The sequence below is a fragment of the Flagellimonas yonaguniensis genome (genome assembly GCF_029193885.1).
In the GTDB taxonomy this organism is placed as follows: Bacteria; Bacteroidota; Bacteroidia; order Flavobacteriales; family Flavobacteriaceae; genus Flagellimonas; species Flagellimonas yonaguniensis.
In genome coordinates this window covers 1-57,671 of the sequence record NZ_JARFVB010000019.1, presented here as the reverse complement: position 1 = coordinate 57,671, position 57,671 = coordinate 1, and the positions used below count along the sequence as shown (strand labels likewise).

Here is a 57,671-nt window from a genome sequence, read left to right as displayed (position 1 = left end):
AAAGCGAACGGGAAGGTATAGAGAGTACATCGCAAATTACAAACAGAGTATTGAAAACCTTGGTCAATGTGGAATTGACACGGTATGTTACAATTTTATGCCCATCCTGGACTGGACCCGGACCGATCTTTCCTATGAAATGCCAGACGGTTCCTATGCACTTCGTTTTGATGCCATTGAATTTGCGGCTTTTGAACTCTTTATCCTGAATCGAGAAAAAGCCTTAGACCACTATTCCAAGGAAACCATTGGGATGGCCAAAATAGCATTCGAAAGCATGGATGACGAAGCCAAGAAGCGTTTGGTCCAAAACATCATTGCTGGTCTGCCGGGGGCAGAGGAAGGATACACGGTGGAACAGTTTCAAGAGGCTTTGGACATGTATCGGAACATTAGCGAAGAGGAACTTAGAAGCAATCTGTACGATTTTATCAAGGAAATTGGCCCAACCGCGGAAAAGTCCGGTGTCTTTTTGGCTATCCACCCTGATGATCCCCCGTACCCCATTTTGGGGCTCCCAAGAGTGGTGAGTACAGAAGAGGATGCAAAAAAACTACTTGCAGCCTACGATAGCCCCCACAATGGGCTGTGTTTTTGCACGGGTTCTTATGGAGTAAGGGAAGACAATGATTTGGTGGGTATGGCCAATCGTTTATCGGAAAAAATCAATTTTATACACTTGAGAAGTACAAAAAGGGATTCGCTTGGAAATTTTTATGAAGCGGACCATTTGGATGGTGATGTGGATATGTATGGAGTGATGTACGAATTGCTAAAGGAACAGCTTGGGCGCAACGAAAAAAATGCCAAGAACCAACGCATGCCGATGCGGCCCGACCATGGACACCAAATGTTGGACGATATCCATAAAAAAACGAACCCGGGATATTCAGCAATAGGACGCCTTCGGGGGCTTGCAGAATTAAGGGGACTCATGTACGGTATGGAAAAATCCTTGCTACAATGACATTTATAAAAGATAACTTTTTGTTGGAGACCCCACAAGCTAAGGAATTGTATCATGGCTATGCAAAGGAAATGCCGATAATCGATTATCATAACCACTTGTCTCCTGAACATGTTGCCAATGATTATCAATTCAAAAACCTTACTGAGGCTTGGTTGACCGATGACCACTATAAATGGAGGGCAATGCGGGCCTGTGGTATTGATGAGGCGTATATTACAGGGGATGCTTCGGATAGGGATAAGTTCCAAAAATGGGCCGAGACGGTTCCCTTTACTCTTAGAAACCCCTTGTACCATTGGACCCATTTGGAGTTGCGACGATATTTTGGAATCGACGACCTGCTTACCGGCAATAATGCAGCACGTATTTTCTGGGATACCGAAGAACAACTGCAACAGAAAAGCCATAGTACATTGGGACTGTTGCAACAGTTTAACGTAGAGGTCATCTGCACTACGGACGATCCCATCGATTATTTGGAACATCACAATAGTGCAGCGCAAAAGAATACTTCGCCAAAAATGCTGCCAACCTTCAGACCGGATAAAGTATATGCTGTAGAGGACCATAGTGGCTACAGAACATATCTGGAAAAGTTGAGTGAGGTGTCCGGGACCCGAATAACCGCCTATCAGGATCTGATCACTGCCCTTAAGAAGAGACTGGCATTTTTCCATGAACAAGGTTGCCGTCTTTCCGATCATGGCCTGGAACATTTGTATCATTTTGAGATGAACAGCTATGATATTGATACCATCTTTGGAAAGCTGATGAACGGTCATTCTCTTGAAGTCGGGGAAATACGATACTTTAAGTTTGAGACCTTGGTCCACCTTTGCCGCGAATACCATAAACTGGGATGGGTGCAGCAATTCCATTTGGGCGCACTGCGAAACACCAATAAAAGAAAATTGGCCCAACTAGGGCCTGATACAGGCTTTGATTCGATAGGCGATTTCCCACAGGCCATCAATCTTGCTAGGTTTTTGAATACACTTGAAAGTACAGGACAGCTTAGCAAAACAATCCTTTATAATCTTAACCCCGCCCTTAATGAGGTTTTTGCCACAATGGTGGGCAACTTCAATGATGGCAGTGTGCGGGGGAAGATGCAAATGGGTTCGGGTTGGTGGTACAATGATCAACTGGACGGTATGGAAAAACAGCTGAACACATTATCGAATATGGGTTTGCTCAGTTGTTTTGTGGGGATGCTTACCGATTCCCGGAGCTTTCTGTCCTTTCCAAGGCACGAATATTTCAGGAGACTGTTGTGCAATATATTGGGAAATGACATGAAAAAAGGCCTTATACCGAATGACCTTGAATACATAGGAAGTTTGGTTCAGGACATTTGTTACAGAAATGCCAAGGCCTATTTTAATCTAGGATATAACTAAAAATAGAGATAACGGAATGAAAAAAGTGGTAACGTTCGGAGAAATTATGTTAAGACTCTCCCCTCCGGGCTTTCTGAGGTTCTCACAGGCCAACAGTTTCGATGTGGTCTATGGGGGAGGGGAGTCCAATGTGGCGGTATCCCTTGCTAATTATGGGGTGCCCGTCGATTTTGTGACTCGCCTACCAAAGAACGATATCGGGGAATGTGCCCTGATGGAAATGCGAAAGCGTGGTGTTGGCACTGACAATATCATTTATGGCGGAGACCGCTTGGGCATCTATTTTTTGGAGACCGGCGCGGTTAGCCGTGGCAGCAAGGTTGTGTACGACCGGGCGCACTCGGCCATGGCCGAGATAGGTCCCGGGATGGTGGATTGGGACAGTGTCTTCATGGATGTAGCGTGGTTCCACTGGACAGGAATTACCCCTGCAATTTCACAGGGAGCGGCCGATGCATGTATAGAGGCAGTGAAAATCGCAAAGAAGAAAGGAATTACCATATCCACGGACCTTAATTACCGGGCCAAACTTTGGAATTATTGCAATGATGCCAAACGGGAGGAGATTATGTCCGAACTTACTTCTTATTGCGATATTGTTTTGGGGAATGAGGAAGACGCGGAAAAGCATTTCGGCATCAAACCAGAGGGATTGGACATTACCACCCAAGGAGAACATGTAAAGGCCGATGCTTTCCTATCAGTGTGCCAACAGATGATCAAAAGGTTCCCCAATGCTAAAAAGGTCATTACGACACTGAGGGGATCATTGTCGGCCTCGCACAATACATGGGCGGGTGTACTCTACGATGGAAGGACCATGTACACTTCCCGGGAATACCAGATTACACACATTGTGGATCGTGTCGGTGGGGGCGACTCCTTTATGGGAGGTCTTATTTATGGGCTGTTGAACTGGCCCGAAGATGACCAAAATGCCTTGGACTTTGCCGTAGCGGCCTCCTGTTTGAAGCATACCATAAAAGGGGATGCCAATTTGGTTACTGTCGCAGAAGTTGAAAAGTTAATGGGAGGCGATGCCTCCGGAAGAGTATCACGATAAAAAAAGCAAAATGGCAAGATATTCAAGGTTGGAAGTAGTACGAGTAATGCAGGAAACGGGTATGGTTCCATTGTTCTATCATTCCGACATCGAAATTGGGAAGAAAGTGCTCAAAGCATGCTATGATGGTGGGGCCCGTTTGATGGAGTTCACCGCACGTGGCGATTTTGCCTTTGAAGTGTTCTCGGAGCTGAACAAATATGCCTTGGGGGAACTCCAGGGGATGATCATGGGAGTTGGTTCCATTACGGATGCCACTGCAGCATCCATGTATTTACAAATGGGAGCGAACTTTGTGGTAACCCCTTCTTTAAGGGAAGATATCGCCATAGTCTGTAATCGCAGGAAAGTACTTTGGTCGCCAGGCTGTGGTTCTTTGACGGAAATCAACAAGGCAGAAGAATTGGGATGTGAACTCATCAAGCTTTTCCCCGGATCCACCTATGGTCCAGGGTTCGTAAAGGCAATTAAAGGCCCCCAGCCATGGACAAGTGTTATGCCCACTGGAGGGGTCAGTACGGATGAGGCAAACTTACGAGCTTGGTTCGATGCAGGGGTAACCTGCGTGGGAATGGGTTCAAAACTGATTTCCAAAGATATTCTGGAGGAAAAAAATTTTGAAGGACTTCAGCAAAAAGTGGTGGACACCTTAAAATTGATAGAAAAAATCAGAGGAGAAGAATAATGAAACAGTTCGTTGCCATTCTTTTGTTGTTCACGTTGTTCTTCGCCCTAGGTTGCGAAGAGGTCGGTAGTATCAAGATCATAAGATTGGCGCACGGTCTGGATATCAACCATTCCGTGCACAGGGCCATGGTAAAAATGGGGGAAGATCTTGACATTGTTTCAAACGGAAGGCTTCGTATAGAGATTTATCCCAATCAACAATTGGGCACCGAACGTGAAATCCTGGAATTGATCCAGCTCGGCAGCCTGGATATGACCAAAGTATCGGTTGCCACGTTGGAGAATTTTGCCCCGAAGACCAGAATATTGGGCCTTCCCTATCTTTTTGAGAGTCGTGAACATGCTTTTAAGGTGCTGGATGGCCTTATTGGGCAATCATTGTTGGACAATGCCGAACAATTTCGATTGAAGGGTCTGGGCTATTACGATGCCGGGTTTCGAAGCTTTTATACCAAACATGCGCCCGTAACTGCTCCAGATGACTTAAAGGGTCTTAAAATCAGGGTAATGGAAAGTATCACCGCAATGGATATGGTCAAAAGTCTTGGCGGGTCTCCAACACCTATTTCATGGGGAGAACTCTATACATCCCTGCAACAGGGCGTGGTGGACGGAGCGGAGAACAATCCCCCCAGTTTTTATCTTTCCAAGCATTACGAGGTGTGCCCCTATTATTCATTGGATGAACATACCTTCTCCCCGGACGTATTGATTGTTGGCACCCGGTTTTGGGATGTCCTTTCAGAACAGGAAAGGGGTTGGATTGACGAAGCGGTAAAAAAGTCCTTGGGGCACCAGCGGAAATTGTGGGCCGAATCAGAGGCAGAGGCATTGAAAAAAGTCCGGGAGGCAGGTGTGAAGATTTCGTATCCGGACAAACAACCATTTATAGAAATGACAAAGGAAATGTACCGGGCATATGAAAATGATGAAGAATTGAACAACATGATACAACAAATAAAAACATTGGCAAATTGATTGGGTTCAAGAACATATTGGAAAATATTTTGGCGCGTTTGCTGGTGGTCCTGATGAGCCTCATGGTGCTGAATGTGCTTTGGCAGGTGTTCAGCAGATATGTCATGGGCGAACCAAGTCCATTTACCGATGAACTTGCCCGCTTCCTTATGATCTGGTTGGGGTTGTTGGGAGCTGCCTACGTATCGGCAAAAAATGGTCATGTGGCCATAGATGTACTGGTCAAACGGGCCAATGCCAAAAATCAAAGACTGTTGAAAAGAGTGGTATCCGGTTTTATCATCCTTTTCTGTCTGGCGTCAATGGTAACGGGGGGCGGATGGTTGGTGTATACCACCTATGAACTCAAACAGCTTTCGCCTGCACTGGGGTTGCCCTTGGCGTATGTGTATATCGTGATTCCCTTGAGCGGACTGATTGTGGTCTATAATAAAGTTGTGGAAATACTAACGGATTGAGCCTTATGGAATATATACCCTTACTCGTTTTGATCATCAGTTTTATAGGGCTCTTGGCCATCGGCACCCCTGTAGCCTGGAGCATAGCCATCTCATCCATGTTGACCCTGCTGGTCAGTGTTCCCATGTTGCCCGCTTTTGCTACCATATCCCAACGAATGGCCACTGGTTTGGATAGTTTTGCCCTATTGGCAATCCCATTTTTCATATTGTCAGGGGAATTGATGAACCATGGAGGGATTGCCCACCGTTTGATAGCTTTTGCCAAAACCTTGGTCGGTGCACTGCCTGGAGGACTCGCTCTGATCAATGTTATATCAGCGATGTTCATGGGGGCCATTGCAGGCTCGGCCATGGCCTCGGCCTCGGCCATGGGCAGTATTCTTGGGCCAGAAATGGAAAAAGAAGGGTATGACAAGGGCTTCTCCGTATCCGTCAATATTACCTCGGCCACGACCGGGTTGGTAATTCCCCCAAGTAACATTTTGATTGTGTATTCCTTGGCAAGTGGCGGGGCATCCATTGCCGCACTTTTCTTGGCAGGGTACATCCCTGGGTTGATTACCGGGTTGCTCTTGATGGTGGTCGCCATGTTCTGGGCCAAAAAGAAAGGGTATGGTACCGGACAAAGGAGTTCCTTTAACCAAGTTTTTAAAACTTTTATCGATGCCGTTCCAAGCCTTTTCCTATTGGTTCTGGTCATTGGGGGCATCGTGGCGGGTATATTTACCGCTACCGAAGCATCCGCCATTGCAGTGCTATATAGTTTGTTGTTGGGTTTTGTCTACAAGCAGATAACCATTAAAAAACTCCCCAGTATCTTTTTGAATGCCTCGTCCACTACTGCTGTTGTCATGCTTTTGATAGCGGCCTCCATGAGCATGTCCTGGGCACTTTCTTTTGAGCATATCCCTCAGGACATCAGTTCGGGGCTTTTGTCCATTACCGACAACAAGATTGTCCTATTGCTCATCATAAATTTGATATTGCTGATGGTGGGTGTCTTTATGGACATTACACCGGCTGTTCTCATATTTACCCCGATATTTTTGCCCATCGTGACAAAATTGGGGATAGACCCGGTGCATTTTGGCATCATCATGATCTTGAACCTTTGCATTGGACTGTGTACACCTCCAGTGGGTTCAGTACTCTTTGTTGGAGTGGGTGTGGCAAAAACATCCATTGAAAAAGTGATAAGGCCACTGTTGCCATTGTTTGCGGCCATGATATTGGCCCTTTTTCTGATTACCTATATTCCAGAATTGGCCCTCTGGCTACCAGGTCTTTTCGGCCTATAATCGAATTGTAAAGTATAATTTTTAACTCATGACACATAAAATGAACAAACTAAAACTAGGGGCCTTGGCATTGCTACTGTGTTGGTCTTGTGCCGATGCCCCCAAAGACGATGTACCATGGGTCGACTTGACCGATGGAACCCTGAACGGATGGAACCAAAAGGGCGGAGAAGCCAATTATGAGGTAAGAGGGGATGCCATTGTGGGGTCTACCGTCCATGATACACCCAATTCCTTTTTAACTACGGATAAGATGTATGGCGATTTTATTTTGGAATTGGATTACAAAGTGGATTCAACGATGAATTCGGGAATTCAAGTAAGGAGCAATAGCTTTCCCCATTATCAAAACGGAAGGGTCCACGGCTATCAGATTGAGATCGACCCATCGGACCGGGCATGGAGCGCCGGTATCTATGACGAAGGTCGAAGAGGTTGGCTTGTCACTTTGGACGATAACCCAGAAGCACAGAAAGCCTTTAAACAAAACGATTGGAACCACTATAGGGTCGAGGCGATCGGGGATACGATCCAAACTTGGATCAATGGAGTGCCCGCCGCCCATTTGATTGATGACAAGACAGCAAGTGGTTTCATTGCTCTTCAAGTGCACAGTATCGGTAAAGATCAGAAGGAAGGAACAGAAATTGCTTGGAAAAATGTCAAAATTTTAACCGACAGCCTTTCAAAATATAGCAAAGAAATGCCCTTGGCACCAGTAGTGACCAAAAATCAGCTGACCATTGACGAGGAAAAAAATGAATGGAAATTATTATGGGACGGTGAAACGACCAACGGATGGCGAGGTGCCCGTCTTGATGATTTTCCCGATAAAGGTTGGGAGATCAAGGATGGTGTATTGACGGTTCTTTCTTCTGGAGGTCAAGAATCGGCAGCTGGTGGTGATATTGTCACCACAGAGCTATATGGTGATTTTGAGCTAAAAGTGGATTTCAAATTGACCGAGGGCGCCAATAGTGGTATCAAATATTATGTGGACACCGACCTGAACAAGGGACCAGGCTCCTCTATTGGGTTGGAATATCAAATTTTGGATGATGAAAGGCATCCGGATGCAAAACTGGGGAACCATGAGGGTAGTCGAACTGTAGCTTCTTTGTACGATTTGATTAAAGCAGATATCAATAAAGCTATCAATCCTATTGGGGAATGGAATACGGCCCATATCATTTCAAAGAATAACCATGTGGAACATTGGCTCAATGGTGCAAAAGTACTGGAGTACGAGAGAAAAGGCGAAGCATATCGCAAACTGGTATCCGAGAGCAAGTATGTGAAATGGCCCAATTTTGGAGAATCCGATAGAGGCCACATATTGTTGCAGGATCATGGGGACCAGGTAAGTTTTAAGAATATAAAGATGAAACCATTAGATCAAGAATAGAAGTATGGGAGCGCGAAGAGATTTTATAAAGAAAACAACGGTCGCAGCCATTGGCATGGGCCTACCCAGTAGTATCAATGCTATGACAGCTAGGAGTTACAACAATATTTTAGGTGCAAATGATAGGATTCATCTTGCCATTCAAGGATTGGGAAGGCGATATGGTGCGTATATTCCTTCCATAGTAACAAAAGAGAATAATGTACGCTTAGACTATCTGTGCGATGTTCGGGATAGTCAATTGGAAAAGGCGGTACAAAATGTCTCCAAACAAATAACACATCATCCCAAACAGGAAAAGGATATCAGAAAGATTTTGGAAGACAAGGATGTGGATGCGGTTTTTATGGCCACTCCAGACCATTGGCACACACCGGGGGCCTGTATGGCCATGGAAGCAGGTAAACACGTGTATCTTGAAAAGCCATGCAGCCATAACCCCCATGAAAACGAAATAGTGGTTGCATTTCAAAAAAAATACGATAAGGTGGTCCAAATGGGTAACCAGCAACGATCATCTCCCCAGAGTATCGAAATCATCAAAGATATCCACAACGGCATTATAGGCAAGGCCTATAAAGCGATAGCCTTCTATACCAATGGAAGGGGAGAGGTTCCGATACCTGTAAAGACCGCACCACCGGAAGGCTTGGACTGGGAACTGTTTCAAGGGCCGGCCCCAAGGAAAGCCTATGCCCACGATACTTGGGACTATAATTGGCATTGGTACGGTTGGGATTACGGAACCGCCGAAATGGGCAATAATGCAACCCACGAATTGGATATAGCGAGATGGGCATTGGATGTAAAATACCCGGAATATGTGGATGTGATTGCAGGAAAACATCAATTTTTAGATGACGGATGGGAAATGTACGACACCATGGAGGCTACCTATGCGTTTGCCGATGATAAGACCATTCAATGGGATGGTAGCAGTAGGAACGGTTATTCCAAATATGGTCGAGGTCGAGGCACTCTTATTTATGGTTCCGAAGGTTCGGTAATGGTGGACCGTGACGGATATGAACTGTATGACCTTAAGGGGGAATTGATCAAGGAAAGTAAATCCGGTGGCAGCGAAGGTGGTACCGCTCTTGGAGGCGGTGGCGATCTGTCAACAAGGCACGCAGTGAATTTTTTTAATGCCATTAGGGGAAAAGAAGCGTTGACATCACATATTGAAGTGGGGGCCATTTCACAAATGTTGACGCACTATGCCAATATATCCTATCGAATCGATAAAGGCTTCAATGTGGATGGGAATACGGGCAGAATATTCGATCGGGAAGCCATGGCGCTTTGGAAGAGAACTTATGAACTCGGATGGGAACCAAAACTTTAAGCGGATATGAAGCGACGAGACTTTATCGTAAAAAGTGGTTTGGCAGGTTCTGCTGCCTTATATGCCCCAACGGTGCTTGGGTATGGAACACCCAGTGCGAACGAAACCATCAATGTAGGTGTCATTGGAACAGGAGACCGGGGCGGCGGACTTATTCCATTTATCAACCAGATTCCCAATATGCGGGTAGTGGCCTGTTGCGATATCATTCCATTTAGGCTTAGCTCGGGACTTTCAAAAGTAGAGGGAAAGGCCAAAGGGTATGCTGATTATAAAAAAATGTTGGAGGACAAGGATGTGGATGCCGTTTTGATGGCGACCCCTTTCAGTACACATTCCAAAATCGTTGTCGATGCCCTAAAGTCAGGAAAGCATGTGTACGGGGAAAAGACCATGGCAAAGGGATACGAGGGAATAGAAGAATTGGTGGCAGCGGCCGACGCATCCAATGGCATATTCCAGGCAGGGCACCAATACCATAGCTCCCGTTTGTATTCGCATGTCGTTGATGAGATCAAAAAAGGTAAGATAGGTAAAATAACGGCTTTTGAGTGTCAATGGAACCGTAATGGCAATTGGCGCCGCCCTGTGCCGGATCCAAAATGGGAGCGTATGATCAATTGGCGCATGTACCGGGAATTTTCAGGGGGCCTTTTGGCCGAACTTTGTTCGCACCAATTGGATTTTGCCAATTGGGTCATGGGTGCCATGCCAGAAAAGGTCATGGGCATGGGGGGCATCGATTACTGGAAAGACGGTAGGGAAACCTATGACAACATCCATCTTATCTATAGCTACCCCAGTGGAGTACGGGCATCATTTACTTGTCTTACCAGTAACGCCATGGGTGATTACAAGGTCAAGGTAATGGGGGACAAGGGAACCTATATCTTGGATTATGTTAAGGCTTGGTACTATCCCGAGGGAAGCTACCAAAAAGAGATCGGGGAGGTCGATGGTGTTTCAGGGGCAACTTTAAACTGGGATCAAGGCAGGGGGATTCCATTGGAGTTTGACCATGAGGACCCTAGCAAACAGGCCTTAATTGACTTTAGAGACAGTATTGTGAGCAATACCTTGCCCGTTTCCAATGCCAAGACAGGTGCCATGGCCGCAGCTTGTGTGCAAATGGGATTGGATGCCATGTATGATGATAAGATCGTGTTCAATACACAGATGGGATGATGGAGCGGTTTCCCATTCAAAATCCGGCAGCATCTTTTTAAAACACGACAATCGATTAATGGACATAGGTGCCTTGTTTTTTGCATTTTAGGGACGGCTGTAAATCCATTCTACATAATTCGATGGTCAATAATTTTTCAAATTTCCTATTGTTTGACCCAAACCTGAATTTAAAGAAGATGGCCCGCATGTTTTTGAAATTGAAAATGAATCGCTTTTTGACATCTTTTTTGTTTTAAAAATGCAACCTTGATGAAGTCCATCTCATGGAATGGAACGGTGCCAATAATCATAGACCATAAAAACAAAATGAAAAAATGATATGGTTTTAAAGATTTTTTTATACTTTGTTAACGTTTTTTGGAAAATATTTCTATTGGTTTTCATTCATGCGATGAACAATTAATTCCCTTTCTCACGGAAAGTGATTCATTGTACGGAATTGATTTTTCAATTAAAGCACTTTTTTCGTTTATACAGGTTTTGCCCGAAAACATAATTCGAGCGACACATGTTAGGAATAAAAGTATTGGCATATAAAAGCTGAGCAAACTATACTTTGACGCTTTAATGGCTGCCTAATACTTTAAAAGAAAGGCGAAAAAATGGATCAAAATAGCTTTGATAACGAACCTTACCTTGTTGAACAATTGAAAATAGGCCAGAAAGAAGCCTATGCCCACCTTTTTAAGTTGTACCACAAGGAGCTTTGCAATTATATGACCGCGATTTCTGGAAATCCAAAGGTTTCCGAGGATATTGCCCAACAGACCTTTATAAAAATATGGGACAATCGTTCCAAGTTGCAGATCGGGAAGAACAAATTGAAACGATACGTTTTTAAGGTGGCCTATAATGTCTTCATTGATTCCCGAAGAAAAAAGAATAAAGAGTCCCAACTACTGGAAAGTTTAAAGCAGCAGGCATATCTGGAAATGACCGAGGTGGATAGTTCCCTTTTTGAGGAACGACTTAAAATGGTGGAAAGGGAAATAGACAATCTCCCGGAACAGTGCAAGAAAGTGTTCATCATGAGCAAAAGGGAAGGATTGAAATACAGGGAGATTTCCGAACAGCTCCACATTTCGATAAAGACCGTAGAGGTCCATATGGCTAGGGCGATGAAGCGCCTAAAGACTCAGCTTACCAGTTTTCTATAGTAGTAGGGACCGAATTTGGTTCCATTTCTCTTTTTATTGGTTTTTTAACGCTAATTCCGGCGTTGATTCCTGTTTACTTCACAATATATATGTTAAAAAAATGAAATTCTTGTAAGGGTTTTTTGGAAATGCTGCGTCTCTTAATAAAGTGACAAAAAAAATCAGATGACCAGACTTGATATAAGAAGGATAATCACAAGGTATATCAACCAAGAGGCTTCCCAAGAAGAATTGGCCATTTTATACGAATGGGTAAAAAAGGGAAACAACAAGGAAGTTTTCAAAAAACTGGTACAAGCGGACTTCTTGGTCAATTACGAGGAAAAACCTTGGGAGACAGAAGCTGCTTTCGAGAACTTTTTGGGTTCAATTAAAAGCAAGGACGATGTGAAAATCCGCTATATGGGCAAGGGTACGCGTCCGCAACTATGGAAATATGCTGCCATCATTACCATTATGATGGGCTCCTCCCTATATTTTCTCTTGACCCAAACAAATTCCAGCTCCGTTCCAGTTGATATGGACTCGGATGTCAACCAGATCACACTGCAATTGGACAATGGGGAAGTGTTGACCATAGACCCGGAAACCGATGGGACTGTGCAAAGTCGTAATGGAAGTACCATGGTATCAATGGTCAAAGGGGTACTGACCCAAAAGGAAAAAAAATCGATAGGGAAGATTACGAACAATACCATACGGGTACCCTATGGAAAGAATCTATCCATAACACTTCAAGATGGCTCCACCGTCATGTTGAACTCCGGTTCCAGTATGACATACCCCTCCAGTTTTGAGGGAATGGAGACCCGGGAGATCAGTCTGACAGGGGAGGCCTTTTTCGAAATCGCCAAAAATTCCGAACAACCCTTTATCGTAAAAACCAAAAGAATGCATACTCGGGTGTATGGAACGGTTTTCAATGTTTCTGCCTATGAAGATGATGAGATCAGTGAAGTGGTGCTGGTGGAGGGGTCTGTAGGAGTAGGGAGAAGTCTTGAAGGGGCAGATCATGCTATCCAAATGCTACAACCTTTCCAAAAAGCGTCAAACTCGTTGGAGAATGAAGACCTCTTTACCGTGGAGGATGTGGATGTGTCCTCCTATATATCCTGGACCAAGGGCATATTGACCTTTGAGAACGAGGCGATGGAGGATATCATCAAAAGATTGGAGCGCCAGTACAATGTGAGGATCGAGAACCTGTACGGAGAGCTTGAAGAAAGACGGTTTACCGGTATGTTCGATGAAGAGGATATTGAGCATGTCCTCAGGACCATTCAGGCACATACCCATTTCAGTTATGATAAAAAAGATGATTTGATAATAATTAAAAAACCTAATAAACAATAGTGCCTATGATGTGAAAACCAATAGACCAAAAAACAGATACTAACTAACTACACCAATTCAATTATGAAAAAAAACAAAATATTATGTGCTCCGTTGCCTAAAATCGGCAAAAGACTGATGTACGGCTTTTTTTTCCTCTTCATTCTAGGACAGGTCAGTGCCGCATCGTGTGCACAGTATGATAAGGTCGCTCGCAGCTTTGACAATACCAAATTGAGCGATGTTTTTGAAACCATTACCGAAACTACCGGATATAAGTTTTTCTATGAAGCTTCCGAAGTCAATGTCAACCGAAAAATCTCTGTAAATGGAGAAAGCCTTTGTGTGGAGGACTTTCTTAAAGAGGTCTTCAAGGATACCGACCTTACCTTTGAGATTATAGCAAGGCAGATTGTTATCAAGAAAAGGGACAAAACCCTTCCAAGTCTGGTTCCGCAAAAAAAGATTGAAACGGAAAACCCACAATCCAACCTAACGGGGCTAGTACTGGACGAATCCGGTATCCCTTTGGCCGGTGCCAGTATTATAGCAAAAGGGACCAGTGTTGGGACCACTACGGATTTTGATGGGAATTTTGAGATCACATTGCCTTCCGGGGTAACTGTTATCCAAGTCTCTTATATTGGTTTTCTGTCAAAAGAGGTAAATGTTGCGGGTCAAACCTCAGTAACCGTTACCATGGAGCAGGATGCAGCTGCTTTGGAAGAAGTGGTCGTTGTTGGATACGGTACATTGGCAAAGAAAAAGGTGACTGGATCTGTGGTTTCCGTATCCACGGAAACCATTACCGAGGTACCGGCACTTACACCTGAGGCCGCACTGATCGGTCAAGTATCAGGGGTGCAGGTACAGGAGGTTTCCGGAGAACCAGGTGCAGCTCCAAATATTAGGGTAAGGGGTTCTGGATCTATTTCTGCGGGAAACGATCCATTATTTGTGGTTGATGGGATTCCCATTTCTCGAAATCTTACATCCTCAAGCCAATTGGGAGGCATTAATAACCAAAGGGCCGCCTTTCAGCCTCCAAGCATAAACCCCTTGGCCACATTGAATCCAAATGACATTGAATCCATCCAAGTACTTAAGGATGCCAGTGCCGCCGCTATTTATGGTTCTCGTGGTGGGAATGGGGTATTATTGATCACTACCAAAAAAGGATCTAACGGGGATGAAGGTGTTTTTTCATTTGATTCTTATGTAAGTATGCAATCTGTCGCCAATAAGTTGGATTTGATGAATGCGGAGGAACTGATTGATTATACAAGGGACTCAAGAAACAATGCTTACTTGCAATCCGTGGAAGGAGCCTCCATTGACGATCCAATTGGACCAGGAGAAAGGGGAAACGGGAATTATGAGATGCCCGAATCTTTTTTGAATTGGGATGGAACCGATACCGATTGGCAAGATCTTATGTTTAAGACAGGAATAGTTCAGAGTTATAACTTTTCTTATGCTTCGCCAATTAGGAACAAAACAAGCTTTTATGCCTCCACAGGATATTTTTCGCAAACAGGGGTAATAGATAAGGCTAAGTTTGAACGTTATTCCATCTTACTGAACTTAAATTCCCAATTGACAGAAAAGCTGAATTTAGATGTAAGATTGGCGCCAACGGTTACCGAAAATCAAAGGGTTCCGGCAAACGCACCCTATTTTGGAACCCCTCCTGGAATTGTATATTCGGGAATTGTTCACTCACCCACTGTGAGTCCTTACAATCCAGATGGAACAATCAACCAATTAAACAACCAATCGTATTTGGGAAGTGGAACCACGACGGCAAGTAATCCTTTAGCTATTATAGAAGCTGTGGACGATCAAATTTTCCAATTCCAGACAAGGGGAACCCTTGGTTTGACTTATGACATTCTTCCTGAACTGAGTTTTAAAACATTTGGAGGAGTCTACATCAACTTGTTCAACCAGGATTTTTATAGGGCCAACACATTGTTATACCGAAATTCAGCGGATGGCAACCCTTATGGCCAAGCCTCTTCTTCAACCGAGACCAATTGGCTTTGGGAAAATACACTGAATTGGAAAAAGGAGTTTGGGGATCATTATGTGGATGCTGTTTTGGGATACACTGCCCAAAGAGACAATTTGTCGTTGCAAAGGGTAATGGCGAATAATTATCCAGATGACCTAGTGCCAACCGTAAGCGGAGGACAGGTATACGGTGGAACCTCTGTTACTGAACAATGGTCTTTATTATCCTCCCTATTTAGGGTAAACTACAGTTACAAAGACAAATATCTTTTTACAGGAACCATAAGATCTGATAAATCTTCAAGATTTGGGAGAAATAACCAAACGGGATATTTTCCTTCCTTTTCATTGGGGTGGAGATTGAACGAAGAGTCGTTTTTGGAGGATTCGGAAACCATATCAGAGCTGAAGTTGCGTGCCAGTTGGGGTCAGACAGGAAACTTTGAAATTCCTAACTACGGGGCTGTAGGTCTACTTTCACCTCAGAACTATAACCTTGGAGGGAACGAAATCAATGGATTGGTGCAGAGCACTATCCCAAATCCGAACCTAACTTGGGAGAAATCTGAACAGATCGATGCGGGTATTGAGTTGGGGTTGTTTAATAATAGAGTATTCCTTTTGGCTGACTATTATGACACCAAGACAAGAGACCTATTGTTGAATGTTGCCATATCATCCGTTTCAGGATTCGAAACAACTTTGAGAAATCTTGGAGAGGTTCAGAACAGAGGTTTTGAATTGGCTTTGAGCACTAAAAATTTTGTTGGTGATTTTACGTGGAACACCGATATCAACTTTTCTACCAATAAAAATGAGGTACTTTCCTTAAATGAAGGAAACGAACCCATTTATTCTTCTGGAAGTGCAGGTGTAAGGCACGTTACCCGTGTAGGAGACCCAATAGGAAGCTACTATGGGTATGTCGTAGATGGAATTTATCAATCCCAAGAGGAAATCGATAATGCACCCTTTGATACACAGGCACCCGATCCAGCCCCTGGAGACTTCAGGTTCAAGGATGTGGATGGTGATGGGGAAATCACACCGGACGATAGAACAGTGACCGGTAGCTATTTCCCGGACTTTACTTGGGGTGTAAACAATAGATTGACTTTTAAAAATATCGATTTCAGTTTCTTGATCCAAGGAGTCGAAGGAAACGAGATATTGAACCTTACCTCCAGACACATGAAGAATGGTGAGGCCAACTTTAACTCCTATGCCGTTTTCAATGAGCGATGGAGATCTCCTTCAGAACCAGGAAACGGATCCATTCCAAGAGCGGATAGGGAATCCGGAAATCATGGGAACAATAATAGACCTTCTTCCTTTCAAGTAGAAGATGGATCTTATGTGCGTTTGAGAAATGTGACCTTGGGCTATACTTTGCCAACTGAAAAGTTTTTCGGAAGCAAAATTCAGAAACTTAGGTTTTATGTTACCGCTACCAATCTCTTTACCATAACCGATTACCTCGGTTACAACCCAGAGGTCAGTAGTATCACAACGAATAGTTTGACCCCCGGGGAGGATTATGGGGCATTCCCATTGACCAAGTCCTTTACCATGGGGGTAAACCTAAAGTTCTAACCTAAAAAACGGAAAAAATGAAACGAATTCTATATATGATACTATGTACGGCCCTATTTGCCGGGTGTAGTGAAGACTTTACCGATCTCGCGCCAATTTCCAATAGAAACGAGGCAGATTTTTATAACGGTCCCGAAGATTTCGAGGTGGCCATAAATGCCAGTTATGCCGGGCTGCAAAGCACTGGAGTATACGGTCGTGGGTACTGGACGATGTTCGAGATGCGAAGTGATAATACCGATCAGGGGCCCGATGCCACTGGATTGGCTCGTCAGTATACTGAAATAAATTCCTTTACCGAGGATGCTCTAAATGAACAGATCACTTCAGCTTGGAGTGAGTCTTATAGGGTAATCGCAAATTGCAATGTTATTTTGGAACGCATCCCTTCCATAGAAATGAGTGGAACGCTTCAGAATAGAATCATCGGGGAGGCCTTGTTCATACGTTCATTGGTCTACTATCATTTGGCCATTGGATTTGGTAATATCCCATTGCAACTTACACCGTACGTGAGTGGTGATGAATTGGTTCAGGTTGATGAAAACACTGTTTTGGAGCAATTGGTGGCCGATTTGACCACTGCTGAAGAAAACCTGCCGGTTTCCTATTCGGGAAGTGAGGTGGGAAAGGCAACCAAGGGAGCTGCCGCCACTTTATTGGCCAAGGTTCATTTGACCTTGGGAAATAATTCAGCTGCTGAACCAGTACTTAGACGTATTATTGGCAATTACGGTTATGAATTGTTGCCTGATTATGCCGATCTATGGGGCATTGCCAATGAGAACAATCCGGAATCGATTTTTGAGGTACAGTATATCAGTGGAGGAATTGGACAGGGTAGTCTTTTTACCAATGACTTTTCCCCAAGTACCGATTTGCAGACCGGTTCCGGTTTTGGACGAAACCGACCTACTGTTGATATGCAGGAAGCTTATGAAGATGGGGATTTGAGATATGAAATTTCCATGGGGGCTACCTACACGAATTTGGAAGGGGAAATAGTCGAAGCCAGACACGTGAGAAAATACCAATCAGATTTGGCCGTTGAAAACGATTCAGACACCAATTTTGTGGTATTCAGATATGCGGATGTACTATTGATGTTGGCAGAAGCCCTTGGGGAAACACCTGAAAGCTATGACTTGATCAATGAGGTCAGGGATAGGGCGGGTCTTTTGGATATCGATGCTTCCACACCAGGTTCATTTGAGGAAAAATTACTCCACGAAAGAAGAGTGGAGCTGGCTTTTGAAAACCATAGATGGCCCGATTTAAAACGGTTTGGCGCCACTGGTCTTGTTCCAGATGCCGAAACGTTCATCACAGGTACTCGTGAGTATTTCTATATCCCCCAAAGGGAAATGGACATCAATCCAAATTTTTCGCAAAACTAAAAAGATAAGAAGATAGTGCATGTTTTCATTCATTAAGTTAGTTTGATTGATTGGCCCCAATTCCATGAATTACCTACTTATCACTATGTGCCAATCAATGTCATAATGATTTGGAAAACAAAGAATTATTAAGGTTGTCCCTTTTGGGATGATCAGCATGACAATTGTAAAATGTTAACAAATTTATACCTATTAAAACAATGAGAAAATTAGTAATGGCCGTTTGTTTATGCTTTGCATTTTCAACCCTTCAGGCCCAGCAAAAAAAAGTGTTGAATATTCTAGCTATCGGGGCACACCCGGATGATTGTGACTCCAAATTTGGAGGCACGGCAGCACTGTTCGCCAAAATGGGACACAACGTAAAGTTCTTGTCCTTGACCAATGGTGATGCAGGTCATTATGCCATGGGTGGTGGCGTTTTGGGTAAGAAACGTAGACAAGAAGCAAAGGATGCAGCCAAAGCATTGGGAATTGCCGAGTATGAAGTATTGGACAACCACGACGGAGAACTCTTCCCGACCTTGAACGTCAGATTGGAAGTCATCCGTCGTATTAGGGATTGGGACGCCGATATTGTTCTAGGGCTTCGACCAAATGATTACCACCCGGACCACAGGAATGCTGGATCGGTGGTACAGGATGCGGCCTATATGAACATCGTACCCAATGTAGCACCAGATACCCCTCCCTTAAAAAAGAACCCTGTCTTCCTTTACATGAGTGATCATTTTCAAAAGCCATATCCATTTCAAAAGGATATCGCCGTAATTATAGATGATGTGATAGACACCAAAGTAAAAGGATTGGCCGCCCACGATTCCCAAATGTTCGAGTGGTTGCCATGGACCAATGGCGTTGATGTTTCCACCATACCAACGGATGGGCAGGAGCGATTAGATTGGCTTAAGGACAAATGGATGAACAGAACAGCGGATGCCAGTACCTTGGAAGCAGTCAAGAAATGGTATCCCAATACGGACATTTCAAAAGTGAAACATGTGGAGTTCTTTGAGATATGCGAATACGGCAAGCAACCCACGGATCAGGAAATCAAGGAAATGTTCCCCATGTTGGGTTCAAAATAAACAAACACCACTGACCGCCCAGGTAGTATCCAAATTTAAATAACCAACCAATTGACTATGGAGACCAGCAAGCCCAGGACCAAAAGGTATACCCACATTATCGGATTGGTAATGATCGTGTTTTTTGTGATATCCTTCATTACCAACATTCTTAATTCCATTATTGTGGATGTAAAGGATAGCTTTGACCTTAGCCTTACTTTGACGGGCCTATTGCCCTTCACTTTTTTCATAGCTTATGGCATTATGTCCATACCCGCTGGATTTTTGTCTGAAAAGTATAGCGAAAGGACTTTGCTTTCTGTTTCTTTTTTGATCATGGCGCTTGCTTCCCTGGGTTTTGCATTATTGCCACAATACGGGGTTTTCAGTATCACGCTGTTCGTATTGGGATGTTGTATGGCCGTTTTACAGGTCATCATCAATCCGATGCTAAGGGTTGCCGGTGGCGAAGAGCACTTTGCCTTTAATTCCGTTTTGGCACAACTGGTATTTGGTGCTGCATCCTTTTTGAGTCCCTATTTGTACAAATATTTGGTAAATGATGATCATTCGGATGATACCGTAGCGTCATTGTTGCGTGGATGGGTTCCACAGGATTTGCCTTGGGCATCACTTTACATCGTATTTGCATTGATCTCTTTGTTCCTGTTCATTTATGTTTTTTTGACCAAATACCCAAAATTCGAAAAGACCGAAGAAGAGAAGGCAGGCAGCAAAAGTTCGTATTGGGATCTTTTAAAGAATAAATGGACAATTCTCTATTTCCTTGGCATCTTTTGCTATGTGGGCACTGAGCAAGGGGTGGGGAACTGGATTTCACAGTTTTTGAGTCAATACCACGGTCTTGATCCCAAAACCACCGGTGCCGATACGGTATCCTACTTTTGGGCCATGCTCACAGTAGGTTGTCTGTTGGGGCTGTTGCTTCTCAAGGTAATGGACAGTCGAAAACTATTGATTTTGGCCACATCCATAACCGTTATCAGTCTTATTGTGGCTTTGACGGGTTCAGCGCAAATGGCTTTGATAGGTTTTCCAGCGGTTGGATTTTTCATTTCCGTAATGTACTCCATCATATTTTCCTTGGCACTCAATTCAGTGAAGGAGCACCATGGTTCCCTATCTGGGATTCTATGTACCGGAATAGCTGGTGGTGCTGTGATTCCTTTTATTGTAGGGGGATTGGGTGAACTATTGTCTCTAAAGACAGGGATGTTTTTCTTGATGATCCCACTGGCTTTCATTCTTACCATAGGCTTTTGGGCCAAACCCTTGGTAAACAATAAGACCATAAGTTTAAAAAAGGATTAGTGAAAAAACAGGCACAGACGATTTTAGGGATTGATGTCGGTGGGACCAAGATCAAAGCGGGAAGGGTCGAAGGCAATCAGGTGGTACAAACGGCAATGGTGGGAGTCAATCGCGAGGATTCCCAAAAGAAAACGCTTTCCAACTTGTTTTCCATAATGGATGAAGTGTTCAATGATTCCGTAGCGGGCATTGGAATAGGCGTTCCTGCTATAGTCGATTCAGAATCAGGTATTGTTTACGATGTTCAAAATATTCCAGATTGGAAGGAAGTTCGATTAAAGGAACTGGTCCAACAAAAATACAAAGTACCGGTATTTATAAACAATGATGCCAATTGTTTTGCATTGGGCGAGAAGTTTTTTGGAAAGGCCAAAAGCTATGATAATTGCGTGGCCCTTTCATTGGGCACAGGGCTCGGCATGGGAATTTTAATAGATAGCAAGCTTTACAATGGTGTCCTGTGTGGTGCTGGTGAAGTGGGTATGCTCCCCTATAAAAATGGGATTATGGAACAATATGCCGGAAGCTTCTTTTTTGAACATGAATATGGGGAATCAGCAAAGGAACTGTTCCATAAGGCAGTACAGGATGATACGGTAGCCCTTTCGGCTTTTAGACAATATGGGGCGCATTTGGGAGAGGCCATAAAGGCCATTCTTTATTTGTTTGCACCGGAATCCATTATCCTTGGTGGTTCAATAAGTAATGCCTACCCATTTTTCAAAGCGTCCTTACAAGAGACCCTTGGCTCGTTTGCCTATCAAAAACAACTTGAAAATTTTAAAATCGAAACATCGGATTTGGTGGATTCACCCATTTTGGGTGCAGCAGCACTTTGTCTGAAAAATGAATAATATTTCAATACAAATGAGAATACTACTTATATTTCTATTAGCAAGTATCCTGCTTCATTCCTGTACTGAAACCGAGTCATCCGGGAAACAGGTTAGCATTACGGTAGAGAACAACAAAAAAGGGGCTCCCATAACCTTGGGCATTCCCTTTGCCAAAGGAGAACTCAAATCAGCAGATCATGTAAGGTTGATGACTTCAAGCGGAAAAGAAATCCCATGCCAAACCACTGAGGTAAGCAATTGGGCCCCAACTGATGATAGTGTGAAATGGATATGGGTATTCTTCTTTTCAGAAGATACACAGGATTATGTGTTGGAGTATGGAGACAAAGTAGTTCCTATCCTTCCTAATGAAAGAATAATTTCCACAAACAATATGAGACCACAAGGAGGAATAGATGTCAATACTGGACCCATTTCTTTTTCAATCCATAAAAAAGGGAATGGTTTTTTGGATGAGGTTTTCCTCGATTCAAACAAAGATGGGAAGTTTGAAGAAAGCGAATTGATAGCTTCATCACCAGAAAAGCACAGGGGTTCCTTTTTGGATCTTTTGGACGATGCTGGAATTGATTCTTCCAAAGCTGTTATAAACGAAGTATTCCGAGAAAAAGGGTCCGGTCCCATGCATACAATTTTTAGGATTGAGGGAACATATCTCTATAGTAGGGAGGACAACAACCTGTCGCCTTTTACCATTTGGTTGCATGCGTATGCGGGAAAAAGTTACATAAAGGTATTACATACAATGACGTACACTGGTATTCCTGATAAACATAAACCACAAGATGGGGAACATGCGAACATCGCAACACAAAACAAAAAAATTATATCTGAGAATACGGGAGACGATGAAGGTTGGACACAACCCAATGATAAAATCGCTGCGATTGGACTCCAATTGAAGTATCATTTGGATGATAATGCAACGGTTTCCATGCCAATGTATGATGGATCTTGGCAAAATGATGAAGCATCAACAACCATAGAGGAAACAAGTTTGCAGGGAAATACACCAGTTCAACTAATGCAGAAAGGGCCTTCAAGACGAAGAGCGGCCAGCCTAAGGAACATTTATCTAAACGAAACCATCGAAACTGATGATGACTCCAATGGGATTGAATTCGAGGCAACGGTTAAGCATGGGGAAGATGAGCTTGCAAAATCGGAAAGAGCCAAAGGGTGGATGAACATTACCGATGGTAAAAGGGGAATAGGTGTAGGTATTAAGAACTTCATGAAAGAATATCCTAAAGGGATAAAAGTTGACCCGTCCAATAATTTGCTCTTGGGAAGTATATGGCCAGAAGAAAATGGCCCGATGAGCTTTGAAAGGCAACATACGGAACTTGATGGCGGAATGTTGGCCAATCTTGCTCAAGGTATAACCAAGACCACGGAATTTATATATTACTTTCATGACAACGATAGGGATGTAGCTGAAAAAATGGATTACGTTGTGGAAAGCCCTGTTGCACATGCCACTCCGGAATGGTATGTCAATTCCAAGGTGTATGGTAACATGGCACCAATATCCTCCAAACATCCTGAATTCGAAAACGCCTTACAATATAGGTATCAGTGGTGGGCCTACAACCAAAAACATGAACCATGGTACGGGATGTTCAACTATGGTGATGGAAAAACCTATTATTATAATGGAAAATGGGTTCAATGGACCAACAACGAACCCACTGTGGATTTTATGTTGTGGACTAACTTTATGCGTACAGGTGACCCAAAATACTTCGAATTGGCGCAGGCCATGAGTAGACATACTATGGATGTGGACAACATACATTGGCCTAAAAAACGTACTTACTTTGGACAGATTAATGATGCTATCGATTTTTGGAACTTCGAGGATGAACCAGAGTCCACGCCCTACTTAGGTATAGGAAGAAGGCATGCCAATGAGCACTGGTATTCCTTGTTGAGTGCGCATGTTTGGATTCAAGGATGGATAGCCGATTACTATCTAGCTGCAGACCATAGAGCGCTGGAGGTGGCAAAAATGACAGGGGACACTTATATTAATAGAATTTGGGGGGAACACGATCTTAGAGGAAGAAGACTGTATTTATCGGTGTTGAATCTAGTGGAGCTTTACGATGCAACAAAACTTCAAAAGTACAAAGATGAACTCGATGATAGGGTGCGAATGACGTTGGAGTTCCAAGAACGCCAAGGTGGTAATCTATTGTTGGACAGGTATGGCTACAGTCAAACTTATGTGGCACAAGGGCTTTATAAATATCAGCAGATAACAGGGGATGAGAAGGTCCGCAAAGCTTTGTTGAAACACGCCAGATGGGTAAGGGATGTGCCTCCCCTGAACCACGAGATGGAATCTTATCTAGCTACCATTTACCCCTTATTGTTAGGATACGAAATCAGTGGGGAAAAGGTGTATTTGGATGAGGCGCTTGCACGTGCAGAGAAGCTTAAAATTGGTGAATTGCCAAAAGAACCAGATGCATACGAAAGTGCAGCAGAATATAGTGAAGACCTTTTGGAGATATCGAACTTGCCCATGAGCATGGGAAGATTTACCAATTGGCAAACAAATCAAGGGCTTCGCGTGTTTGGATGGACGCATGCTTACAATATACCTTACTTGCTCTATTGGATGGATCAAGAGCGTATCGACTAAATCCAGTAATCTTCGCAAAGGGATAGTGTGCCTTGGCCACTGTCCCTTTTTTATTTACGCACAACTAAACAACAACATAATGTCATATAAGAAATTCGGCTTTGTATTGGGGCCGCTTCTATTTGCCCTGGTCCATTTCCATTTTGCAGGGGACGGCCTCTCCGAGGAGGGGCGTGATATTTTGGCAGCTACCTTATGGATAGGGGTTTGGTGGGTCTTTGAAGTGATTCCAATAGCGGCAACGGCATTGCTCCCCATCATCCTGTTCCCTTTGTTGGGTTCAATTTCATTGAGCGATACCACTGCCAGCTATGGCCATAAATATGTGTTTCTTTATATGGGAGGATTTATGTTGGCCATAGCGATGGAGAAATGGGGCCTACACAAAAGAATAGCACTTCACATCATAAGGGCCATCGGAACCAATATGTATACCATAGTATTGGGCTTTATGGTAGCAACGGCCTTTCTTTCCATGTGGATTTCCAATACGGCAACAACAGTGATGGTATTGCCCATGGCCATTTCCATAGTAAAACAATTGAAGGATAGCCCCAATACCCTGAAGGATGAGAACGAGCTGTTTGGTAAGTTAATGATGTTGGGCATAGCTTATGCCGCATCAATTGGGGGTATCGCAACCTTGATTGGCACACCTCCCAATTTGGTTTTTGCTGGTTTTGTCCAAGAGGCATATGGAGTGGACATCAGCTTTTGGCAATGGATGAAATTTGGTGTGCCCGTTGCATCGGTTCTCTTGGTATTGGCCTGGCTGTATCTGACAAGGTTGGCCTATCCATTGGAAGAGGTACGCTTCCCCGGAGGGAAAAAGGAGATTAATAGGCTCTTGGTTGAATTGGGACCCATGGGCAAGGAGGAGAAAATGGTACTGTTCGTTTTTGTACTGACCGCTTTTTGCTGGATAACGAGATCATTTTTATTGCAAAATCTCATACCTGGGATTGATGATACCATTATTGCGATCGGTTCTGCAATATTGCTTTTCATTATTCCGGCAAATGGTAAAGGCCGGCCTCTGATCCAATGGGATGAAGCCCTGGGGATTCCATGGGGGATCATTCTGCTTTTCGGTGGAGGTTTGGCAATAGCAAAAGGGTTTCAGGATACGGGGCTGGACCTTTATCTGGGTGGTCAAATGACATTTTTTGATGGGTTTTCACTGTTTGGCGTCTTATTGCTTGTTGTGGCTTCCATCAATTTTTTGACCGAGATCACCTCAAATTTGGCGACCACTGCCATGATGTTACCGGTTCTGGCCCCTTTGGCGGTGTCATTGCAAGTCGACCCGTTCATACTTATGGTGGCCTGTACGGTCGCAGCGTCCTGTGCCTTTATGTTGCCAGTGGCAACCCCTCCCAATGCAGTTGTCTTTGGGGCCGGTTATTTACGGATTCCGGAAATGGTACGATCTGGCTTTTTTATGAACATGGTATCTATTGTATTGATGACCTTGGCCGTTTATTTTTTACTGCCGTTGGTCATGGACTTTCCCGATGGTATGGACAGAATTGATGTTCAATTGGATTGAATCTGCCTCCGATCGGTCTTCTAAAAATCAATCAGTTGTACATTTGTAATGGATTAATGTCTTCGTACATTTTTGTCTGACAAAGACACTTTACCGGAAAAATGATTTCCAGTGGTTTTGTATATTCAATGTTTCGAAGGATTTTTATGCTCTAAACAATACGGTATGTTATTTAGGCTATTTTCCATTGTTATTTACCTTGGCTGTTTATCGGTAGCGGCACAGCAATTGGTTCCTCCGATACAGAACTATCAATTGTTGGACTATAAGGGGGGCAGTAAAAACTGGGATGTTTCCGCCAATGCGGACGGAGAACTTTTTGTGGCCAACAATAAAGGCTTGCTGCACTACAATGGAGAGAAATGGACCCTGAACAAGTTGCCCAATAACACCATTATCCGTTCTGTGGAGAGTATTGGAGATAGGATTTATACAGGATCCTATGAGGAATTCGGCTATTGGACCAAGAATGCATTCGGGGAACTTGGATATACTTCCCTGACCCACTTGATTGGTGACCATACCTTTACCAGCGAGGAATTTTGGGAAATTTTCGCCACCCAAGATGGAAAAGTGCTGTTCCGCTCCTTTTCTGTCCTTTATGTGTATGCCGATGATGAGATAACCGTTGTGGACCCTTCGTTTGTGGTTTCGGATTTTATCGAGTTCCAAGGTCGATTGGTGGTTGCCGCTGAGGTTAAGGGACTTTTTGAAGTCAAAGGGGAGAAAATGGTGCCCTTGCCCGATCAACACCTCTTGTTGGACAAGACGGTGAACGATATGGCCGTTTTAGATGGCAAGCTATTGATAGGGACCAAATTGCATGGTTGTTACCTATATGATGGAAAAGACCTTGTGCCTTGGTCAACACCGGTCAACAAGGCATTGAAGGAACATCAATTGAACAAAATAGCCGTCTTGGGGCAGGGGCTATTGGGATTTGGAACCATTAAAAATGGAATGTACCTCTATGACACGGTTTCAAGAAGCTACCGAATATTGAATAGGGAATCCGGACTTCAAAACAATACAGTGCTTTCTTCATTATTCGTCAACAATCAGTTATGGTTGGGCCTGGACAACGGAATTGCACGTGTTCGACTCAACAATCCAATATCTTACTATACCGATTATACAGGAACTTTAGGAATGGTCTACGATATAGCTTGGTTCAATAATACGTTGTTTTTGGGAAGTAACACGGGAGTGTTCTATTTTGAAGGGAATGAACTGAGATTTGTTGAAGGATCGCAAGGGCACGTATGGGATCTGGAAGTCCTTGAGGGCGATTTACTTTGCGGGCACAACACAGGGACCTATAAGGTCGACAAGGGTAGGTTTGAACTATTGAGCTCAGTGGCAGGAGGGTATCAAATCATAAAAGTTCCCGACCAAAATGCCACGTATGTCCAAGGAACCTACAATGGATTGGCCAAATTCCAAAAATTGGAAAATGGCAAATGGGACGTGGAGCGCATAGAAGGATACAGCGCACCAGTAAAGCAATTGTGTTTTGAAACCCCAAACGTGCTATGGGTGGCACATCCTTATAAAGGTTTTTTTAGGATCCATTTTGAAGCAGGAACTTATGATGAACTCGACAAAATCCAATCATTTGATCATGAAGGCGCCCCGAGCGAATACAATGTAAAACTGTACAACATCAAGAACAAAATTGTATTGAACAGTGAGGGCACTTGGTACAACTATAATCCCATTGGGGACCGAATCGAAACCTTTGATGAATTCACGGACTATCGGAACAAGGAACTGCTGTTCTTTGATGAAAGGTACTTTTGGTTTGTTGATGATGAGGAACAAAAAGCCATCATCCATACCAACTTAAAGGGGGACAGCCTTATGATAACCGATTTACCGATGCGTGAGCGATTGGCTCCCGATTCCCAAAATGTGGTCAAGGTAAGCGATAGTATGTCGTACATTACTTTAACGGACGGTTTTGCCAAGATCAACGATGCGGGGTTGAAAAGTATTTCCGAGGTCCAAGAGATTCCGGTACCCGACTTTGTGGTACTGCAGGATCAAAGAATGAAGAGATCCGTAAAGCGTGGAGCCTTTGAAATCCCATTCAGGTATTCACAGTCCATTACTGTGGAGATAGCTTCTCCTGAATACATTTCGCCCAACTACTATTACGAGTTGGAAGGGCCCAAGAAGTATTCCGAATACTCGGAAAACGGTTTCATCAATTTTCAAAACCTACCTTTTGGAGAGTACGCTCTAAAGGTTGCCACAGTGGGAATGGGCAACACGGTCTCGGATTTCAACACACTTGATTTTCAAATAGCGCCACCATGGTATTTTTCTTGGTGGAGTTTGTTCATCTATGTTGCCTTGGCCTTGTTGGCCGTTTATTTGGTACGGAGGTTCAATAGAAAAAAGTTGAATAGGAAGCACCGTGAACTGGAAGAACGCATGAAGCACGAGCAGCAGGAGCGTATGGCAAAACTCGAAAAAGAAGAATTGGCCAAGGAAGTTAGGCTCAAGCAAAATGAATTGGCCAGTACCACCTTGAACATTGCCAGGAAAAATGAAATGATCTTGGAACTGAAGAACATGCTGGTCATGAACAAGGATAAGTTTTCCAATTCCCAGCGGTACCGTTCATTTGTTAAAAAGCTCAACAACTCCATTGAGGATACGGAAGATTGGAAGCGTTTCGAGGTCAACTTTAAAGAACTGCACGAAGATTTCTTCGAAAGATTGCTTAAGGCATATCCCTCTTTGACCCCGAAGGATTTGAAGCTCTGTGCTTACCTAAAGATGAATCTTTCCACGAAGGAGATAGCACCACTTATGGGGATAACTATCAGAGGGGTTGAGATACATCGATACCGACTTCGGAAGAAATTGGATATGGATAGTTCCGAGAACCTTTCCAATTTCCTGATTACCTTTTAAAGAAGAAAAAAGAGTGTTCATAAGGTGCCCAAAGCTGATTTTCACACTACATCAATACTACATCACTGTGTTAATTCTTTTTACATCAAAATAAATGAGTACTACTGCAAACGTTGCGAAATAAGGGCTTTCAGCGATTGCAGTGATGATGTATTTTTTATGTATTCCATCTGACTCTCTAACCTTTCACTCTTTGTTAATTTAGTAAAAATCTAACTCTATTTTTGCACAATTATGAAAATTAAAAGCAAACTTTTGCTAATCTCGTTTTTGTTGTTTCAGGTCGTACTTTTGGCACAAAACAATATAACGATTTCGGGAACGGTCTTGGACGATCAAGGACAACCGTTGCCGGGAGCAAGCGTAGTGCTTCAAGGCACTACTACAGGAATCCAAACGGACTTTGATGGAAACTATCGTTTGGAAAACCTTCCAAGTAACGGAACCTTGGTGTTCAGCTACATTGGATTTACAACACAAACCGTACCTATCAATAATAGGACTACGATTGATCTTACCATGCAAGAAGACACTCAAAGCTTAGATGAAGTTGTAGTTGTCGGCTATGGTACACAAAAGAAAGCGGATTTAACAGGGTCTATTGCCACCGTTGATGCGGAGCAGATTGAAAAGACCCCATCTTCCAACCCGGTCCAGTCCTTACAAGGTAAGGTGGCTGGTGTGCAGATTGTTACTCCAGGCTCTCCCGGTGCATCGCCGACAGTCAGGATTCGTGGTCTGGGTACGTATTCGGATGCCACCAGTCTTTTGTATGTAGTGGATGGAATGTTCTATAGTAATATAGACTTCTTGAATCCCAACGACATTAAATCCATGAACGTGTTGAAGGATGCATCTTCATCCGCTATTTATGGGGTAAGGGCGGCCAACGGTGTTATCATTATCGAGACCAAGTCAGGGGGCAAAAACAGAAAACCCACCATTGAGTACAATGGGTATACAGGGGTGCAACGGGCCCAAAATGTTTTGCAGATGGCCAATGCCGAGCAGTTTGTGACCATGGCCGTAGAATCCGGTTCAGAGGCGGATGTGCAGTTTATCTTGAATGCAATGCAGCGCTATGGAAGAAGCCGCATCAACCCGAACGTTCCTGATGTGAATACGGATTGGTACGATAAGATCATCCGCGACGGGATTATTCAAAACCATAGTATAAGTGTTACAGGGGGGACCGAAAATGTGTCCTACTCCTTAGGCACGAACTACTTTTCACAAGAAGGTTTGTTGGACATGAAAAATGAGTACGAACGGTTCAATATCCGCTCAAAACTGGATGTGGATGTTATGGACAACTTAAGGATGGGTGTGAACACGGTTTTCAGTAATGCCACCCAGCAGACACCAGAGGATTCAGCGTGGTTTAAAGCGTACTTTGCCGTTCCAATCCTTCCGGTCTTTGATGATATGAATACCGAGGCAACACCGACACGCTATGCCAATGCCCAGGCTTTGGGGTACAGGGGTACGCAAAACCCTTTCCCGGACATGGTTTATAACGACAATAGGTTGAAGATCCGCAAGTTGTTGGCCAACATTTATCTGGAGACAGATCTTATCAAGGACAAGCTTACCTTTAAGACCACTTACAACATAGACTTTTCCGCATTGGAAGAGCGCTACGTGAACCTCCCCTTCAATATGGGATATGGTGATCAGCGTATTTCCGATATCAATAGGAAGCAGAATAATTATTATAACCAGATTTGGGACAATGTACTTACCTATACGGACACCTATGCCGAGAATCACAATGTAACCGTGATGGCAGGTACTTCTTTCAGGGACGAAGCTTCCAACAAGTTTGAGGCAACTGGCAGCGATATCGCCGGGATCAATTATGAAACATCCTGGTATTTGGACTTCGCCGATCCATTGTCCTTTAATAATAATGTGGAAGAGGACAACAGTAGAATATATGGTCAGTCCTATTTCGGTAGGGTTTCCTATAACTATAAAAACCGCTATTTGCTCTATGGGACTTTCAGGGCGGACAGGTCTTCCAAGTTTACCAAAGAACAATGGGGCTACTTCCCATCTGTGGGTGCGGGTTGGGTAATTTCCCGAGAGCCATTCATGGAGAATGTTGGCTTCTTCGACTTTTTGAAACTGAGAGCCGCATGGGGACGCTTGGGCAACGATAATGTGCCTGCAAGTGCCGGTGCAAATACCATTGAAAATGAAACCGTTGATTTGGGGGATAACCCAAACACAGGGATTACAGCAACAAGCACCTATACAGACTTGACTTGGGAGGTTGTGGAAGAATTGGACTTTGGTTTCAATATGAACACCTTCAACAATCGTTTGTCGCTGGAAGCGGATTATTACATTAGGGATACCGAGGATGCCATCATGCCGGTCTATATTCCCATTGCAAACCAAACGATTTCTAGGAACTCGGGGGTTATCCGTAACTCAGGGGTAGAGGTGGCATTGAATTGGAGCGATGAGATCACTCCTGATTTCACTTATACCGTTGGAGCCAACTTTACAACTGTAAAGAATGAGGCCATACAGATCGAGGATGAAAAAGGGTATATCGATTCAGGTTCCGCGGAATTCCGCCAAAGAACTTTGGTCGGTGAACCGCTCTATGCCTTTTATGGATACGAAACAACCGGGGTATATCAGAACCAAGCACAGATAGATGCCGATCCGGTCGCACAGAACGCCATAGCCAACGGACAGGATATTCTACCTGGATACCTTATTTATAGCGATGCCAATGGTGATGGATCGATCACGGATGAAGATCGTATGGTACTGGGCTCGTTCTTACCAAAGTTCACCTACGGGGGTAACATTGGTGTCAACTATAAGGATTTTGGTTTCTCCATGAACTTTTACGGGCAAAGCGGGAATAAGATCTTGAACCGAAAAAGAGGGGAGATCCTATTTACCAATGACACCAACATGGATGCTGATTTGGCCAAAAACCGATGGCATGGAGAAGGGACCAGTAATACCTACCCTTCATCAGCCGGGCTTAGGGACGGTTGGAACCAACGATTGAGTAATTTCTGGGTGGAAGATGGTGATTTCTTCCGAATCCAGAACATTCAATTGGCATACACACTTCGTGGTGATAAACTTAAGGGCAATATGCCTGACTTTAAATTCACATTGACCGCGGAAAGACCTTTGACCATCTTCAGTTACAACGGATTCAATCCGGAAGTGTCAGATGGGGTCGATCGCCAAACATATCCTGTCCCCGCGATTTACACCATAGGTGTTAATGTTAAACTATAAAAAGAAAATTGAGATGAACAACAATAGTATAATGTACAGATTGGTATTGGCCATGATCGCGATTCTTGCCTTCCAATCGTGCTCGGATAAATTTGAAGATATAGAAGGTCAACTCAATGCAGATGATCTGGACTATACTGCAACGGAGGATATGGTTCAGGCATTGGTGGGATCTTATTATATAATGGCCACCAGAGGATGGGAAGAACCCATTTTACTCTCGGTAAGGGGGGATGATGTAAATCCGGGAGGTGTTGGAGATGCCCAGGATGGTTTGACCGATACGGATCTCTTTATCTACAACCAAGGATATTGGATGTACAATTCCCTTTGGAACATCCATTACGGCGATATTGTCTCATTGAACACAGAAATTGAATTGATCGAGAATTTCAAGGAATTTGCCACTGTGGAGGACCAGGTTACCGCTGATCAATATATAGCGGAGATCAAGGTTATGAGAGCTTGGCTGCATTTCAATTTGGCAAGGGTATGGGGAGATGTTTTCATTATCGAAACCACTCAACCGGATGCTGAAATCATGGATGGTACCACATCAAAGGATGAAATGATGCAGTATATCGCCGATCAAATGGATGAAGTTATCCTCTTGTTGCCCAACATGAGGCCCAACGAAAGAACAGATATCCCTGGAGGGATAACCCGTTACACGGCGTATGCCTTAAAAGCCATGGCCTATATGGAATTGGAAGACTACCAAGGGATGGCAGATGCTTGCGCAGCAATCATCAATTCCAATAGATTTTCCCTATACCCGGATTTTTACAGTTTGTTCAAAAAGCCAGGAGAGTTAAGTGATGAGAGTTTAATGGAACTGCAATTTTCAGATTATGGTTCCAGTACAAGTGATGAATTCTATCATTTGTACGATCCATTCGGCCCAGTGGGATGGACACCTGCCAGGGCAAATGCCTCCGGCGGATGGGGTTTTTATGAGCCCAGCATCAAGTTCATCAAATTCATGCTCGATCGTGGGGATCTGGAAAGATTGGAGACCAGTGTATTGTTCTCACCAAGAGGGGTGGAAGAAGTAGCGAGTGATCCAAATTACACCGATCTCCCATCTTTCATGGATATAGCAACCAGCGATAACCGTTCATATGTCACAACGAGGGACGGTGATCAGGTAAATGATTATGCCAGGGCATTGTTCGCCAGTGGTAAACATTACCTGCCATCAGTTCAATTGACCGATGGAAGAAACAATTACGGGGGAGGAAAAAACATGATCGTGATCCGTTACGCTGAAATACTCTTAATGTATGCCGAAGCGTTGACACGTGGGGCCAGCGGCTCTGGAATGACAGCCGATCAAGCCGTTAATCTAGTTCGGTCAAGGGCTGGAATGCCTTCCTTGTCAGGAGTTACCTCCGAAGATGTAATGGACGAGAAATTTGCTGAACTGGGTATGGAATGGGGAATTCGCTATTATGACATGTTGCGTTTGGAAAACTACTCTGAACTGAGTTATGATGGAAGAACCTTTACTGCAGACAAAGCATATTTGCCTTATCCGCAAGAACAACTGGATGCACTACCGACTTTGGGCGGAGGCAGTGAAGATCAATAACATACTAACTAAATAAACTACACAAGATGAAACATATAGTTAAATCCATAATGATCCTTTTGGGGCTTCTGGTGGTTTCTTGTAATGAAGGAATCGATCCCATAACGGCCGTGGATGCCGGGGTGGATGAAACAGCGCCTCAGGTTACGATCACCTACCCGACAGAGGGAGTGGAATTGATGCCTTTTGAAGAAGAAACCTCGATAGATGTCACTTTTGAGGTTACCGACGATATAGAGGTGGCGAATGTTGCTGTATCCATGGATGGATCTCAAATAGCCACATTTAATTCCTTTAAGGATTACAGGATTGTATTGGAGGAAGTAACTTATGAAGGATTGGGGAATGGTGACCATACAGTTGCCGTAACAGCAACCGATATCGAGGGCAAAACAACAACCGAAGAGGTCAACTTTGCCAAACTGGCACCATATAGTGCACAATTTGATGGAGAAGTGCTTTATATGCCCTTCAATGCGGATTATATGGATTTCATTAGCTTCCAAGAAGCCAATGAAGTAGGGGAACCGGGTTTTGCTGGAGGTGGATTCCTCGGTGCCGATGCGTACCAAGGAACAGAGGATTCTTACCTGACATTTCCAATGGACAACCTGAAAAATCCCGAGTTCAGTGCCGCATTCTGGTATAAAATCAATCCAAGCCCGAACAATGCGGGTATTTTGGTGGTCGGTGATAATGCGGATGACCGTAACCAAGGGTTCCGATTGTTCCGCGAAGGGGACGCCAATGAACAGCGTATCAAATTGAATGTTGGTACCGGTACAGGCGAGAGTTGGAACGATGGCGGACTGCTCGATGCCACTACAGGGGAGTGGGTCCACATAGCCATTTCAATCTCACAGACAAAGAACACCATATATTTCAATGGGGTGGAAATACTATCCTCGGACATGGCCGCTCCAATAGATTGGACCGGATGCGAGGAACTTGTCATAGGCTCCGGTGGCCCGACCTTTGATTATTGGGGACATGGCTATGATACAAGCGAAATGGACGAATTGCGGATCTTTGATAAGGCATTGACACAGAACGATGTTCAAATCATGATCAACGCGGCAAATCCATACGTGCCCCAATATGATGGCGAATCCCTGTATATGCCATTTGATGGAGATTATATTGATTTGATCGGAAGCAAAGCCGCAACCCAAGTAGGTTCGCCAAGCTTTACCGATGAAAGTCAAGTGGGGGGGCAGGCCTATTTGGGGGCAATGGATTCCTATATCAATTACCCAGCGGAAGGATTGATGACTTCCGAGTTCAGTGGATCGTTCTGGTACAAGGTGGATGCCACCCCGGATAGGGCAGGTATTATCACCATAGGTGATGATGCAGCCGATCGCTTCCAAGGATTCCGATTGTTCCGGGAAGGAAGTTCAGACGAACAGCGCATCAAACTCAACGTTGGAACAGGAGCTGGAGAAAGTTGGAACGATGGTGATGTAATTGATGTAAATGCAGGCGAATGGGTCCATATTACTTTTACCATATCAAATAGTGAAAATGTGATCTATTTCAATGGAACAGAAGTCCTGTCGTCCGGAATGGGGGCACCGATTGATTGGACGGGCTGTGATACCTTTACCATAGGTGCGGGTGGACCAACGTTCGATTATTGGGGACATGCTTCCGATAACAGTATCATTGATGACCTCAGATTCTACAGCAAAGCACTTTCTCCAGAAGAAGTAGCTGAAGTTTTTGGAGGTGAGGTCACACCAAAAAATTATAGCTCCACACTTTATATGCCTTTTGATGGGTCCAATGTTGATGACAACTCCGGTGAAGAGGCCACAGTGGTGGGCACTCCTGGTTTTGCAGGGGAGAGCGCTGTGGGCAGTAATGCCTATGCGGGTGCTACGGATTCCTATCTTACCTTCCCGATAGATGGGTTGTTCACCAATCAATTCAGCGGGGCTTTCTGGTATAAGGTCAACTCCGACCCCGACAGAGCGGGTATTTTAACCGTAAGTCCACCAATGAACGGAACGGACAATGATCTTTCCGCTGGTTTTAGGCTCATTAGGGAAGGAAGTGCTGACGAGCAGCGTATCAAACTACATTTGGGCACCGATGCCGGGGACGTGTGGAACGATGGGGATGTTATCGATGCCACTGTTGATCAGTGGGTACATGTGGCCTTTACCGTTACGGAAACCCAGACCCTTATTTATTTGAACGGGGAACCCGTGGTAAATACAGGCGATATGGATGGAAAAACCATAAGCTGGGAAAACTGCTCCATACTGTCCATAGGTTCAGGAGCACCCAACTTTATCGGTTGGAACCACCTGTCGGATCTAAGTTATATTGATGACCTGTACTTGTTTGACAGGACTTTGACCCAAGAGGAGATTCAAGAAATCATGAACAATTAATGTGCTTTTGTTTAGCACTTTACAATAATTTGAGTTAGTTAGTTTAGTTTATATGAGGTTAATTTTAATTCCATTGGCCATTGCCACTTTGCTTACAGGGTGCAATGGCCAAAAAACTAAAGCAGAAGCAAAGAAAGTTTCAGAAATAAATGCGGATAGTCTGGCCGTAGCCGACAAGGCACTATTGGACTCCGTGCAGTACCAAACCTTCAATTATTTCTGGGATGGTGCGGAACCCATTTCAGGATTGGCAAGGGAACGTATTCACTTGGATGGGATTTATCCCAACCACGATAAGGATATTATAACCATTGGAGGCTCTGGTTTTGGACTCATGGCTATTTTAGTGGGAGTGGAAAGAGGATTTATCTCCCGAGAGCAAGCCTTGGAGCGCTATGAGCACATTATGGACTTTTTGGAAAAAGCCGATCGTTTCCATGGGGCATGGCCACACTGGTTATTGCCATCAGGAAAAGTGACTCCGTTCAGTAAAAAGGACAATGGAGGGGATTTGGTGGAGACCGCCTTTTTGGTTCAAGGATTGTTAACGGTTCAAGCTTATTTCAAAAATGGAAATGAGCGTGAACAGCAATTGGCGGAAAAAATCCAAGAGCTCTGGGAAGGCGTAGAGTGGGATTGGTACACCAAAAATGGCAAAGATGTGCTGTATTGGCATTGGAGCCCAGAATACCAATGGGAAATGAACTTTCCTGTAGGAGGTTATAACGAGGCCCTGATCATGTACATTTTGGCGGCAGCATCCCCGACCCACCCCATCGAAAAATCCGTTTATGAAAAAGGATGGGCCGTGGACGGACAAATCACCAAGGACACCACCTACTATGGTCTGAAAACGGAACTGAATCATTATGAGCATAGCGATGCACCCGTAGGACCTTTGTTTTGGGCACATTATTCTTATTTAGGTTTGAATCCGAAAGGACTTAAAGACCAGTTTGGTGATTATTGGAAATTGAACCGGAACCATGCCTTGATCCACTATAAATATTGCGTGGACAATCCGAAGGGTTATAAGGGATATGGGGAAGATTGTTGGGGCTTGACCTCCAGCTATTCCATCAAAGGATATGCTGGTCACCGTCCCGAAGCTGATTTGGGCGTGATTTCACCCACTGCGGCACTTTCATCCATGCCATATACCCCAGAGGAGAGCAAACAGTTTTTGCGGTTCATGTACAACGAACAGGATAGCCTGATAGGCAAATATGGACCTTATGATGCCTTTAGTTTAGAGGGCGATTGGTACCTGCCAAGATATTTGGCCATTGACCAAGGACCAATCCCTGTAATGATAGAAAATTACCGAAGTGGCCTATTTTGGAAATTGTTTATGGCCAATGAAGAAGTGCAAAAAGGTTTGATGAAATTGGGTTTTGAAAGCCCAAATATGGAACCCGCGGATGATTAAAAAAACAATATATATAGTCCTCTTCGCCACGCTGACTTCATCCTGTGGGGGAGGGGACGATTATACCTATGTGCCCACAGGACCAGAACTTCCTGGTAATGGCTCCGATGATGACGATGATGAGCCTGCAATTACTGATGAGGAATTGTTGGACCTGACCCAAGAAACGACCTTTAAATATTTTTGGGACTTTGCCGATGCCAATTCCGGAGGAGCTAGGGAAAGGTATCATCCGGACGACCCTGGCAATAGCGAAGGAGTTGTGACCGTCGGAGGCACCGGCTTTGGCCTCATGGCGATTTTGGTCGGAATGGAAAGAGGGTATATCTCCAGAACTGAAGGGTTGGAGCGATTGAACACCTTGTTGGATTTTTTGGAAAATGCTGATCGCTTTCATGGGGCATGGTCGCATTGGATCAATGGTTCAACTGGTGCGGTGATCCCATTTAGCGATTTGGATGATGGGGGCGATATGGTGGAAACCGCTTTTTTGGCTCAAGGCCTTATCTGCATCAAGGAATATTTCAAAAACGGTTCAGATGCTGAGCAAGCTTTGGCCCAACAGGCCGACAATCTTTGGAAAGGTGTGGAATGGGATTGGTATACCCAAAACCAAAATGTACTGTACTGGCATTGGAGCCCTAACCATGGTTTCGATATCAACCTTCAATTGAAGGGATATAACGAGGTGTTGATCACCTATATCATAGCTGCAGCCTCACCGGATTTCGGAATAGAAAAAGAGGTGTATTCAAATGGTTGGGCCTCTGGCGGAGGAATCCAATCGGCAAACACGCAATACGGTTATCCGCTTTTGGTAAGGCATAATGGCTCCGAACAGTTCGGTGGACCCCTGTTTTGGGCGCATTATTCCTATATGGGATTAGATCCTCGAAATCTGTCCGATGATTATGTGGATTACTGGGATGTAAATGTCAACCATACCATGATCAATTACGAGTACTGTGTAGACAATCCCGATTTTTATCAAGATTATGGCGAAGATTGTTGGGGGTTGACGGCGAGTTACTCCCGAAACAACGATGGGAGTATAGGGTACAACGCCCATAGCCCTAGCAACGATACTGGGGTCATATCTCCCACCGCAGCAATCAGTTCTATTCCTTATGCGCCCGAGGAATCTTTGGATGCAATGCATTACTTTTATAGAAATAGAGATGACTTGTTGGGTCCAGCAGGGTTTTACGATGCCTTTAGCCCCGAATACGATTGGGTGGCAGAAGCATACTTGGCCATAGATCAAGGCCCGCAGATCATCATGATTGAAAACTATCGGACCGGTTTGCTTTGGAACTTGTTTATGGGTAACGAAGATGTTCAAGCTGGTTTGACCAAACTTGGATTTTGATATGACAAAACAATTATCATTTTTTCTTTTGTTCTGGGCTTGTAATTTGGTCGCCGCACAATGGCAATCAAAATACGAAGCCAAAATACTTATTGATGGGAACGATACCTTACGATATCGTATTATGTATCCCAAGAATTTTAAAGAGGATGGAAACTATCCTGTGGTACTTTTTCTTCATGGGGCCGGAGAGCGCGGAAATGACAATGAAAAACAACTTTGGAATGGTGGCAAATTGTTCGCTACCGATTATCTACAAGAACGTTATCCGGCGGTTGTCATATTCCCACAATGCCCAAGAGATAGCTATTGGGCCAGTGTAGATGTGGATAGGAGTTCCTATCCTATCAATTTGGACTTTAAGTACAGCGAAGGCCCCACAAAACCGTTGGAAATGGTAATGGATTTGCTCGAGACGACTATAGCGGAACCTTATACCAAGGATGATCAAGTCTATTTGATGGGACTTTCCATGGGAGGCATGGGCACATTTGAATTATTGAGCAGAAAGCCAGATACGTTTGCGGCTGCTGTGCCTATTTGCGGAGGAGGTGAACCGGAATCGGTTTCAGCTTATGCCGAAAACACGCCATTATGGGTGTTTCATGGGGCACAGGACAATGTAGTGCATCCATTGCAATCCGTGGAAATGGTTTCGGCCTTGTTGAAAGCAGGGGTGCATCCGAAGTTCACAATGTACGATTTTGCCAATCACAATAGCTGGGACCCAGCATTCGCAGAACTCGATTTGTTGCCTTGGTTGTTTGCACACACTAAAAAAACGATACAAGAAACATCAGAATAAAAAGCATACAGAAAACAACCTGATCATGAACTATAAAAAATCACTCTTCGCCATTTTGGCTCTCGTTTTGGGAAGTGCCCATGCCCAGCAACGAATTCCAGAAGTAGAACAATTGTTGCAAAAAATGACCATAGATGAAAAAATCGGTCAATTAAATCTGTTGACACCAGGAGGTGGAGTGGCAACTGGCGAAGTGGTGAGTGAAAATGTTGGAACCAAGATCAAAGCTGGTCAAGTAGGCGGACTCTTTGGTGTTGCTGGTCCCGATAGGGTAAGAAAAGCCCAGGAATTGGCCGTCAAAGAAAGTCGATTGGGTATTCCTTTGCTGATTGGCTCCGATGTCATCCATGGGTACAAGACCACCTATCCCATTCCGTTGGGTCTTTCGTCCAGTTGGGATATGGATTTGGTGGAACAAGCTGCACAAATGGCAGCTAGGGAGGCCACGGCAGATGGCATCAATTGGAATTTCTCTCCCATGGTTGATATTGCCCGTGACCCACGTTGGGGACGTATCGCCGAGGGAGCGGGCGAGGACCCTTATTTGGGTTCAAAAATTGCCGAAGCCATGGTAAAAGGATATCAGGGCGAAGATTTAGCAGCTTCGCATACCATGTTGGCCTGTGTAAAGCACTTTGCGCTATATGGTGCCGCCGAAGCGGGACGAGATTACGGTTCGGTGGACATGGGTAAGATCAAAATGTTCAACCAATATCTGCCACCCTACCAAGCGGCCATCGATGCTGGTGCGGCCAGTGTGATGAGTTCTTTCAATGATGTGGATGGCGTGCCCGCTACGGGAAATAAATGGTTGTTGACCGATTTGCTTCGGGATCAATGGGGATTTGATGGTTTCGTGGTTTCGGATTATACATCCCTCAACGAGATGATTCCTCACGGTTTGGGTGATTTACAAGCAGTTTCTGCCTTGGCGTTGAAAGCAGGTTTGGATATGGATATGGTGGGAGAAGGCTTTTTGAGCACTTTGAAGAAATCCTTGGAGGAAGGAAAAGTGACCGAAACAGACATTACCAATGCTTGTAGAAGGGTATTGGAAGCCAAATATATTTCTGGACTTTTTAATGACCCCTACAAATACTTGGACTCCAAACGCCCTGAAAAGGATATTTTAACGGATGGAAATAGGGCGTTGTCGCGGAAATTGGCGACCCGTTCCTTCGTGTTGCTCAAAAATCATAACAATATACTTCCATTGGCCAAGGAAGGTAAGATCGCCTTGGTCGGTCCATTGGCGGATAGCAGGGAAAATATGCTCGGAACTTGGGCGCCCACAGGGGATTTCAATCTGGCAGTGACAATTTTGGAAGGATTTAACAATGTAGCTTCAGGAGCAACAATACAATATGCAAAAGGAGCCAATATTTCTGATGATGCCGATTTTGCCAAGAATGTGAATTCTTTGGGAGAACGAATCCTAATCGACGAGCGTTCCCCGGAAACCATGCTCCAAGAAGCGGTGGATTTGGCCAAAACTTCTGATGTTGTAGTGGCAGTCGTCGGCGAAGCCACAGAAATGAGCGGAGAATCCTCCAGTCGTACCGATATTTCCATTCCAGAGAGCCAAAAGAAATTAATAAAAGCCTTGGTGGCAACAGGCAAACCTGTGGCCTTGGTATTGATGAGCGGTAGACCCTTGACCATTCCTGAAGAATTTGATATGCCCGTATCCATTTTGCAAGTATGGCACCCAGGTGTGGAAGCAGGAAATGCCATTGCCGATGTGGTTTTTGGCGATTACAACCCATCAGGAAAATTAACAGCTACATGGCCTGTGAACGTGGGGCAGATTCCAGTGTACCATAGTGCGAAGGTCACGGGTAGGCCCGCACCAGAAAGCGGCGAATTCCAAAAGTTCAGGTCGAACTACTTGGATGTGCCCAACGCACCCTTGTTGCCATTTGGTTACGGATTGAGCTATACTACTTTTGAATATTCCAATCTCAAGTTGAACAAGAAGGAAATCAATCAAGGAGAAACAATTTCTGCAACCGTGACGGTTACAAATACTGGTAATTACGATGGGGAAGAAGTGGTACAATTGTATTTGAGGGATGTGGTCAGAAGCATTACACCCCCAAAGCGCCAGTTGAAAGGTTTTCAGAAAGTCATGTTGAAGAAAGGGGAGAGCAAGGAAGTAACGATTACTCTTTCGGCCGACGATTTGAAATTCTACAACGCCCAACTCGAATTCGCATCGGAACCAGGTGACTTCGAAGTCTTTATGGGAACCGACTCAGATGCAGAGCTATCGGATACATTCACGCTAAAATAACAGATCACAATATGCGCATTGGATTAATGCTTCTTGGACTACTTCTCACTGTTTCTTGCAAACAGAAAACGACATCCAAAGAAGAAGTTGCCCAAGGTCCCCCGAACATTATCTTTATTATGTCGGATGATCATGCTTATCAGGCCATTAGTGCCTACAATCATGAATTGGGCAAATTGGCACCAACCCCGAACATTGACAGAATCGCCAAGAACGGGGCCATTTTTCAGAACAACTTTTGCACCAACTCCATTTGTGGGCCCAGTAGGGCCGTTATTTTAACAGGAAAGCATAGTCATATCAATGGATTTCGGATGAATGGCGAACGGTTTGACAACAGCCAGCCAACCTTGCCAAAGCATCTGAAAAAGCTCGGGTACGAAACCGCCATTGTCGGTAAATGGCATTTGCACGGGGAACCAACAGGATTCGACTATTGGGATATTCTCAACGATCAAGGAAATTATTACAACCCAGAATTCATTCAAGGCGAAGATACCACCGTGGTCGAAGGATATGCCACGGACTTGATCACCGATAAAAGTTTGGAATGGCTACAACATAGGAATGCTGACCAAAAACCTTTCTATTTGATGGTACACCACAAAGCTCCACACCGAAATTGGATGCCGGCTTTGCGCCATTTGAACCTTTACGATTCCATTACATTTCCATTGCCCGATACGTATTTTCCTGAATTTGACAATCAAACCGCAGCTGCCGAACAACAACAGACGATTTACAAGGATATGTACGAAGGGCATGACCTAAAGATGAGTGATGGTTATGGTAGTACGGATTTGGCCCATAATCCATGGACCACTGATTTTGAACGAATGACCCCAGAACAACGGAAGATTTGGGATGAAGCATATTTGCCAAAAAACAACGCATTTTACGAAGCTGATCTGCATGGAAAGGAATTGGCCGAATGGAAGGGGCAACGGTATTTACACGAATATCTGGCCACTGTAAAATCTGTTGATGAGGGTATTGGACGTATTTTGGATTATATAGAGGAGACTGGTTTGGACGAGAATACCTTGGTGGTCTATACTTCCGACCAAGGATTCTATTTGGGTGAACACGGTTGGTTCGATAAGCGGTTCATGTACGAAGAGTCGATGAAAATGCCTTTGTTGATGCAATTACCGGGTGTAATCGAACCTGGAACCAATATCGATGCCTTAGTGCAGAACTTGGATTTTGCCCCGACCTTTTTGGATTTGGCGGGAGGACAACAATATGCTGCCAATATGCAAGGAGAATCATTCCGAGGCCTTTTGGAAGGTACCCAAGATGACTTCAAGGATGCCGTCTACTACCATTATTATGATTTTCCGGCATTTCACATGGTAAAAAGGCAATATGGAGTCAGAACGGATAGGTACAAGCTCATTCATTTTTACGATGATATTGATCAATGGGAATTTTACGATCTGGAAAAGGACCCCAAGGAGCTGCACAATGCCATCAACGATGAGGCATACAAAGATGTCGTGGCCCAGATGCACAAAAAGCTGGATAGTTTGCAGACGTATTACAAAGTAACCGACAAAGAGTTCGAAACCACTCCAAAAGAAAAAGTGGATAGAACGTATGAGGCCTTTGAAAAACTCCGAGGAACACCAATTCAATAAGTTAATGAGCTTCTTTCGCCATTACGTATGGGGTGTTGGTTTTTTTCAATTAGGGGAAAACAAGAGCTTACGGTTGCGAAGTAAAAAACAAAAAAGCCAGAAAATCAATGCTTTCTGGCTTTTTGTTGGCATTTAAATGCCATTTATGAGGATGTGCTCTTGTGTAAGACATCGAGAGCTGGCACATTTTCCTATGTCTCAAATCGTTTGTCCAAACCTTTATGAATGTAGGAACAATGTATCGACCATAGCTTGAAGTTGGTGTTCAATCCGAGGAGAAAGCAGCAGGGGGATATGACTATGACCTGTTTATCGGCGCCCATCCCCCATAATCAGCATTCATGTACTTTTACTTATAGGGGATCTATGTTTTTCATTGCTTTGCAGTGTTGTTCGTAAAAGGATATGGCAACAACTATCAATCATTAAACCAACAGAAATGACAAAAAGAGTAATTTACCATTTGACACTGCTAATGATCTTCACGAATTGTGCATCCACGAAATTCGATCAGCCAACTTCGGAGGATTATGGGATTGGGGAAAAATGGATTTGGAAATGGGAACGGAAAGTGGATGGAGAGGTACGGGCAGAAGGCGAGGATATCCAGGAAGTTGTGGCCTATAATGGTAATTTAGGCCTTTGGAACGGTGTTGATACCGTTCAAATCCCAGCTATTGTGAACCAAAAGCAGGGTAGGACACCATTTCGTAGCTGGCCTTTGCGCGTGGGAAAAAAATGGAAATATGAATCAGAATGGGAAAATAATGAAGGCACCACTGGGAAAACCAGTCAGGATGTGGAAGTGGTTTCGTTTGAAGAATTGAGCGTGATGGCAGGAACCTTCAAGGCATACAAAATAGAATACAAAGGAATTGTCACAAATTCCAGGGGTTTTAAGGGCGATATGACCGATATTTGGTGGTATGCCCCTGAATTGAAAACATATATCAAGCATGTGAATGATGATGGGTATGGCATGTATACCAACGAATTGACCAGTTATTCAAAGGGCCATTAGAAACCATCATGAACAACCGCTAAACCATTGGGAACCAAAATGACAAATGCAAACCTATCCCTCTATTGGAAATGCCAGATCATTGGTTGGGGCATCGTTTCGTTGCTATGGCTTTACATTGCATTGGTACGGGACCAATTTGAAATTACCCACGCCTTGATCAACTATGTGCTCGATGTTTCCATTTGTATTGGTCTTACACATGCATATAGAGCCATTGCCCTAAGGGCAAACTGGAACCAATTGGAGATCAAAGGTTTGATAAAGAAGGTGATCCCTTCCATTCTGATCTTGTCGGTACTGTTCATGTTGATCATGAATGTAAAGACATCCGCCTATATTTATTTGGTCCTTGGCAACAATACTTTTGTTGAGAATCTATCTGTTTGGAACCCGGTGTTGATTACGGGATTGCGGCACATGGCCATTTGGGTACTGGCTTATCATGCGTATCATTTTTATGTGAAAGAGGTAAATACCGCCAAAGCAAATGCCCAATTATCCGTTATTGCCAAGCAAAGTCAGTTGGATAACCTATCGGCGCAGTTGAATCCGCATTTTTTGTTCAATTCATTGAATTCCATCAAATCATTGATCATTGAGAATCCATCGATTGCACGAAGGGCTATCGATTTACTGTCCGACTTGTTGCGTTCTTCTCTGTATGAAAAAGAACATATCACCATTTCCATTGCGGAAGAATTGGCCTTGGTAAAGGATTATGTGGAACTGGAACAATTGCGGTTTGAGGAACGGTTACATGTGAATTTCGATGTTGACCAAAGCCTCAAGAGTTGCAAAATTCCCCCGTTGAGCATACAACTTTTGGTGGAGAATGCCATCAAGCATGGGGTGGACAAACAGCTTGAAGGGGGCACTGTCGACATTTCCTTAAAAGAACATGATGGTTTTGTGGAAATCATCGTTAAAAATCCAGGAACATTTTCCAACGCAGGTCAGGGAGGCTTGGGACTGAAAAATTTGAAAGAACGCCTTTTGTTACAATATGATGGCAAGGCAAAGTTTACAATTGATTCGCCAAAAGAACATGAGGTGGTGGCTACCCTTTTGATTCCAAACGAAAAAACATGGGAACCTATACAACATTGATCATAGATGATGAGCGATTGGCTCGTGAAGAGGTCCGCAGAGCTCTAAAAGGTTATCCTGAATTTGAAATTGTGGGGGAGGCCAATAATGTGGATAAGGCTTTGGAGTTGATAGAGGCCAACCAACCCGATATCATTTTTTTGGATATTCACATGCCCGGAAAATCAGGATTTGATCTACTGGAAGAACTCACGACGGTTCCAGAGGTGGTTTTTACCACGGCCTATGATCAATATGCCGTTCAGGCATTTGAGGTAAATGCCTTGGACTATTTGGTGAAACCATTGCGGGAGGAACGTTTTGCCAAGACCATGGAGAAGGTCAAACAGGGATTGAAAAAGAGGGATGAGGCAAAGGAAAAACCATTGGACATCCATCAAAAGATATTTATCAAAGATGGTGAAAAGGTATATTTCGTCCCGTTGGCGGAAATCAGGTTCATCGAATCCATGGAGAATTATGCCCGCCTTTATTTTGGAACCGAAAAGGCCATGATCAAGCGTTCCCTGAACCAACTGGAAGAAAAGCTGGACCCAACCGTGTTTTTTAGGGCCAATAGAAGTCAGATTATCAATATGGAATACATCAAGAAAATACATCCATATTTCAACAACAAACTACAGTTGGTACTGACCAGCGGAGAGACCATTGAGGTTTCGAGCAGGCAATCCATAAAGTTCAAAAAATGGAACAGTTTGTAGAGCCTTGAACATCAATTTATCAAAATAACGAACAGCAAAAGCATAAAGCTTTAGGGGCAAATTATGCCCAAAGACAAAATCGATCAAAATGAAAAACCCAATCAGCAAATCTCTTTTTATTATAATCGCAATCCTTGGTTTTTTGGCTTCTTGCAAGCAGAAAGAATCAGTCCAAAGTCCAAGGTCAGTTACTGAAAATGGCACTTCGTATCTGATTCAGGACAGTATTTTGATTTCCACACAAGACGGAGCAAAGATCCATGCAATCGTGGTCCGAAATGCCGAAACCAAAGAACCTACCCCTGCGGTGTTGTTTCATACCATCTATGCGCGTAAAGATGATTTGAAAAAGGCCAAAATGGCCGCCGACCATGGGTATGTGGGAATAGTATCCTATACAAGAGGCAAGGGATTGAGCCCTGATTCCATTGTCCCTTACAAATATGAGACAAATGACACGTACGAGGTCATTGATTGGATCAGCAAACAAGATTGGAGCGATCAAAAAGTGGGCATGTATGGTGGCAGTTACGTAGGGTTTACCCAATGGGCTTCCGTTAAACACAAAGTGCATCCGGCCTTGAAAACCATTGTTCCCTCGGTTTCGGCAGCGCCAGGTATTGCCGAACCCATGGAAAATGGCGTTCATCAGAATTTCCATTATCCCTGGCACCACTATGTCTCCAACAACAAATATTTGGACACGACCCTATATTACAATGGGCAGCGGTGGCACGACCTGAACATGAAATGGTATGAAAAAGGGGTGGCCTATTGCGCCATGGACAGTTTGGACGGATTGCCCAATCCACAGTTTAGAGAGCGATTGTTGCACCCAACCATTGATGTCTATTGGCAGAACATGATACCTTACAAAGCCGATTTTACCCATATCGATATTCCTGTTTTGGCCACGACCGGGTATTATGATGGTGGACAAATCGGGACTCAATATTACTTGAGGGAGCATACCAAATACAACAAAAATGCGGAGCACTATCTGGTCATTGGACCCTACACCCATTTTGGTGCCCAAGCAAAGCCCAATGCCCATATTTTTGGGTATGACATTGATTCTGTGGCCCAAATTGATATTACGGAGTTGATTTTTGAGTGGTTTGATCATACGTTGAAGGGCAAGGCCAAACCTACGTTGTTGCAGGATAAAATCAATTATCAAGTGATGGGGGGCAACAAATGGGGACACGCTCCGTCGTTGGAACAAATGGCCAACGATACGCTTCGCTATTATTTAGGTAACCAGCGTTCGGGAGTGGCATTTGGATCGTTGTTCGGTACAGGGAACAATGGAAAGGACATCCATTACTCCCTTTCCGAAGAACCTTTGGATCCCAATGGTTATTTGGAGCAGACCATTGATTTTTCAGATCGGGGTAACCTCACTTGGAATTCGAGTGGTTGGAGAAACATTGTTTCGGACAGTCTTATGGTGGGCAATGGGTTTTCCTTTGCAACGGAACCTTTTGATTCCGATTTTGAACTGAACGGCTCTTTTGGAGGGGAAATCTCGGTGAGCATCAACAAAAAAGATTTTGATTACAACGTGCTGTTGTTCGAGCAGACCCCTGAAGGCAAATTCTTTGCATTGGCACTGCCGTATGTGGGTAGGGCCAGTTATGTATTGGATAAGGAAAATCGACAATTGTTGACCCCGAATGTGAAGACAAAGCTGCCTTTTGGCATCGTTCGGATGACCAGTAAAAAAATCAGCAAGGGGAGTAGATTGGTGGCGGTTGTAAATGGTATCAAAGCACCATTTTCGGATGTTAATTACGGCACGGGCAAAAACGTGAGCGAAGAGACCATCAAAGATGCCGACGAACCATTGGTCATAAAATGGTATGGCGATGGGTACATAGCGATTCCCGTAAAAACAAATTAGCAATATCGACAACTGGTCGGAAGCAATTTTTATCTGTGCAAACCCTTTGATCAAGTTTACCTCATCAACATGATGGAATCGTGCCAAAGGTATGATGAACGAAAATCATTAAAAATCCTGGCATAACCATCGGGAGCGGAAATATTGATCAAATCCCTTGGTGAGTATTCTTTTTTCTACATTAAGCTTATAGGACTGTTGAGCTTATTTACCCATCCAGGAATCCAAAATGGCTTTTTGCGAAGTAGAGGGATTCTCAATAGGGGCAAGGGTGTAAACATCCATCGATTTCTCGATGGGGTTCCCATCTCGGTCCTTAAAAGATTTGGTTAGCTGCTCCTTTACCAATTTCAACCCTGCATATCCCAAATAGGTGTCATAATCCAAGGGTTTTGGTGTATATATGTATTGAAACAGTTCTGTCAAGGGGGTTCCAGCAATATCGGTACATACGGTCCTGAACTCGGCATCGGTAAACCCTCTACCCAATTTCAGATAGTATTTATGGTATAATTGGCGCATTACATCATCCAAGGATTTTTCGTTGTTGGTAGCTTCCCTGATTCCAAAATCCATCAAAAGACCGACAATGGGCCCCTTTACATAATAGGAAATGCTTTTATTGGGGTCTTTGCCGCTTTTGCCAAAAGGTCCTTCATGCCATGTTTCAAAACTGGATTCGATCAAGGATTGGTATTCCTTTCCTGGATTGTTCTCAAACTGGGTTATGCCAGAGGCAATTCCTTTAAGGAAATCCGTCTCGGACGAGATTCCAGCACGGCGCACCATTATTCGTGAGTAGTAGGAAGTAAGTCCTTCACTGATCCACAATTGGGTGGTTTTGCTACCGTTTTGGTAATCGAATGGCCCAAGTTCAAAGGGTCTAATACGTTTTACATTGTAATGGTGAAAGTATTCATGGGACAAAAAATCAATCATACGCAGATACCCTTCCGGTAATTGCAACTGATCGCCATTGAAACTAACAGTGGAACTGTTCAGGTGCTCAATTCCACCCCGTCCAGGACCAATACCAATAAAGGTATACTCCTTGTAGGGAATATGATCGATGATCCCTGAAGCTACTTGTATTGCAGATTGTAGGTCTTCCACCAACTTTCCCTCATCGAATTCCCCCATCTTGTATCCCCAAAACCTATGGTTGATGCCATTGACCTCAAAATCTGGAAGCTTCTTTAAATTGCCCATCAAAAGTGGGGAATCGAGGAACGAATCAAAATCAGCAGCCTTGAAAACGGCTTTTTGGGCGTTCTCCGTTACAAGTTCAAGTCCCGTGACCACATCGGCCCATCCATTTGATTTTTTTACGGTTACCGTTATCGGGACATTCATATGGCCGTCTACGTACAAAAAGGAGTTGACAGGGATGATATAGGCCCTATCGGCATCGACATAACTGTTGGCCACAAAGGTGCGATCCGTGAAAATATCGTACGCCACTTGGATTTTTTGCCCCTTCACACCGGATAGTTGCCATGTCATTGGTTTGGAGTCATCCAAAGTTTGCCCAGAAAGAACTTCGAAATTTCTTACCCCTTTATAATAATCCATCATCTGGTAGTAGCCCGGCATCCAATTGGGCAACTGTAATTTCACTGTATCCGTTGGCCAATTCAGTAGCTCCAAGGAAACATGGTAGCTATGGTTATCGGGGTTCGGTATCGATATCTCATAGTCAAACGTAGGAAGGGATTCTTGGGCAATCAATGCCAAAGGGAAAAAAATGTATTGGAATAGAAAAATGGTCAGACGTTGGTTCATTATTTATAAGGTTGATTAACCATGTAAATATAGTCTATAATTGCCTTGTAATCTATCAAAAATGCATGGTCTGCGGTGTCGTTTTTTCATTTAAACCACCTATTTTGCCAAAACTTCACACATGAAAATGGCCTAAGTGTAGGGCTGTTTTTATAGTGTCTGATTGATGGAATCCATAAGAGTTTGAAAAAGGCCTCAAGATTTCTTTAAAATTACTTTGTGCCCCCTTGTAAACCACAATCAATTCAAGACTGCAATGGCGTTTTGCACCCTTGTCCGACATATACTTAGTGTATAACGACAATTATTTCACACAAACCTTTGCGCCACGATTTAGGTCGATCAATCTAAAGGTAACATACTGGTTGAATCTGTAAAAAGCATAGCGTAAAACGAAAACAAGAATTTTAGGAAAAGACTTGAAAGTATCCTCCATTGGGCATGAGCTTTGGCCATGGTCCGGCAAAAGATACTTCGGAAATGATTCAATTGCCTCGCAAGGCAGTGGAGATGGGCGTGACATTTTTTGATACCGCAGAGGTCTATGGTCCTTATACCAACGAGAAACTCTTTGTAGCCGGCACTTCAAATTGGAGTATGCCAAAAAGGTCTAGCTGGGTCCTTACATTTTAGTTCCAATCAAAATTTGCTGTTAATTCGAAATTTGTAAATTGCGAGGGTAAAATATTTGCATTTCTCTAAAATGAAGCCAGAATATTCACATAACCTCAAAACAAATCCAGTTTCCGATATGGGTATGGATAGCGATTTTGGCTTAATGTATGACTTCTACAAACCCAAACTGTTCGTCATAGTCAATGCATATATTCCATCCAAAGAAGATGCGGAGGAAATTGTCCACGATGTTTTGATCAAGCTATGGGAAAAGCGGGATACTTTACAGATTAGATCCAATTTTACCGGCTATGTGTACAGCATGACCCGAAATGCTTCTTTGGATTATCTACGAAAGCAAAAAAATAAGCTCACCAAGGAAATGTCCACCGAACAGCAAGAGTTTTGGTTGAACCATGGTGCATTGGCAGATGATGCCGCATCTTCCATCTTGGCCAAGGAACTGGAATCCTTGGTCGATTCCGCCATCGAAAAGCTACCTGAAAAATGCAGGATGGTTTTCAAGAAAAGCCGCTTGGATGGACTTTGTCACAAAGAAATTTCCGAAGAATTGGATATTTCCTCCAAAACAGTGGAGAACCATATTTCAAGGGCCTTAAGACAACTCCGAACTGTCCTTGCCGATTACCTTCCATCACTGTTTCTATAATTTTTTCAACCCCGACTAGGGGGTACCTTTCTTTTTTACGTCCTGTTAGTGAACACTGTTCCTAAAACACAATGAACAACAAGGATATTATCGCTTTGGTAGAAGGCCGGCTATCAGATGAAAGAAAGGCGGAGGTGGTAAAGTGGTTGCTCAAGAATCCAAAGCAACAACAACGCTACCATGTGTTGAAAGCCCTCCATGTGGCTAAAATGCTCAAAGAAAATGAGCATGGGAATTCTGGTAGGCCAACCACCTTTGCAAAATGGTACAAGTATGTTGGATATGCAGCTTGTGTGGTACTGATGTTCGCACTGGCCTACACCTTGACCTCCCCTGAAGAACAATTGGTGGAGGAAACTACGAACATCACCATGACTACCTCCATCGGTGAGAACAAGACACTGACCTTGTCCGATGGCACCCAAGTGACCCTAAATGCGAATACAACAATTTCTTATCCAGAAACCTTTTCAGGGGATTTGAGGGAAGTCAGTTTAAGGGGAGAGGCCTTTTTTGATGTGACCCACAACCCAAGGAAACCGTTTATGGTGGCGACGGGAAATGGAATGAAGATTCAGGTACTGGGAACTGTCTTCAATGTAAAATCATATCCCGAAGATCTTAATGTGGAAACCACTTTGGTTTCAGGAAAGGTCAAAGTGATTGAAGAGCACCATAAAAAAACAGTCGTATTGACCCCGTCCCAAAGAGCCACCTATGTAAAGGATGCGGACAAGCTCATCGTGGACAATGTGGAAACCAAAAATTTAACGTCCTGGCGCGAGGGTAAACTGATTTATGATGAGACACCGATACGGCAGGTAATAGGCGACTTAAAGCGAAAGTACAAAGTGGATATATCCGTTGAGTCTCCAGGAATCATGGATTACAAATACACTGGGGAGTTCGACAATCTCGGCATTGAACAAATTTTGGACCTCTTTGAGGTTTCTTCCCCTATACTCTACAAAATGAACAACAACCAAATAACACTATATATGAAGAAATGACCCCTGAAAAAAGAGAGGAAGGTGTTCCCGCACCCTCCTCTCAGAAACTATTTAACCACATAAAAATGTAATTAAACATCGTAAACTCATCAAAATTATGGAAAAAAAGGAACTTTTTTTACCAAAGGTCCCAATTATCAGGATAATGAAAATCTATTTAATCTTAGTGGCACTTACTTTGGCCAAGTTATTTGCATCAGAGGCTAACGCCCAAAGTATTTCCTTAGAGGCGAATAACGTCAGATTAAAGAGGATTCTGAACGAGATAGAACGCAAGAGCGACTATAGTTTTTTCTACAATAACAGTATTGTGGATGTATATTCCAGAAAATCGCTAAAGGTTGAAAATAAAACCTTGGATGCCGTATTGAACGAGTTGTTCTCGGAATCCGATATCGCTTTTAGCTACGTCCGCAATCAAATCATTCTTTTTCCAAAGGACAACCCGGAAATCAAAAGTAAAATTGAAAGCCTTTTAAACAAGCATGTCGATAAAGCACCGACTGCTTTGACCCCGGACAGGATCAATGAACTTATCCGAACCACGGTACAGTTCACGGTCAATGGAAAGGTTACTGATAAAGCGGGAACCCCCATACCAGGCGTATCCATACTGGTAAAAGGCACTTCAAAGGGAACTACCACGGATTTTGATGGTAATTACAGCATCATGGCCGACACAGGCGATGTCCTTATGTTCAGCTACATTGGCTTTGTGACCCAAGAAATAGAAGTCACAGACCAACAGGCAGTGGATGTGGTACTGGAAGAAAATGTGGCCGCACTGGAAGAAGTTGTTGTTGTGGGATACGGTACACAGAAAAAATCCGATCTTACCGGTGCCGTTGGTGCCGTGGACAGCGAAACACTTTTAAAGGCACCTGTTAGCAATGCCCTTCAAGGAATGCGTGGTAAGGTGGCCGGTGTAAATGTATTTTTGAATTCAGGTTCTCCGACAGGATCTCCCAGAATCGTGATCCGTGGTGTGGGGACTATTAATTCGTCGACCGATCCTTTATATGTTGTTGATGGAGTGGTAATGGATGATATTCAATTCATCAACCCCAACGATATTGAGCGTATGGAAGTGCTGAAAGATGCATCTTCCGCAGCGATCTATGGTGCAAGGGGTGCCAATGGTGTGGTATTGATAACCACCAAAAGAGGGTCTCAGGATGAAAAGATATCCATAGGCTATGATGGATTTTTGAGTGTTGGAAGTATCCGTAAAAAAATGGATTTGCTCAACGCGGAAGAATGGTTGGAAGTCGTTAGGACAGGTATGGAAAATACTCCAAAGTATCGTCCAAACGATCCAGCTCCGGTATTTACCACCGATGACCCCAATTTATTTGACGCACAGGGCAATCCTCTATATGATACCGATTGGCAAGATGAAGCTACACGTACGGCCTATTCCAATAATCACCAGTTATCCATTCAACAAGGAAGTGAGAAATCATCCATAGGGGTGTTTTTGAACTATTCCCATATTGAAGGGATTATGCTGAACAACGAGTTGGATAGGATCAGCGGAAAGATCGCTTATGATGTGACACCGAAAGATTGGTTGAAATTGGGGGTGAACCTTTTGGTAAATGACGTTAAGGACACCGAGTTTGAAGAAGGTGGAGGAGGTCAATCACCAAGAAGGACCATGATAGAAATGCCACCGATCTTCCCCGTGAAATTTCCAGATGGAACATGGAGCAATAGCCAAATGATCAGTGATGCATACAATTTGGAATCCATGTCCAATCCAGTACATGTCTTGGAAACACAGGAAAGATTCTGGGAAAGGAACCAACTTTTCGGAAACTTCTATGCCAGTTTCAATATTATGCCCGGACTGGAATTCAGGACCCAGTTCGGTTTCGATAAAAACATCAGAAATAAAAAAGAATACTCACCAAGGGATTTGGTAAATATTTCCGCCCCCGATGGTTATGCCAGGATTTTTAATGAAAAGAGCACCTATTGGCAGCAGGAGAATTACCTGACCTATAACAAGGAATTCGGCGATCATAGAATCAACGCCATGCTGGGGTTGAGTTGGCAAGAGCGCAAGTACGAGTCCTCCAATATTTTTGCCAGAGGATTTAGTGATGACTTTTTCCGTTATAACAATATCGGTTCCGCCAGTAATCCAAGTGCACCGGAATCCACCACCAACGAGTGGGCCTTGAACTCCTATTTTGTGCGTGCTGGTTATACCTATAAAGATAAATATTTATTGACCTTGACCGGAAGGGTCGACGGTTCCTCAAGATTTGGGGAGGATAACAAATATGGGTTTTTCCCTTCTATTGGTGCAGGTTGGAATATTACTGAAGAAGCCTTTATGGAGGACGTAACCGCTATCAACCGATTGAAATTGCGTGGTAGCTACGGTATCACAGGTAATACTGAAATTGACCCGTACAGTTCATTGGCCACGGTATCATCCGGTACGGTTTTACTGAATGGTACTAGAGTAAGTTCCAGTTCCGTGAATCGTTTGTCCAATCCAGGTTTGGAATGGGAAAAAACAAGTCAATTTGATATTGGATTGGACTTGGCCGCTTTTGATTTCAGGTTGCGTTTTGAGTTTGACTACTATGATAAGTTGACCAAAGATTTGTTGTTGGACAGACCCGTACCGTACACCACTGGCTTTACTTCGGTTAGGGATAATATCGGTTCTGTTTCCAATAAAGGTATCGAGGCCATGATCACAGGAGAGATTATCCGTAAATCCGATTTCGGTTGGGAAACCTCCTTTAACATGAACTACAATAAGAATAGGATTGAAAGTTTGGGAGAGAACGATGAGGACATCGAACCAGGACCATTCTGGGTGTCTGGTAGCCAGACGATCTTACGTGTAGGGGAATCCTTGAGTTCCTTCTGGGGATATGAGCGTTTAGGAACTTGGGGTACGGACGAAGCCGCTGAGGCCGCTGAGGTTGGTGCTGTTCCAGGAGAGGCTAAACGATCTGCAGAAAAGAAAATCCTTGGAAAAGGTCTGCCGGATATTACGGGAAGTTTCATCAACACCTTCCGGTATAAGAATTTTGATTTCACGGCCGATATCCAATTTGTGGCAGGTGTGGAGATCATGCAACAATTCTATCACTCCACCGAGGACCGTTCCGGTATTGCCAACGGATTGTCCACCATACTTTATGATGGATGGACGGAGAACAACCAGAACACCATGGTACAGGAGATCAGGAACCAAGCCTATGCGGGACAAAACAGTCAAGTGGACAGCAGATGGGTAGTGGACGGTTCCTATATCAGGGGAAATCTATTCTCCTTGGGCTACAACTTCAATCAACAATTCTTGGATTTGATGGGCTTGAACCGTTTGAGGGTCTATGCTAGTTTGGAAAACGCTTTCGTGATCCATTCCAAAGACTTTCAAGGGTACGATCCCGAAGCAACTTCATGGGGCGGAAACCAATGGGGACAGAACATTTTCTTCTTCCAATACCCCAAGCCTAGGACATTTACCATAGGATGTAGCCTCAAATTTTAATCCATAAAAAAAATATCATGAAAATTAAATATATAGTTTTTCTCATAGGAATGATTGTATTGGGCTCCTGTTCGGACTTTTTGGAAGAACAACCCCTTGCCGAACTTGATTCCAATCAATTTTTTTCAGAACCGGACCAAGCATATAGTGCCGTGAATTCCCTGTACAGAACTGGGGCCCCCAACATGACGGATGGCGGTGTCTACAGCGGAACACCCATGATGTTGGGCGGATATATGTCAGGTTATTTTTATAATGAATATGCAGGTCAGGAATTGCATGTGAGCAATTCACAGGAGTTGACCCTCAACGGGGATAACATTGGAGGTTATTTACAAGACAGATGGAGGGAACTTTACTTGGGAATCTCCAGAGCCAATAATGCCATCAAATATATTCCCGAAACCCCGGGATTGAGTGATTCGGAAAGAATGCAATTGTTGGCAGAAGCCAAATTCTTCAGGGCATTCGCCTACTATTATTTGGTTAGATGGTTCGGTCCGGTTCCATTGACTACAGAACCCTACGAATCTTTGGAGAACCTATACTTGGAGCGAAGCCCAATAGCTAATGTCTATGCCTTGATCGAGCAAGATCTGACGGATGCACTGGACGGCGGATTGCCAACAGTGAGCATGGTGGACAATGGAAAACGAGTTACCGCAGGAGCAGTGGCGACCTTACTGGCCGATGTGTACCTGACCATGAGCGGTAACCCATTGAACGCCGACCGATATGCCGAAGCGGCAGTATTGTCACAAGATATCATCAACGGAACATACGGTTCCTATGATTTGGTTCAGCACGATGAAGTTTCCCCAGGGGTAGTGGATGTTGAAAACTCTGCCTATAATAAAATCAGAAAAGGAGATGCATCAGCAGTAGAGCACATTTATATCAAAGAATACGATCCAGAGATCGCCACTTCGGTATATCCAAGATATTCCTATCCTGTGGCACTCGCTTCGGATGTGTTGTATGACATTACGAATGGTGGATACCTGCCTTCCGATGGCTTTATGGATCTATACGATCCTGCCGGGGACCTTAGAATACAGGAAAAGCAGTACTTCCATTCCACCTTTCAGGATACAGAGCAGACCTTTGCCACGGCACCTTACATTTGGCATGATGATACTGCAGTATTTGAAACTGCTAATTCAGGAAAGGATTTTGTGGTCTATGGTTATGCCGATGTGCTTTTGATCGCTGCCGAGGCTATAGCCAGATCAAGTGGGGTAAATACTGATGCTGTCAACTATTTGGCCCAAGTAAGATCAAGAGCTTATTGGGAATCCGATATGGCCACCATTGAAGCAGAGTTGTCCGGATTGGGTACAGATGCCTTTGTACAAGAAGTATGGAAAGAAAGACACAAAGAACTGGTGTTTGAATTCAAAACATGGTTCGATATTGTTCGTACTGGACAATTTCCAGTGGCTGATGCCCCGGGTTCCATATCTTTTGTAAATGCAGTGGGCCATACCACGGAAAGAGGCAAACAGATTGAGGCAAAGCACATGTTGCTGCCTTTGCCAGGACCTGAACTTCAACGTAACCCAAGCTTGGGTACGGATAACAACGGCTATTAAACATTTTTAAAACTTAGGGGCCCATGCCATTTACGGATGATGGGCCTCATTTTTTCATTTTCAAGATTTTTGTGATGACCTGCTTCAAGACAATCAAGTAAGTTCATTGCAGCGGTTTTTCGTTAAGATCGATTCATTTTATTCATACATAATTAAACCAAACACAGATCAATGCAGATAATAGAGAACGGTACGGTCTACGATGCGATCATCGTTGGCTCGGGTGCTGGCGGGGGGATGTCCGCAAAGGTGCTCTCGGAGGCCGGCCTGAAGGTTGCGGT

38 protein-coding genes (1 of these 38 running past the window's edge) are annotated in these 57,671 nt (G+C 43.9%); 37 read left to right on the top strand and 1 reads right to left on the bottom strand.

Annotation, left to right across the window (positions count from 1 at the left end; translation table 11 throughout):
* The 32 genes from uxuA to PY092_RS18185 form a co-directional block, all read left to right on the top strand.
* Positions 1-967 carry the 3' portion of a mannonate dehydratase gene (gene uxuA / locus PY092_RS18340; RefSeq protein ID WP_275617217.1) on the top strand. Its footprint begins 221 nt before the window's first position, so only the last 967 of its 1,188 coding nucleotides appear in the window; its start codon lies beyond the left edge, outside the window; the stop codon is at positions 965-967.
* A complete protein-coding gene (gene uxaC / locus PY092_RS18335) occupies positions 964-2,370 on the top strand; it encodes a glucuronate isomerase (protein WP_275617216.1) in 1,407 nt (468 codons plus the stop codon). The genes uxuA and uxaC overlap by 4 nt, the downstream gene beginning before the upstream one ends.
* A 16-nt stretch (positions 2,371-2,386) precedes the next feature.
* Positions 2,387-3,433, top strand: coding sequence for a sugar kinase (locus tag PY092_RS18330; protein ID WP_275617215.1), 1,047 nt, complete (start codon positions 2,387-2,389; stop codon positions 3,431-3,433).
* Positions 3,434-3,443: 10 nt separating this feature from the next.
* Positions 3,444-4,118 carry a bifunctional 4-hydroxy-2-oxoglutarate aldolase/2-dehydro-3-deoxy-phosphogluconate aldolase gene (locus tag PY092_RS18325; RefSeq protein ID WP_275617214.1) on the top strand — a complete coding sequence of 225 codons (675 nt, stop codon included), beginning with the start codon at positions 3,444-3,446 and terminating at the stop codon, positions 4,116-4,118.
* The gene (locus PY092_RS18320; protein WP_275617213.1) at positions 4,118-5,098 is read left to right on the top strand and encodes a TRAP transporter substrate-binding protein; all 981 of its coding nucleotides are present in this window, start codon (positions 4,118-4,120) and stop codon (positions 5,096-5,098) included. The genes PY092_RS18325 and PY092_RS18320 overlap by 1 nt, the downstream gene beginning before the upstream one ends.
* The gene (locus tag PY092_RS18315; RefSeq protein WP_289623269.1) at positions 5,095-5,556 is read left to right on the top strand and encodes a TRAP transporter small permease; all 462 of its coding nucleotides are present in this window, start codon (positions 5,095-5,097) and stop codon (positions 5,554-5,556) included. Before PY092_RS18320 ends, PY092_RS18315 begins: the two co-directional genes overlap by 4 nt.
* A gap of 5 nt (positions 5,557-5,561) precedes the next feature.
* Positions 5,562-6,857 (top strand): TRAP transporter large permease, encoded by a 1,296-nt coding sequence (locus PY092_RS18310; protein WP_275617212.1) that lies wholly within the window; start codon positions 5,562-5,564, stop codon positions 6,855-6,857.
* 40 nt (positions 6,858-6,897) lie between these two features.
* Positions 6,898-8,262, top strand: coding sequence for a 3-keto-disaccharide hydrolase (locus tag PY092_RS18305; RefSeq protein WP_275617211.1), 1,365 nt, complete (start codon positions 6,898-6,900; stop codon positions 8,260-8,262).
* Positions 8,263-8,266: 4 nt separating this feature from the next.
* The gene (locus PY092_RS18300; RefSeq protein ID WP_275617210.1) at positions 8,267-9,607 is read left to right on the top strand and encodes a Gfo/Idh/MocA family protein; all 1,341 of its coding nucleotides are present in this window, start codon (positions 8,267-8,269) and stop codon (positions 9,605-9,607) included.
* A 6-nt stretch (positions 9,608-9,613) separates the two neighbouring features.
* The gene (locus tag PY092_RS18295) at positions 9,614-10,792 is read left to right on the top strand and encodes a Gfo/Idh/MocA family protein (RefSeq protein ID WP_275617209.1); all 1,179 of its coding nucleotides are present in this window, start codon (positions 9,614-9,616) and stop codon (positions 10,790-10,792) included.
* A 605-nt stretch (positions 10,793-11,397) separates the two neighbouring features.
* Entirely contained in the window at positions 11,398-11,952 is a 555-nt protein-coding gene (locus tag PY092_RS18290) for an RNA polymerase sigma factor (protein ID WP_275617208.1), read from the top strand.
* Between the two features lie 165 nt (positions 11,953-12,117).
* Entirely contained in the window at positions 12,118-13,305 is a 1,188-nt protein-coding gene (locus PY092_RS18285; RefSeq protein ID WP_275617207.1) for a FecR family protein, read from the top strand.
* Between the two features lie 63 nt (positions 13,306-13,368).
* Positions 13,369-16,890: a TonB-dependent receptor gene (locus tag PY092_RS18280; RefSeq protein ID WP_275617206.1), complete on the top strand. Its 3,522-nt coding sequence runs from the start codon at positions 13,369-13,371 to the stop codon at positions 16,888-16,890.
* Positions 16,891-16,907: 17 nt separating this feature from the next.
* Positions 16,908-18,287: a RagB/SusD family nutrient uptake outer membrane protein gene (locus tag PY092_RS18275; protein ID WP_275617205.1), complete on the top strand. Its 1,380-nt coding sequence runs from the start codon at positions 16,908-16,910 to the stop codon at positions 18,285-18,287.
* 200 nt (positions 18,288-18,487) lie between these two features.
* The gene (locus PY092_RS18270; RefSeq protein ID WP_275617204.1) at positions 18,488-19,375 is read left to right on the top strand and encodes a PIG-L deacetylase family protein; all 888 of its coding nucleotides are present in this window, start codon (positions 18,488-18,490) and stop codon (positions 19,373-19,375) included.
* Positions 19,376-19,432: 57 nt separating this feature from the next.
* Entirely contained in the window at positions 19,433-20,689 is a 1,257-nt protein-coding gene (locus PY092_RS18265) for an MFS transporter (RefSeq protein ID WP_275617203.1), read from the top strand.
* Complete coding sequence (locus PY092_RS18260; RefSeq protein ID WP_275617202.1) at positions 20,689-21,543, top strand: ROK family protein; 855 nt, start codon at positions 20,689-20,691, stop codon at positions 21,541-21,543. The genes PY092_RS18265 and PY092_RS18260 overlap by 1 nt, the downstream gene beginning before the upstream one ends.
* A gap of 13 nt (positions 21,544-21,556) precedes the next feature.
* The gene (locus tag PY092_RS18255) at positions 21,557-24,196 is read left to right on the top strand and encodes an exo-rhamnogalacturonan lyase family protein (RefSeq protein WP_275617201.1); all 2,640 of its coding nucleotides are present in this window, start codon (positions 21,557-21,559) and stop codon (positions 24,194-24,196) included.
* A 79-nt stretch (positions 24,197-24,275) separates the two neighbouring features.
* Positions 24,276-25,745: an SLC13 family permease gene (locus PY092_RS18250; protein WP_275617200.1), complete on the top strand. Its 1,470-nt coding sequence runs from the start codon at positions 24,276-24,278 to the stop codon at positions 25,743-25,745.
* Between the two features lie 165 nt (positions 25,746-25,910).
* Positions 25,911-28,667, top strand: a complete 2,757-nt coding sequence (locus tag PY092_RS18245) for a helix-turn-helix and ligand-binding sensor domain-containing protein (protein WP_275617199.1) — start codon at positions 25,911-25,913, stop codon at positions 28,665-28,667.
* Positions 28,668-28,901: 234 nt separating this feature from the next.
* Positions 28,902-31,940, top strand: a complete 3,039-nt coding sequence (locus PY092_RS18240) for a SusC/RagA family TonB-linked outer membrane protein (protein WP_275617198.1) — start codon at positions 28,902-28,904, stop codon at positions 31,938-31,940.
* A 13-nt stretch (positions 31,941-31,953) separates the two neighbouring features.
* Entirely contained in the window at positions 31,954-33,531 is a 1,578-nt protein-coding gene (locus tag PY092_RS18235) for a RagB/SusD family nutrient uptake outer membrane protein (protein WP_275617197.1), read from the top strand.
* Between the two features lie 26 nt (positions 33,532-33,557).
* Positions 33,558-35,930 carry a LamG-like jellyroll fold domain-containing protein gene (locus tag PY092_RS18230; RefSeq protein ID WP_275617196.1) on the top strand — a complete coding sequence of 791 codons (2,373 nt, stop codon included), beginning with the start codon at positions 33,558-33,560 and terminating at the stop codon, positions 35,928-35,930.
* Between the two features lie 52 nt (positions 35,931-35,982).
* Entirely contained in the window at positions 35,983-37,359 is a 1,377-nt protein-coding gene (locus tag PY092_RS18225; RefSeq protein WP_275617195.1) for a glucoamylase family protein, read from the top strand.
* Positions 37,352-38,728 (top strand): glucoamylase family protein, encoded by a 1,377-nt coding sequence (locus PY092_RS18220; RefSeq protein WP_275617194.1) that lies wholly within the window; start codon positions 37,352-37,354, stop codon positions 38,726-38,728. The genes PY092_RS18225 and PY092_RS18220 overlap by 8 nt, the downstream gene beginning before the upstream one ends.
* Position 38,729: 1 nt before the next feature.
* Entirely contained in the window at positions 38,730-39,533 is an 804-nt protein-coding gene (locus tag PY092_RS18215) for a carboxylesterase family protein (RefSeq protein ID WP_275617193.1), read from the top strand.
* A gap of 25 nt (positions 39,534-39,558) precedes the next feature.
* Complete coding sequence (gene bglX, locus PY092_RS18210) at positions 39,559-41,826, top strand: beta-glucosidase BglX (protein ID WP_275617192.1); 2,268 nt, start codon at positions 39,559-39,561, stop codon at positions 41,824-41,826.
* 11 nt (positions 41,827-41,837) lie between these two features.
* Entirely contained in the window at positions 41,838-43,466 is a 1,629-nt protein-coding gene (locus PY092_RS18205; protein ID WP_275617191.1) for a sulfatase family protein, read from the top strand.
* A 439-nt stretch (positions 43,467-43,905) separates the two neighbouring features.
* A complete protein-coding gene (locus tag PY092_RS18200) occupies positions 43,906-44,487 on the top strand; it encodes a hypothetical protein (RefSeq protein WP_275617190.1) in 582 nt (193 codons plus the stop codon).
* Positions 44,488-44,526: 39 nt separating this feature from the next.
* The gene (locus PY092_RS18195; protein ID WP_275617189.1) at positions 44,527-45,597 is read left to right on the top strand and encodes a sensor histidine kinase; all 1,071 of its coding nucleotides are present in this window, start codon (positions 44,527-44,529) and stop codon (positions 45,595-45,597) included.
* Positions 45,576-46,298 carry a LytR/AlgR family response regulator transcription factor gene (locus PY092_RS18190; protein WP_275617188.1) on the top strand — a complete coding sequence of 241 codons (723 nt, stop codon included), beginning with the start codon at positions 45,576-45,578 and terminating at the stop codon, positions 46,296-46,298. Before PY092_RS18195 ends, PY092_RS18190 begins: the two co-directional genes overlap by 22 nt.
* An 88-nt stretch (positions 46,299-46,386) precedes the next feature.
* Positions 46,387-48,201: a CocE/NonD family hydrolase gene (locus PY092_RS18185; RefSeq protein ID WP_275617187.1), complete on the top strand. Its 1,815-nt coding sequence runs from the start codon at positions 46,387-46,389 to the stop codon at positions 48,199-48,201.
* Between the two features lie 204 nt (positions 48,202-48,405).
* On the opposite strand, the gene PY092_RS18180 is transcribed toward PY092_RS18185, so the two are convergent.
* Positions 48,406-49,983, bottom strand: coding sequence for a M61 family metallopeptidase (locus PY092_RS18180; protein ID WP_275617186.1), 1,578 nt, complete (start codon positions 49,981-49,983; stop codon positions 48,406-48,408).
* 441 nt (positions 49,984-50,424) lie between these two features.
* Between PY092_RS18180 and PY092_RS18175 the strand changes: the two genes are divergently transcribed.
* The 5 genes from PY092_RS18175 to PY092_RS18155 all read left to right on the top strand — a co-directional run bounded on the left by PY092_RS18175 (position 50,425) and on the right by PY092_RS18155 (position 57,390).
* Positions 50,425-50,616 carry an aldo/keto reductase gene (locus tag PY092_RS18175; protein ID WP_275617185.1) on the top strand — a complete coding sequence of 64 codons (192 nt, stop codon included), beginning with the start codon at positions 50,425-50,427 and terminating at the stop codon, positions 50,614-50,616.
* A 70-nt stretch (positions 50,617-50,686) separates the two neighbouring features.
* Complete coding sequence (locus tag PY092_RS18170; RefSeq protein ID WP_275617184.1) at positions 50,687-51,268, top strand: RNA polymerase sigma-70 factor; 582 nt, start codon at positions 50,687-50,689, stop codon at positions 51,266-51,268.
* Between the two features lie 71 nt (positions 51,269-51,339).
* Complete coding sequence (locus PY092_RS18165) at positions 51,340-52,278, top strand: FecR domain-containing protein (protein ID WP_275617183.1); 939 nt, start codon at positions 51,340-51,342, stop codon at positions 52,276-52,278.
* Between the two features lie 145 nt (positions 52,279-52,423).
* Positions 52,424-55,798 carry a TonB-dependent receptor gene (locus tag PY092_RS18160; RefSeq protein ID WP_275617182.1) on the top strand — a complete coding sequence of 1,125 codons (3,375 nt, stop codon included), beginning with the start codon at positions 52,424-52,426 and terminating at the stop codon, positions 55,796-55,798.
* Between the two features lie 17 nt (positions 55,799-55,815).
* Positions 55,816-57,390, top strand: coding sequence for a RagB/SusD family nutrient uptake outer membrane protein (locus PY092_RS18155; RefSeq protein ID WP_275617181.1), 1,575 nt, complete (start codon positions 55,816-55,818; stop codon positions 57,388-57,390).
* Positions 57,391-57,671 lie beyond the last annotated feature (281 nt).

Coding starts and splice junctions, on each gene's coding strand:
- uxaC (WP_275617216.1), top strand. CDS start 964: ATGACATTTATAAAAGATAACTTTTTGTTGGAGACCCCACAAGCTAAG.
- PY092_RS18330 (WP_275617215.1), top strand. CDS start 2,387: ATGAAAAAAGTGGTAACGTTCGGAGAAATTATGTTAAGACTCTCCCCT.
- PY092_RS18325 (WP_275617214.1), top strand. CDS start 3,444: ATGGCAAGATATTCAAGGTTGGAAGTAGTACGAGTAATGCAGGAAACG.
- PY092_RS18320 (WP_275617213.1), top strand. CDS start 4,118: ATGAAACAGTTCGTTGCCATTCTTTTGTTGTTCACGTTGTTCTTCGCC.
- PY092_RS18310 (WP_275617212.1), top strand. CDS start 5,562: ATGGAATATATACCCTTACTCGTTTTGATCATCAGTTTTATAGGGCTC.
- PY092_RS18305 (WP_275617211.1), top strand. CDS start 6,898: ATGAACAAACTAAAACTAGGGGCCTTGGCATTGCTACTGTGTTGGTCT.
- PY092_RS18300 (WP_275617210.1), top strand. CDS start 8,267: ATGGGAGCGCGAAGAGATTTTATAAAGAAAACAACGGTCGCAGCCATT.
- PY092_RS18295 (WP_275617209.1), top strand. CDS start 9,614: ATGAAGCGACGAGACTTTATCGTAAAAAGTGGTTTGGCAGGTTCTGCT.
- PY092_RS18290 (WP_275617208.1), top strand. CDS start 11,398: ATGGATCAAAATAGCTTTGATAACGAACCTTACCTTGTTGAACAATTG.
- PY092_RS18285 (WP_275617207.1), top strand. CDS start 12,118: ATGACCAGACTTGATATAAGAAGGATAATCACAAGGTATATCAACCAA.
- PY092_RS18280 (WP_275617206.1), top strand. CDS start 13,369: ATGAAAAAAAACAAAATATTATGTGCTCCGTTGCCTAAAATCGGCAAA.
- PY092_RS18275 (WP_275617205.1), top strand. CDS start 16,908: ATGAAACGAATTCTATATATGATACTATGTACGGCCCTATTTGCCGGG.
- PY092_RS18270 (WP_275617204.1), top strand. CDS start 18,488: ATGAGAAAATTAGTAATGGCCGTTTGTTTATGCTTTGCATTTTCAACC.
- PY092_RS18265 (WP_275617203.1), top strand. CDS start 19,433: ATGGAGACCAGCAAGCCCAGGACCAAAAGGTATACCCACATTATCGGA.
- PY092_RS18255 (WP_275617201.1), top strand. CDS start 21,557: ATGAGAATACTACTTATATTTCTATTAGCAAGTATCCTGCTTCATTCC.
- PY092_RS18250 (WP_275617200.1), top strand. CDS start 24,276: ATGTCATATAAGAAATTCGGCTTTGTATTGGGGCCGCTTCTATTTGCC.
- PY092_RS18245 (WP_275617199.1), top strand. CDS start 25,911: ATGTTATTTAGGCTATTTTCCATTGTTATTTACCTTGGCTGTTTATCG.
- PY092_RS18240 (WP_275617198.1), top strand. CDS start 28,902: ATGAAAATTAAAAGCAAACTTTTGCTAATCTCGTTTTTGTTGTTTCAG.
- PY092_RS18235 (WP_275617197.1), top strand. CDS start 31,954: ATGAACAACAATAGTATAATGTACAGATTGGTATTGGCCATGATCGCG.
- PY092_RS18230 (WP_275617196.1), top strand. CDS start 33,558: ATGAAACATATAGTTAAATCCATAATGATCCTTTTGGGGCTTCTGGTG.
- PY092_RS18225 (WP_275617195.1), top strand. CDS start 35,983: ATGAGGTTAATTTTAATTCCATTGGCCATTGCCACTTTGCTTACAGGG.
- PY092_RS18220 (WP_275617194.1), top strand. CDS start 37,352: ATGATTAAAAAAACAATATATATAGTCCTCTTCGCCACGCTGACTTCA.
- PY092_RS18215 (WP_275617193.1), top strand. CDS start 38,730: ATGACAAAACAATTATCATTTTTTCTTTTGTTCTGGGCTTGTAATTTG.
- bglX (WP_275617192.1), top strand. CDS start 39,559: ATGAACTATAAAAAATCACTCTTCGCCATTTTGGCTCTCGTTTTGGGA.
- PY092_RS18205 (WP_275617191.1), top strand. CDS start 41,838: ATGCGCATTGGATTAATGCTTCTTGGACTACTTCTCACTGTTTCTTGC.
- PY092_RS18200 (WP_275617190.1), top strand. CDS start 43,906: ATGACAAAAAGAGTAATTTACCATTTGACACTGCTAATGATCTTCACG.
- PY092_RS18195 (WP_275617189.1), top strand. CDS start 44,527: ATGACAAATGCAAACCTATCCCTCTATTGGAAATGCCAGATCATTGGT.
- PY092_RS18190 (WP_275617188.1), top strand. CDS start 45,576: ATGGGAACCTATACAACATTGATCATAGATGATGAGCGATTGGCTCGT.
- PY092_RS18185 (WP_275617187.1), top strand. CDS start 46,387: ATGAAAAACCCAATCAGCAAATCTCTTTTTATTATAATCGCAATCCTT.
- PY092_RS18180 (WP_275617186.1), bottom strand. CDS start 49,983: ATGAACCAACGTCTGACCATTTTTCTATTCCAATACATTTTTTTCCCT.
- PY092_RS18175 (WP_275617185.1), top strand. CDS start 50,425: ATGAGCTTTGGCCATGGTCCGGCAAAAGATACTTCGGAAATGATTCAA.
- PY092_RS18170 (WP_275617184.1), top strand. CDS start 50,687: ATGAAGCCAGAATATTCACATAACCTCAAAACAAATCCAGTTTCCGAT.
- PY092_RS18165 (WP_275617183.1), top strand. CDS start 51,340: ATGAACAACAAGGATATTATCGCTTTGGTAGAAGGCCGGCTATCAGAT.
- PY092_RS18160 (WP_275617182.1), top strand. CDS start 52,424: ATGAAAATCTATTTAATCTTAGTGGCACTTACTTTGGCCAAGTTATTT.
- PY092_RS18155 (WP_275617181.1), top strand. CDS start 55,816: ATGAAAATTAAATATATAGTTTTTCTCATAGGAATGATTGTATTGGGC.